This is a genomic window from Burkholderia lata (genome assembly GCF_902499025.1).
Classification (GTDB): domain Bacteria; phylum Pseudomonadota; class Gammaproteobacteria; order Burkholderiales; family Burkholderiaceae; genus Burkholderia; species Burkholderia lata_C.
On the sequence record NZ_CABVPW010000057.1, the window covers coordinates 1 to 44,748 of the forward strand.

At 67.6% G+C, this 44,748-nt stretch carries 40 protein-coding genes and 1 pseudogene; 21 read left to right on the plus strand and 20 right to left on the minus strand.

Features of this window, described 5'->3' with window-relative positions; all coding sequences use genetic code 11:
- Positions 1–2,239: patatin-like phospholipase family protein (locus BDI24065_RS37095; RefSeq protein WP_175035354.1), on the plus strand; the 2,239-nt coding region annotated here is incomplete at its 5' end.
- Between the two features lie 65 nt (positions 2,240–2,304).
- On the opposite strand, the gene BDI24065_RS37100 is transcribed toward BDI24065_RS37095, so the two are convergent.
- The 3 genes from BDI24065_RS37100 to BDI24065_RS37110 form a co-directional block, all read right to left on the minus strand.
- The gene (locus BDI24065_RS37100) at positions 2,305–2,928 is read right to left on the minus strand and encodes an FMN-dependent NADH-azoreductase (RefSeq protein WP_175035355.1); all 624 of its coding nucleotides are present in this window, start codon (positions 2,926–2,928) and stop codon (positions 2,305–2,307) included.
- Positions 2,929–3,222: 294 nt separating this feature from the next.
- The gene (locus tag BDI24065_RS37105) at positions 3,223–4,353 is read right to left on the minus strand and encodes an ATP-binding protein (protein ID WP_175035356.1); all 1,131 of its coding nucleotides are present in this window, start codon (positions 4,351–4,353) and stop codon (positions 3,223–3,225) included.
- Positions 4,354–4,417: 64 nt separating this feature from the next.
- Complete coding sequence (locus tag BDI24065_RS37110; RefSeq protein ID WP_175035357.1) at positions 4,418–5,128, minus strand: response regulator; 711 nt, start codon at positions 5,126–5,128, stop codon at positions 4,418–4,420.
- A 218-nt stretch (positions 5,129–5,346) separates the two neighbouring features.
- Here BDI24065_RS37110 and BDI24065_RS37115 point away from each other — a divergent pair, with 218 nt between their 5' ends.
- From BDI24065_RS37115 to BDI24065_RS37130, 4 genes are all read left to right on the plus strand, one after another.
- Positions 5,347–6,261 carry a glutaminase gene (locus tag BDI24065_RS37115; RefSeq protein WP_175035387.1) on the plus strand — a complete coding sequence of 305 codons (915 nt, stop codon included), beginning with the start codon at positions 5,347–5,349 and terminating at the stop codon, positions 6,259–6,261.
- Between the two features lie 136 nt (positions 6,262–6,397).
- On the plus strand, positions 6,398–6,772 hold the full coding sequence (locus tag BDI24065_RS37120; RefSeq protein ID WP_175035358.1) for a cytochrome c: 375 nt from the start codon (positions 6,398–6,400) through the stop codon (positions 6,770–6,772).
- Positions 6,773–7,095: 323 nt separating this feature from the next.
- The gene (locus BDI24065_RS37125; protein ID WP_175035359.1) at positions 7,096–7,935 is read left to right on the plus strand and encodes a hypothetical protein; all 840 of its coding nucleotides are present in this window, start codon (positions 7,096–7,098) and stop codon (positions 7,933–7,935) included.
- 238 nt (positions 7,936–8,173) lie between these two features.
- The gene (locus BDI24065_RS37130; protein WP_226213780.1) at positions 8,174–8,689 is read left to right on the plus strand and encodes a hypothetical protein; all 516 of its coding nucleotides are present in this window, start codon (positions 8,174–8,176) and stop codon (positions 8,687–8,689) included.
- A gap of 72 nt (positions 8,690–8,761) precedes the next feature.
- Here BDI24065_RS37130 and BDI24065_RS37135 read toward each other — a convergent pair whose 3' ends face one another.
- On the minus strand, positions 8,762–9,148 hold the full coding sequence (locus tag BDI24065_RS37135) for a VOC family protein (RefSeq protein ID WP_175035389.1): 387 nt from the start codon (positions 9,146–9,148) through the stop codon (positions 8,762–8,764).
- A gap of 299 nt (positions 9,149–9,447) precedes the next feature.
- Here BDI24065_RS37135 and BDI24065_RS37140 point away from each other — a divergent pair, with 299 nt between their 5' ends.
- Positions 9,448–10,086 carry an isochorismatase family cysteine hydrolase gene (locus BDI24065_RS37140; protein WP_175035360.1) on the plus strand — a complete coding sequence of 213 codons (639 nt, stop codon included), beginning with the start codon at positions 9,448–9,450 and terminating at the stop codon, positions 10,084–10,086.
- A gap of 75 nt (positions 10,087–10,161) precedes the next feature.
- The gene (locus BDI24065_RS37145) at positions 10,162–11,115 is read left to right on the plus strand and encodes a fatty acid desaturase family protein (RefSeq protein WP_175035361.1); all 954 of its coding nucleotides are present in this window, start codon (positions 10,162–10,164) and stop codon (positions 11,113–11,115) included.
- Positions 11,116–11,136: 21 nt separating this feature from the next.
- On the opposite strand, the gene BDI24065_RS37150 is transcribed toward BDI24065_RS37145, so the two are convergent.
- Genes BDI24065_RS37150 through BDI24065_RS37160 form a run of 3 tightly spaced genes read right to left on the minus strand, consistent with a single transcriptional unit; the run spans position 11,137 to position 14,814 of the window.
- Positions 11,137–12,264: an aromatic ring-hydroxylating oxygenase subunit alpha gene (locus BDI24065_RS37150; protein WP_254609937.1), complete on the minus strand. Its 1,128-nt coding sequence runs from the start codon at positions 12,262–12,264 to the stop codon at positions 11,137–11,139.
- Positions 12,265–12,277: 13 nt separating this feature from the next.
- Positions 12,278–13,876 carry a GH3 family domain-containing protein gene (locus tag BDI24065_RS37155; RefSeq protein WP_175035362.1) on the minus strand — a complete coding sequence of 533 codons (1,599 nt, stop codon included), beginning with the start codon at positions 13,874–13,876 and terminating at the stop codon, positions 12,278–12,280.
- The gene (locus BDI24065_RS37160; RefSeq protein WP_175035363.1) at positions 13,876–14,814 is read right to left on the minus strand and encodes a fatty acid desaturase; all 939 of its coding nucleotides are present in this window, start codon (positions 14,812–14,814) and stop codon (positions 13,876–13,878) included. The genes BDI24065_RS37155 and BDI24065_RS37160 overlap by 1 nt, the downstream gene beginning before the upstream one ends.
- Before the next feature lie 95 nt (positions 14,815–14,909).
- Here BDI24065_RS37160 and BDI24065_RS37165 point away from each other — a divergent pair, with 95 nt between their 5' ends.
- Entirely contained in the window at positions 14,910–15,797 is an 888-nt protein-coding gene (locus BDI24065_RS37165) for a metal-dependent hydrolase (protein WP_175035364.1), read from the plus strand.
- Positions 15,794–16,693 carry a hypothetical protein gene (locus tag BDI24065_RS37170; RefSeq protein WP_175035365.1) on the plus strand — a complete coding sequence of 300 codons (900 nt, stop codon included), beginning with the start codon at positions 15,794–15,796 and terminating at the stop codon, positions 16,691–16,693. The genes BDI24065_RS37165 and BDI24065_RS37170 overlap by 4 nt, the downstream gene beginning before the upstream one ends.
- Here BDI24065_RS37170 and BDI24065_RS37175 read toward each other — a convergent pair.
- Positions 16,681–17,796 (minus strand): hypothetical protein, encoded by a 1,116-nt coding sequence (locus BDI24065_RS37175; RefSeq protein WP_175035366.1) that lies wholly within the window; start codon positions 17,794–17,796, stop codon positions 16,681–16,683. The genes BDI24065_RS37170 and BDI24065_RS37175 overlap by 13 nt on opposite strands.
- 9 nt (positions 17,797–17,805) lie before the next feature.
- Positions 17,806–18,516 (minus strand): hypothetical protein, encoded by a 711-nt coding sequence (locus BDI24065_RS37180; protein ID WP_175035367.1) that lies wholly within the window; start codon positions 18,514–18,516, stop codon positions 17,806–17,808.
- Between the two features lie 61 nt (positions 18,517–18,577).
- Here BDI24065_RS37180 and BDI24065_RS37185 point away from each other — a divergent pair, with 61 nt between their 5' ends.
- Positions 18,578–20,038 carry a fatty acid desaturase family protein gene (locus BDI24065_RS37185; protein WP_175035368.1) on the plus strand — a complete coding sequence of 487 codons (1,461 nt, stop codon included), beginning with the start codon at positions 18,578–18,580 and terminating at the stop codon, positions 20,036–20,038.
- A gap of 48 nt (positions 20,039–20,086) precedes the next feature.
- On the opposite strand, the gene BDI24065_RS37190 is transcribed toward BDI24065_RS37185, so the two are convergent.
- Positions 20,087–20,818, minus strand: coding sequence for a ribonuclease T2 (locus tag BDI24065_RS37190; protein WP_175035369.1), 732 nt, complete (start codon positions 20,816–20,818; stop codon positions 20,087–20,089).
- A gap of 281 nt (positions 20,819–21,099) precedes the next feature.
- Here BDI24065_RS37190 and BDI24065_RS37195 point away from each other — a divergent pair, with 281 nt between their 5' ends.
- Positions 21,100–21,489 carry an OsmC family protein gene (locus BDI24065_RS37195; protein ID WP_175035370.1) on the plus strand — a complete coding sequence of 130 codons (390 nt, stop codon included), beginning with the start codon at positions 21,100–21,102 and terminating at the stop codon, positions 21,487–21,489.
- 68 nt (positions 21,490–21,557) lie between these two features.
- On the opposite strand, the gene BDI24065_RS37200 is transcribed toward BDI24065_RS37195, so the two are convergent.
- Both BDI24065_RS37200 and BDI24065_RS37205 read right to left on the minus strand, forming a co-directional pair.
- Entirely contained in the window at positions 21,558–22,136 is a 579-nt protein-coding gene (locus BDI24065_RS37200) for a hypothetical protein (RefSeq protein WP_175035371.1), read from the minus strand.
- A 96-nt stretch (positions 22,137–22,232) separates the two neighbouring features.
- Positions 22,233–23,636 (minus strand): HdeD family acid-resistance protein, encoded by a 1,404-nt coding sequence (locus tag BDI24065_RS37205; RefSeq protein ID WP_175035372.1) that lies wholly within the window; start codon positions 23,634–23,636, stop codon positions 22,233–22,235.
- 339 nt (positions 23,637–23,975) lie between these two features.
- Here BDI24065_RS37205 and BDI24065_RS37210 point away from each other — a divergent pair, with 339 nt between their 5' ends.
- From BDI24065_RS37210 to BDI24065_RS37245, 8 genes and pseudogenes are all read left to right on the plus strand, one after another.
- Positions 23,976–24,617, plus strand: coding sequence for a hypothetical protein (locus tag BDI24065_RS37210; protein ID WP_175035373.1), 642 nt, complete (start codon positions 23,976–23,978; stop codon positions 24,615–24,617).
- A 53-nt stretch (positions 24,618–24,670) separates the two neighbouring features.
- Positions 24,671–25,237: a helix-turn-helix domain-containing protein gene (locus tag BDI24065_RS37215; protein ID WP_175035374.1), complete on the plus strand. Its 567-nt coding sequence runs from the start codon at positions 24,671–24,673 to the stop codon at positions 25,235–25,237.
- Between the two features lie 117 nt (positions 25,238–25,354).
- Complete coding sequence (locus tag BDI24065_RS37220; protein ID WP_175035375.1) at positions 25,355–25,564, plus strand: hypothetical protein; 210 nt, start codon at positions 25,355–25,357, stop codon at positions 25,562–25,564.
- 108 nt (positions 25,565–25,672) lie between these two features.
- Positions 25,673–26,254, plus strand: coding sequence for an HD domain-containing protein (locus BDI24065_RS37225; RefSeq protein ID WP_175035376.1), 582 nt, complete (start codon positions 25,673–25,675; stop codon positions 26,252–26,254).
- 56 nt (positions 26,255–26,310) lie between these two features.
- Positions 26,311–26,517: pseudogene (locus BDI24065_RS37230) on the plus strand (SAM-dependent methyltransferase); the annotation flags it as partial.
- A gap of 297 nt (positions 26,518–26,814) precedes the next feature.
- Positions 26,815–28,008, plus strand: a complete 1,194-nt coding sequence (locus BDI24065_RS37235; protein WP_175035377.1) for an efflux RND transporter periplasmic adaptor subunit — start codon at positions 26,815–26,817, stop codon at positions 28,006–28,008.
- A 2-nt stretch (positions 28,009–28,010) separates the two neighbouring features.
- On the plus strand, positions 28,011–30,071 hold the full coding sequence (locus BDI24065_RS37240; protein WP_175035378.1) for a MacB family efflux pump subunit: 2,061 nt from the start codon (positions 28,011–28,013) through the stop codon (positions 30,069–30,071).
- Between the two features lie 13 nt (positions 30,072–30,084).
- Positions 30,085–31,458, plus strand: coding sequence for an efflux transporter outer membrane subunit (locus BDI24065_RS37245; RefSeq protein WP_175035379.1), 1,374 nt, complete (start codon positions 30,085–30,087; stop codon positions 31,456–31,458).
- Between the two features lie 42 nt (positions 31,459–31,500).
- On the opposite strand, the gene BDI24065_RS37250 is transcribed toward BDI24065_RS37245, so the two are convergent.
- Complete coding sequence (locus BDI24065_RS37250) at positions 31,501–33,039, minus strand: MFS transporter (RefSeq protein ID WP_175035380.1); 1,539 nt, start codon at positions 33,037–33,039, stop codon at positions 31,501–31,503.
- A 171-nt stretch (positions 33,040–33,210) separates the two neighbouring features.
- Between BDI24065_RS37250 and BDI24065_RS37255 the strand changes: the two genes are divergently transcribed.
- Positions 33,211–34,116, plus strand: coding sequence for a LysR family transcriptional regulator (locus BDI24065_RS37255; RefSeq protein WP_175035381.1), 906 nt, complete (start codon positions 33,211–33,213; stop codon positions 34,114–34,116).
- A 67-nt stretch (positions 34,117–34,183) separates the two neighbouring features.
- Here BDI24065_RS37255 and BDI24065_RS37260 read toward each other — a convergent pair whose 3' ends face one another.
- The 7 genes from BDI24065_RS37260 to BDI24065_RS37290 all read right to left on the minus strand — a co-directional run bounded on the left by BDI24065_RS37260 (position 34,184) and on the right by BDI24065_RS37290 (position 43,336).
- Positions 34,184–35,227, minus strand: coding sequence for an AbrB family transcriptional regulator (locus tag BDI24065_RS37260; protein ID WP_175035382.1), 1,044 nt, complete (start codon positions 35,225–35,227; stop codon positions 34,184–34,186).
- 638 nt (positions 35,228–35,865) lie between these two features.
- A complete protein-coding gene (locus BDI24065_RS37265) occupies positions 35,866–37,005 on the minus strand; it encodes an enoyl-CoA hydratase/isomerase family protein (protein WP_175035383.1) in 1,140 nt (379 codons plus the stop codon).
- A complete protein-coding gene (locus tag BDI24065_RS37270) occupies positions 37,002–37,793 on the minus strand; it encodes an enoyl-CoA hydratase (protein ID WP_175035391.1) in 792 nt (263 codons plus the stop codon). The genes BDI24065_RS37265 and BDI24065_RS37270 overlap by 4 nt, the downstream gene beginning before the upstream one ends.
- Entirely contained in the window at positions 37,793–38,692 is a 900-nt protein-coding gene (mmsB, locus tag BDI24065_RS37275) for a 3-hydroxyisobutyrate dehydrogenase (protein WP_011354325.1), read from the minus strand. The genes BDI24065_RS37270 and mmsB overlap by 1 nt, the downstream gene beginning before the upstream one ends.
- An 18-nt stretch (positions 38,693–38,710) precedes the next feature.
- Positions 38,711–40,225 (minus strand): CoA-acylating methylmalonate-semialdehyde dehydrogenase, encoded by a 1,515-nt coding sequence (locus BDI24065_RS37280; protein WP_175035384.1) that lies wholly within the window; start codon positions 40,223–40,225, stop codon positions 38,711–38,713.
- Positions 40,226–40,333: 108 nt separating this feature from the next.
- Positions 40,334–42,040 (minus strand): AMP-binding protein, encoded by a 1,707-nt coding sequence (locus tag BDI24065_RS37285; RefSeq protein WP_175035385.1) that lies wholly within the window; start codon positions 42,038–42,040, stop codon positions 40,334–40,336.
- A gap of 162 nt (positions 42,041–42,202) precedes the next feature.
- The gene (locus BDI24065_RS37290) at positions 42,203–43,336 is read right to left on the minus strand and encodes an acyl-CoA dehydrogenase family protein (protein ID WP_174917558.1); all 1,134 of its coding nucleotides are present in this window, start codon (positions 43,334–43,336) and stop codon (positions 42,203–42,205) included.
- 137 nt (positions 43,337–43,473) lie between these two features.
- On the opposite strand from BDI24065_RS37290, the gene BDI24065_RS37295 reads away from it, so the two are divergent.
- Positions 43,474–44,508: an AraC family transcriptional regulator gene (locus BDI24065_RS37295; protein WP_175035386.1), complete on the plus strand. Its 1,035-nt coding sequence runs from the start codon at positions 43,474–43,476 to the stop codon at positions 44,506–44,508.
- Positions 44,509–44,748: the final 240 nt, after the last annotated feature.

A 44,748-nucleotide genomic window follows, 5' to 3' on the forward strand; every position in this document is an offset into this window, starting at 1 on the left:
CGCCGCAGCCGGGCACACCTGCGAGGCCGACGGCGGCCCGGCCGGCCGCCCGTCGATCGGCCTCGTGCTGTCCGGCGGCGGCGCGCGCGGCTACGCACACCTCGGGGTCCTGAAGGTGCTGGAGGACAACCGCATCCCGATCGACTGCGTCGCCGGCACCAGCATGGGCGCCGTGGTCGGCGGCCTGTACGCGAGCGGCATGGCCGCCGGCGAGATGCAGAAGCGGCTGTCGGAGGTCAACCTCGCGGACATCGCGTTCGACGTGACGGAGCGCGCGGACCTGCCGCAAACCAGCCGGGAAGATGAACGCCTGTACATCAACGGGCTGACGCTCGGCTTCGGCAAGAACGGCGTGAAGGCGCCGGTCGGCCTCGTGCAGGGCAACCGGCTGCAGGCGCTGCTCGCGAACTGGACGGCCGCCGTGCCGACCAACCAGCCGTTCGACCGCCTGCCGATCCCGTACCGCGCGGTCGCGACCGACCTGCAGACGGGCCAGATGGTGGTGCTCGACCACGGTTCGCTGCCGCTCGCGATCCGCGCGAGCATGGCGATGCCGGGCCTGTTCGCGCCGGCCGAGATCAACGGGCGCGCGCTCGTGGACGGCGGGCTCGTCAGCAACCTGCCCGTCGACACCGCGCGGCAGATGGGCGCGAACGTCGTGATCGCGGTCGACATCGGCTCGCAACTGCGCCCGCTCGACGCGCTCGCGTCGCCCGCCGACGTGATGCAGCAGATGGTCGGCATCCTGATCCGCCAGAACGTGACCGCGCAGCGCAAGCAGCTCGACGCGCAGGACGTGCTGCTCACGCCGGACCTCGGCGCGCTCGCGTTCACCGATTTCCAGAACGCGAAGCAGGCGATCGCCGCAGGCGCTGCCGCCGCGACCGCGGCGCTGCCGAAGCTGAAGCGCTTCGCGCTCACGCCGGAACAGTACGCGGCCTACCGGTCCGCGCACGCGCAGCCGCTGCCGCCGCCGATCCGGATCACGCGCATCGACATCAAGACCACCGGCGGCGTGCCGAAGCGGGTCGTCAGCAACGCGCTGCACGTGAAACCCGGCGACATCTACGATCCGGACACCGTCAGCCAGGACCTGCTCGGGCTCACGACGGGCGGCAACTTCGAGAGCGTCACGCAGCAGATCGTGAGCCACGGCGACGAAAACGTGCTGGAAATCAACGCGCGCGAGAAATATTGGGGGCCGAATTTCCTGCTGTTCGGGCTCGGCATGTCGAGCAGCTCGACCGACGAGGGCGGCTTCCGCCTGCACGTCGGCTATCGGCGGCCATGGCTCACCGAATCGGGGCTCGAGTTCCGCGCGGACACGACGATCGGCAGCGACCTGCAATCCGCGCGCATCGAGTTCCGCCAGCCGCTGTCGATGGCCTACGGCGTCTATCTGTCGCCCTACGCGGAATACCAGCGCCGCTACGCGAACCTGTACGACGACAGCGGCAACGTGAAGATCACGCAGTACCTGATGCAGACCGCGCGCGCCGGGCTCGATCTCGGCCTGCCGATCGGGCGGCTCGGCGATTTCCGGATCGGTATCGGTTATGTGACCGGGCACGGCTCGCCGACCTACAACCTGCCGCTCGACGACGGCAGCGGCCAGCAGCTGCTGTGGCCCAGCTTCACGTCGCAGGCGCTGACCGCACGCGCGCGGCTCGTCATCGACCAGCTCGACGATCCGCTGTTCCCGCGCAAGGGCTATTTCACCGAGCTGCGTGTCGAACGCTCGCTGGTGTCGCGCAACGGGGGCTCGGCGTCGGACTTCGACGACAGCATCAACACCGCGCCCTACACCGAGATCTACGGCAAGGCGATGGTCGCGCAGCAGTTCGGCCGGCACAGCGTCAGCGCGACGATCGAGGGCGGCAAGAGCATCGGCGGCACCAACCTGATCAACGCGTTCAACTTCACGCTCGGCGGCTTCCAGCATCTGTCCGCGTATGCAGCCGACCAGTTGAACGGCAACGAGCTCGCGTATGCGCAGGTGACCTACATGAACCAGCTGATGACGTTCAACGCGTCGCCGATCAAGGCGCTGTCGGTGGGCGCCAGCGCGGAAGTCGGCAACGTCTGGTCGAGCGGCCAGCAGATCGGCGGCGGCGCGCTCAAGCAGAGCTATACGTTCTTCACGAGCCTGTCGACCGCGTTCGGGCCCGTCTACATCGGCGTGGCGCTCGCGCCCGGCGGCCGTCGCAACTTCTACCTGCAGCTCGGCCGCACGTACTGAGCGTGCGCGGATGCCGCTTCGGCGGCGTCCGCGACTCCGCCACTCCGCCACTCCGCCCGCCCGGATCAGAACTCCGCGGCCATCGCGACCGCCCGGGCTTGTGCCCGTTCGATGCTGTCGCTGGCCCGCGCACTCCACGTGTGTTCGACGGTCAGGCTCCTGACGTCGCTCACACCGATGAACCGCAACCAGAATTCGAGGTAGTCGGCCTGATGCCGGAACCCGGGATTGTCGGCGCCCGCGCCGGTTTCCCGGCTTTGTCCGCGCACATGGATGACCAGCGCGCGCGGGATCTCCAGCAGCGGCGCGTAGGCATTGCCGTCGAACGTAAACAGCATGTTCCGCTGGCTGACGAGATCGATCAGTTGCTTGAGCTTGTACGGATAGCCGAAATTCCACATCGGCACGCCCACGACGATCCGGTCCGCTTCCTGAAAGCGCTTCACGAGCGACTGGATGCGCCGCCAGATCGACTGCTCCGCCTCATCCATCGGCGCGTTGGCGACGCCCTTGTACTTGGCGCCGATCGCGTCGCGGTCAAAGTCCGGCAAGTCTTCTTCCCAGACATTCAGCGTATCGACGTCGATCGCAGCGCCCGTCTGCCGGTACGCATCGACAAAGGCATTGGCAACCGCGATCGAAGCCGACCTGGCGCCGCGGGGAGAAGACACGATATTCAAAAGCCGCATGATGTGTGACCCGGACAGGAATGCATGAACAAGGGGGCGGCCATCGTGGCGGCCCCGGCTTCACTGCTGCGTCGCAGGCCGCCCGCCTCCGCTGTCACGGATCGGCCCGCCCATATAGTTGCAATTGCAATCGTAATGCAAAGCGCGCACGCGCGGCAAACGAATCGTCACGCGATTGCGGTGCGGGGCGGTGTCGAGACGGGAAAGGTGCGGCGGGAAAGGCCGGCGACGCGCTCGAATCCGGCGCGCGCGGCTGTCGTGTGTTGTTGCTGTCGAGGTGCGTGCGGCGTATCGCTAGACCGGCCAGCTGATCTCGAAGCGCGCGCCGCCGAGTTCGACCGGATCGACGACCGCGATCCGGCCGTTGTGCGCATGGAGCACCTGCCGCGTGATCGACAGGCCGAGGCCGTAGCCGCCGGTGCGGCGGTCGAGGCGCACGAAGGCGTCGAAGATCCGCTCGCGCTCGCTCTCCGGCACGCCGGGGCCGTCGTCCTCGACGAAGATCCCGATGTTGCCGTGCACGAGCGAGATCCCGACGACGATCTGCGATTTCGCGTACTTGCTCGCGTTGCGCAACAGGTTGCGCATCGCATACGACATCAGCCGCCGGTCCATCTTCACGCGCAGGTCCGACGCGATCGCGATGCGCGACTCGATCGCGCGCTCCGGATACAGCAGTTGCGCATCGTTGACCTGATGCTCGAACCACGCGACGGGCGCCGTCATCTCGAGGTTCGACTGCAGCGAACTGTATTCGAGCCGCGCATACGTGAGGCTCATGTCGATCAGTTCCTCGAGCTCGGTCACGTCCTGCGCGATGCTCTCGAGCGCGCCCTGGTATTCGGCCGCGGAACTCGGTTCGCGCAGCATTTCGAGCGCGAAACGCACGCGTGCGAGCGGCGTGCGCAGCTCGTGCGAGATGCCGTTCGTCAGATCGCGCTGTGCGGCGATCAGCCGTTCCATGCGCATCGCGAGCGCATTCAGCGTCCGCGCGAGCGGGCCGATGATCACGCTGTGCGATTCGCGCGCGCGCGTGTTGAAGCGCCCGCCCGTGAAATCGATCGCGCGCTCGCGCACCATCACGAGATCCGACCACACCGGCCGCATCCACCGGTACGCGGCGAGCGCGGGTGCGGCAAACACGAATACGAGCACGATCCAGACGTCGCCGGGAAGCGAGTCGAACGCATGCCACACGACCTGCGGCGACAATTCGACGCACAGCGCGAGCGCCGGCACGAGCGCGGTCAGCAGCACGAGGCCCAGCAGATGCAGGTAGGTACGCACGTAAAGGCGCGACCAGCTCGGAATGCGGTCGGCGCGCGTATCGGTCCACGCGCGGCGGAAATGCAGCCAGCGCCACTTGACGTAGCGCAGGGTCGGCAGCGGCGGTGCATCGGGGTGCGAACGGGTTCGTCGGATCATCTCGGCTCCCGGCCGGCGGGTGGAAGGCCCGCGCGGAACGTGACGGCGTCGCACGAACGCCGCGTCATTCCCACGCGTGCTTGCTGAATTGATAACCCTTGCAGCGGATCGTCTTGATCCGCTGCGGGTTGCTCGCGTCGTCGCGCAGCTTGCGGCGCAGCTTCGAGATGCGCCCGTCGATCGTGCGGTCGAGGCCGTCGAATTCGACGCCGCGCAACTGCAGCATCAGGTCGTCGCGGCTGACGACTTCGCCCGCATGGCACACGAGCGCCCACAACAGGTCGAATTCGGCCGACGTCAGGTCGGGCGTGCTGCCGTCGGGCAGCACGACGGAGCGGTCGGTGCGATCGATCGAGAACTTGCCGAACGCGTAGCGCTCGGGCTGCGGCGCGGTGCTCTCGGCCACGCGCGCGGGCGCGCGGCGCAGTTGGGCCTTGATCCGCGCGAGCAGGATGCGCGGCTCGACCGGCTTGTGCACGTAGTCGTCCGCGCCGAACTCGAGGCCGAGCAGTTCGTCGAACGGCTCGTCGCGGGCCGTCACCATGATGATCACGCCGTCGTACTGCTTGCGCGCCTCGCGGCAGATTTCGAAGCCGTCCTTGCCCGGCAGGTTCACGTCGAGAATGACGAGGTCGGGGCGAATGGACAGGATCGCCGGCACCGCGGCGTCACCATGCAGCACAGTGTCGACTTCATAGTCGTTCTTGCGCAGGTAGCCGGCGATCAGCGTGGACAGGCGGGTGTCGTCTTCGACGAGCAGGATGCGAAAAGACATGGGCAACGGTCGGGTCATCGGGGAAGCCGCGGCGGCGCCGGCCGGTGCCGGACGCCGGCCATTGGCCGAAACGTACCGCATGATACTGCGCCCGCCGATTGCCTGTTTAGAGGTCTTGAAAATAAGGGCGCGATATCGTCCGCGCTTGACGAATCGGCGCCGGGACGGTTCCATACGGGCTCGCCTGAATCCGGGCCATGCGCTGCCCCCCTGACTTGATGAATTACCAGACGATCCTCGAACGCATCCACACCGAACTCGCCCCCTGGATCGGCCAGGGGCGGGTTGCCGATTACATCCCCGAGCTCGCGAAAGTGCCCGCCGACAAGTTCGGGATGGCCGTCGTGACGCTCGACGGAAACGTTTGCACGGTCGGCGATGCATACGAGCGCTTCTCGATCCAGAGCATCTCGAAGCTGTTCGCGTGCACGCTCGCGTTCCAGTTGCTGGGCGACGAACTGTGGGAACGGGTCGGCCGCGAGCCGTCCGGCAACGCGTTCAACTCGCTGGTCCAGCTCGAGAGCGAGCGCGGCAAGCCGCGCAACCCGTTCATCAACGCCGGTGCGCTGGTCGTCACCGACGTACTGTGCCGCCGTTTCGTGAAAGCCGAGACGGCGCTCGTCGAATTCGTGCGCCGGCTGATCGGCGCGAACGACATCGACTACGATTCGCGCGTCGCGCAGTCGGAGCTGCAGCACGCGGAGCGCAACCGCGCGATGGCGCACTTCATGGCGAGCTTCGGGAACATGCAGATGCCGCCCGACACGGTGATCGATGCGTATTGCCGCCAGTGCGCGATCACGATGAACTGCGTCGAGCTCGCGCGCGCCGCGCTGTTCCTCGCGAACGGCGGCGTCGCGCCGGTGACCGGCGAGCGGATCGTCGATTCGAGTTCCGCGAAGCGGCTGTCGGCGCTGATGCTGACCTGCGGTACTTACGATGCGGCGGGCGATTTCGTGTACCGCGTCGGGCTGCCCGCGAAAAGCGGTGTCGGCGGCGGGATCGTCGCGGTGCTGCCGGGCGAGATGGCCGTGTGCGTGTGGGCGCCGGGGCTCGATGCGAACGGGAACTCGCTGGCAGGCCAGCTGGCGCTGGAGTGGTTGACGACTTATTCGGGAAGGTCGATTTTTTGATGCGGCGGGGTTAAGCGCGCCTTATCTGGCGGAACGGCGGTAGGTGAATATTGGCGCGCTCAATGGGGAACTCGCCGTTCGGCAGCAATCGACCCCACCGGGACATGCGCCGGCTCACTCAACGAGATCACGAAAAATGAAAATACTCCTCGTCGCTTCATTGGGAATGTCATTGCTGGCTCAAACGTCACCAGCCTTCGCGGATAGTGATAACGGAAAAAGGATCTTCCTGGCGAGATGTGCGATGTGCCACGGAGCGGATGCCAGAGGAACCGGACCATTGGCCAACAAAAGCAACCCGCCCACGCCCGATCTTACGACGCCCGCCTTCAAAAAACGACTCAACGATTATCCAGGCGTTATCGTCTCGTCAGTCATACTTCGCCCGAACGGAGACCTGATTCCGAAAACGTTGCGAGAGAATGGTGTAAAACTGCCGCCTCACCCCTGGACGGTCAAAGATTTTCGCGACTTGAATCAATATATGAGCGGATTGATTTTAAGAAATTGAATATTTCGACGTGCGTTTATATTTCCGGAGTACCGGGACGCTGGCGGTGGAGGGGTTGACGACTTACTCGGGAAGGTCGATTTTTTGAGGCGATGGTATCGGGTACGACTGATTCGGCCTCAAAAGTGGCGCCATTGGCATACCAAGAAGGCCGTGGATAAGCAGACCACGCCTGGCGAACGGCCCGGATTACAGTGCTTCCAATAGCAGCCCCGACGCACAAGCCATGCTCGCTGCGCGTCTGCCCGACACCAGGATCCGGGCAGTACCGACAGCACTTCAACATGGATCGCGGCAGAAACTGATCAACCGGAGACTCGATCATGGCGTTGTACGGAATATCGGAGCTGGCGATCCTGCTTTTTTTGACGCTTGCCGTCACCATACCGCTCACGCTGATCGTCGCGGCCTTCGGATTGATCGGTCGCGTTCGCGCGCACAAAGCCTGGAAGCGCGGCGTCGTCTTTCTCTGCGCCCTGGTGTTCGTGCAGGTTGTCGCGCTGTTCAACAATCGTGCAATTGCCGACAGCTATGACCATGCAAAAACCGCCTGGTACACCCATCACCTCACACGGGCAAAGGTATTCGACGGGATGACGTTCCCGCCGGGCTCGACGGTTGTCCTGGCCGAGTATGCGCCACACTCGGTCAATCGCGGCACCGTCCCGCCGAACACACCGCTTCTCGGGCTGACCGTGAGCGGAGACTTCATGGTGTCTCGTATCGACAACAAGACGAGCTACCTTGCCTGGGGAACGCTTGCGAAGCCGGCATCGTTCGACGGAATCGAGTGCGCGCCCGGCCCATTTACGCACGGCCGGGAGCACTCAGCCTTCGACTTTGAAAAGATTGTGGACAACGTGGACTGCACGCTTGCCTCCGGGTTTCGAAACCGCGAGATCGATCTCCCCGCCGGAACCCGCGTCAAGGCATTCGCAATCGACGGCATCGTCGGCCAGTCGATTTCGGGGAAGCTGCCTCATTCGTGGAAAATCTTCGGCATTGAATGTGACGCAGGGCCATTTGAATTCGACACATTCGAACGATTCACCTGCATCCTGGCCGTCGACCAACGTGTGGGTCACCACGAACTACGCCGCGGGACAGAGATCATGGTATCGAGGGAGCAGGACGGCAGTCTCAAGCTCTTTGGAAATTATTGACGAGGCGGCGAGCAGTACCCGCACGCGGTTCATCTTGCCCGCGTACCGGCACGCGGGTGCTGGAATGGTTGACGCCCGATTCGAGGCGGCCGTTCTGTTGATCGTGCCGGTGCCGCACACGATTGACCCGTGGCAACGGCGGCGGCCGGTTGATATCGGCACGAGCTGCGACGCTGAATGAACGAATTGCCCTGCAATGTCCGTCGCTTATGGCCCATTGCGCCCACGGTTACTCACGATGCATTCGAATCTGCTCAAGCTGCCGCCCGGTGTCCACGCCGGCGTGCAGATCCGGCCGCGCTGGCCCTCCCGACACGTCCACGTGGACGCGGATGTCCTGGGCAAGCTGCAGGCGATTCAGGCCGCATTGCCCGCGGGCATCTGCCTGATCCTGACACGAGGCTACGAGCCGCGGGCGTCCGGGCTCGGCTTTGCCCGCCGTCAGTTTCGCGCACTGGGAATCGGCGCGTTCCGCCTGCTCTATCCCGCCCGCCGCGACGAGCTGGCCGATATCTTCGGCAGCAACGGGCACGATGTCGACGGAACGCACATCGACGTTTCATTCAGCGTGAACGGTCGGCGCGTACGGATGTTGCCGCTGGGTGTATTCACGCCGCCCTTCTGGCAGCAGCGCCGTGTACGTCGATGCGCGTCGGCCCTCGCGCAGATCCAGGGCGAGCTGATGCGGCACGGGTTTCAGATTCACCGCAACGCAACAGAAAGCCTGCAGATTCATTGCGATCTGGCGCGTTAGGGGATCCGCGCCATCAGGCCCGGCACGCGCTCAACAAAACATGCGCCGCTCGACAGCAAACGCCCCTCGCGCTCACTCGGCTTGCGCGAAATTCAGCTCGACGCCGTTGCCGGCCGGATCGCGGAAGAAAAACTGCACCTGGCCGGTGAGCGGAACGTGCGCACGCGTGAATGCCACGTTGGCGTCGGTCAGATGACGCGCCATTTCGTCGGGGTCTGCGCAGGAAAACGCGACGTGATCGAACGTATTCGCAACGTTAGACGGGCGCGACTCGCCCGGCCGCGCCTCCGAAAGATGCAGCACGGCCTGCGTGCCCGCATACAACCAGTACCCGAAGCTCTTGAACGGTGGACGAAACCCTTCGTGCAAGCCGACGATGTCGACGTAGAAATCGCGCAGCGAATCGAGTGTCGGCCGATCCGCGCGCAGATTGTAGTGACTGAATCCGGTAACTGGCATGACGTGTAGCTCGTGTTGGCGCAACGTGACTTGAAATGGCATCGCGCCGGGTATTGCCGCTTCAAGCACGATCCGCGCGAGAGCGGCAAGCCGGCAGCGACGGGCAGCTGCGGCCGACTATCGACATCGGCATCGCACTCCCCCGAACGACCGTGGGTCGATCAAGCGCACGCCAGTATATTGCGCGCCGCGCGACGCGGCAAAACGCCCCTACGAAAATCGCATCGGCGGCCGACCCGATTTTCCGGTACAAATCGGGAACGCTGAAATTCCCCGCGGGCTATCGGAGACCCTCGTTCATGACTCGGCAACACGCACCGAATATCGCAACGGCAACCCGCACGACTCCCGGCGACAGCCCACACGCGCCGATTCCCGCCATCGTGCCGTCGAGCACCGCGCTGCTCGTCATGCATTACCAGACCGACATCCTCGGCCTCTTTCCGTCCGTCGCGCCCGAGCTGCTCGCCAATACGCGCCGGCTCTGCGATGCAGCGCGGGCCGGCGGCATCGGCGTCTGGTTCGCGAACCTCCGGTTCAGCCCCGGCTATCCGGAAGTCAGCCCGCGCAACAAGAATGGCCAGGGCATCAAGCAGCTCGGCCTTTTCATCAACGACGGCCCGTGCCCGGAACTCGGCAAGCGGCCCGACGAGCCGCTGATCGTCGCGCATCGCGCCAGCGTGTTCTTCGGCACCGATCTGCAGGCGCGGCTGGTTGAGCAAGGTGTCGATTCGCTGATCATGGTCGGCATCGCGTCGACGGGCGTGATGCTGTCGTCGATCGCCCACGCGAGCGATGCGGACTTCCGCCTGTATACGGTCAAGGACTGCTGCTACGACCCGGACCCGGTAGTCCATGAGCACCTGTTCTCCACCGCCTTCGAATCGCGCACGACGGTGCTGTCGCTCGCGGACGCGTTACGGCTGCTCGTCGTCTGAAGAATCCGGTGTATATTGCCGACCGATACGCCTGCATGCGCGCCATCCCGCCGACGGCGCGCCCGACCTCATCGAATGTCCACGCCATCCGCCCTGCCGACGCCTGCCGAACTGAACCGCACGCTGCCGTTCGCAGCCGGTGCGCGGCCGTGGCGGCTCGTCCGCTATGCGTGCGTCGACTGGCTCGGCATTCTGCTGTGCTGGGCCGCGATCCACTTCATCCCGAATCCGTTGGTCTATGCGGCGGCCGTGCTGCTGATCGCGGGCCGGTTGCAGGCATTCGGCGTGATCCTGCACGATGCCTGCCATCTCCCGATGCGGCGCATGACGCTGCCGCTCGCGCTCGTCGAAGCGCTCGCCGGCTGGACGATCGGTTCGTCGATCGCCGCGATGCGCTATCACCACCTGCGCCATCACCGCGCGGTCGGCACCGCCGAGGATCCGTACCTGCACCGGCTGGCCGCGCGTGGCGGCTGGGTGCAGCGCGTGATGATGCTGCGCGGCGCGCTGCTGCCGGTCTGGTGGCCGCTGCGCGCGCTGATGGCGCCGCTCGCACTCGCGTGGCCCGCGTTCCGGCCGTGGTATGCGCGCGGCTTCATGCAGGACCGCTCGCGCCAGGACCTGCGCCGTCACCCTGAAGTCATCGCATGCGCGCGTGCCGACCTGCCGCATTGCGCGGGCTATCTGCTCGCGATCGCGGCCGTCGTGCACTGGGATCTGCCGTTCTTCACGTACTACGGACTGCCGTGGATCGTCGGCGGCATCATGAACGCGAACCGCGTGCTGCTCGAACACCAGCACGTCGAGATCGACGAACGCGCGCCGGAATCCATCTGGCACATGACACGCACGATGACGTTCGGCTGGATCGGCAAGCTCGTGCTGTATCCGCGCAATATCGGCTATCACCAGGTGCATCACGCGTATCCGGCGCTCGCGCTCGAGCATTTGCCGGCCGTGCACCGCTACCTCACGGACGGCACCGCATTCGCGCCGCCCGCCCCCGGCCAGGCCGGCTCCACGCGCTAGACGTCCTGCGCCGCGCGGCGCCTACAGCTCGAACCGCATCACCTTCTCGCCGCATTGCGCGGCCGGCAGCGGCTCGCCGCGCTTCACCGCATCGAGCAGCCGGTCGATCGCGACGTGCACGATGTCGGCACGCACGTTGTGCGGGCGGAAGCCCGGCGCGTTGTCGAGGCCCTGCCGGTGCGCGCGCATGATCCGCACGTCCTGCTGGATCACGAGGTGCGTGTACAGGTTCAACAGCGGCCGCAGCGCGCGCAGCATCCAGCGCGGCAGCCGGAAGCGATACGCGATGTACGTATAAACGCGCGAGCGGCGCGCATCGATCGGCGTGATCTGGCTGACGATCAGGAAACCCGAACGTTCGCCCCACAGGTAGTCGCAGCGCGTCACGTTCGGCGCGATGAAGCGGTCGACGTGCGCGAGCGGCACCCGATCGGGGTTCGTGAGCCAGTCGAGACAGAAGCCGATCTTGTCGTCGCCGTCGTGATACGTGACGGCGACGCTGTCCGGCGTTGTCGCGACCGTCGCTTCCATCGCCTGGCCGCGGCTGCTGCGGAAGATCCCGTCGTGCACGAATACCGTATGCGGCACGTCCATGAAGTTCTGCGCGAGCATCGCGATGTCGCCGTCGAACGTGTTGACCATGTAGTACGACTGCCACGGCGTGACGTCGCAAAACGGCATCCGGAAGATCGCGCGCGCCGACGGATCGCCAGCGCCGAGATACACCCACACGAGCCCGTCGAGCAGCTGCACGGGCAGCGTGCGCTGCCGGAACGGATAGCGGCCGGGCGTGCCGGTCGGCTGCGTGCCGTCGATGCTCGGCACATGGACGACCTGCCCTTCGCCGTCGTAGCGCCAGCCGTGATACGGGCACACGAGCGTGTCGCGGTCGACCTTGCCGGCCGACAGGCGCGTGCCGCGATGCACGCACTGGTCGATCAGCGCGGCGATCCGGCCGTCGCGCTGCCTGAACAGCACGATGCCGGTATCGAGGATCCTCACGCCGAGCGGCTTGTCACGCGGGAGTTCGCGTTCGGTGCACGCGACGAACCATTGCTCGTGCAGACCGTCGGCCGGCTGCGCATGCTGGTGCCCGCCCGCCGCGTCGCGCGACGGGCAGTCGTGCCCGCATCCACGTGGTTCGATCATGTCGTTCATCGCGTCATTCATTCGTCATCGCCAGCAGCGCATCGGCCATCGGCAACCGCGTCACGAGTACGCACGGCTTCACGTCGCCCGCGCGGATGCCGGCCCGTTCGGCCGCCTGCTGCTGCAGGTCGCCGAGCCGCGCCGGCGATCGGCCCAGCCGGCGCACCCGCAGTGGGCCGAGCTGGCCGAGGCGGCGTGCATGCGCGTAGTGGAACGTCTGCATCAGTTCGGCTTCGACGGCTGCACACATTGCATCGGCTGCATCGGTGCCGATGTCGCCGGCAACGCACAGCACGTAATGCGGCCGCCCTTCTTTCGCAACGCACGGCACGATGCACGCGCCGACTTCGCCGTACTGCCCGCGCGCACGATTCAGCGCTTCGGCCGCAATCTGTTCGTCGAGCTTCTCGCCGACGAGATCGACGCTCGCCGCCGCGCGCCCGACGAACGCAATACGCGGCGTGCGTGCGGTCATGCCGACCACGCGCACGCGATCGCCAAGCGCATAGCGATACAGCCCGCCGCCCGTGGTCAGCAGCACCTGCGCGTCGTCGCCGGGCCGCAGCCCATCGACATCGCACACGCTGCCGTCGTCACGCACGAATTCGAGGTAGTGGCTGCCGATCGCGAGCGGGCAGCCGTCGCCCGTGCCGAACGGAATGCTCGCGACGCCTTCCGTCGCGAACAACCCCTTCGGCAGCCATTGCACATGCGGAAACCGCGCGCGCAACGCGTCGGCGTAATGCTTGCTCGGGCCGTCCAGCCAGCAGCTCACGGCGGCCAGGCGCGGCCACAGCACACGGCAATCGCCATCCGCGATCGCGCGGCGCAGCGCCGTGCGGCGGTCGGCCGGCAGCGACGCGTCGACCCATGCGAGATCGCGCGCGGCGTCGGCATGGTCGCCATCGAACAGCGGGCGCAGCACGCTCGTCAGGAACGTCGGGCTCCATACGCTGATGAACGCGAGCGCTTCGTCCGCGACGAGCGCGCGCAGCGTCTCGCGCCGCCACGTCGACGCGTCGCCGGTCAGCGGCGGCACGAGCAGCGTCGACGCGAGCGCGGCCGCGTGGCTGTCGCCGAGGTAGTCGAGATCGCTCGCCGAGCCGACCGGAATCCCGTTGGGCGCGACACCGGGCGCTTGCAACGGCGGCGACATCGACCAGTACGCGCGCCCTTCGCCGAGCGCCGGACAAGCGCGATACATGTCGGCCAGCCATACGATCATCGCAGCCTGCAGTTCGCGCAGGAACGTGGGCGTATAAGGAATCAGCTTCTGGCGCGCGGTACTGCCGCTCGTGCGTTCGAGGAACACCGGGCGCTCGGCGGTCAGCACCGGGTCCGGCTCCTGCGACACGCGCTCGAGCCACGGCAGGAAATCGGCGGCCGCATGCACGGGCACGCGTTCACGGAACTGCGCGGGGCTGTCGATCCGGTCGAAGCCGAAGCGGCGCCCGAATGCGGTATCGCGATTCGCGGCGAGCAGCGCCATCAGCCGCCGCGCCTGCATGTCGCCCGGTGCTTCGAGGCCGGCCTGCCAGCGATCGACGTCCGGCTGCGCGGCGCGCGCGAACGTGCGCCAAGCGTCGGCCGGGCTGAGGGCGGAAACGTCCATCAGAAATAGGTCTTGTCGAGTTGCGCGAGATCGTCGGGCAGCCGGCGCGGCGGCGCGAAGATCGTGAGCCAGCCGTACCACAGCGGCCGCGTCTCGCGCAGGTCCGACACCGCGTGCATATCCTGCCAGCGCAATGCGGGGCGGCGATGATGCGTGAGGTTGTAGTTGAAGTTCAGCAGCAGCCAGCGCACCGGCGTCGGCGCGCGCATGTTGTACGTGCCTTCGACGACGTCGAGCGGCGTGCGCATGTGGTACACCCATTGCAGCGACGACCACGAGAATGCGAACGCGACATACGCGACCAGCACCGCCGGCACCGACCAGTCGAGCAGCCAGCCGGCCAGCAGCCAGGCGCCGACCGCGGCGAGCGTTTCGTACCGGATGCGGCGGAAATCGGCCGTCGTGAATTCCTTGAAAGCAGCCGCGTAGGTGTTGTCGTCGCCGCGCGCGGCGAGCCGCTGCATCGTGCGGCCGGGCACTATTGCGAGCACGAAGCTGCCGACGAAACTGCCGAGCCAGATGCCGCCGAGGATCGCCGCGTAGTATTCGATGCGCTTGCGCAGCAGCGATTCGTCCGCGGTCGCGAAATCCGCGCGCTCGGCGCGCGTGCGGTTGCGCACGTGATGGCCGAGGTGGTTCACGTGGATGAGCGTCGCGGCCGCGCCGAACATCGTGGACGCCCACCACATCATCATATAATTCGCGATCGGCCGGCGATGCCCGAACCCGTGGAAGGTTTCGTGCATCATCGAAAACACGCCCTGCATCACGAGGCAGAACGGCACGAGCACGAGCCACTTGATCGCACCGGCATCGGTATGCGAGAGCCACGTGAGCGTGCCGGCCCACACCACGCTCTGCAGCGCGAGCACGAGCAGGTTCGCCCGATCGTAACGTCGGGTCTGCGCGGCAGCGGCTTGCGCGCTCGGTCGGTTCATGGCTCGGAATGGCGGTTGTTTGCACGGGAGGATACAACAGATGCGTCAGCCGCCGGAAACGGCCCGCGCCCCGTCCCTGGCGGGGCGGAACTAGCATGCGGCCGTTTCGCCGCCCGAGCGCCGACAGCACCGCGTCGCGCATGCCGGCCCGCGACGTGCGCTTCGCGATCGACGGCCGCATTCCGCGCTTCTGGTATCGCGGCACGTGCCATGTCACGCGCTTCTTCGACGCGTTTTCCGTGATGTTCCCGCTCGGCGAGCGCTTCTTCATCGAAAGCGTGCGGCCGTTTCGCGACCAGGTGGGCGGCGATGCGGCGCTCGCGGCCGACGTCGATGCGTTCGTGCGGCAGGAAGCGTCGCATATCCGCGTGCACCGGCGCTACAACGCGCGCCTCGCATCGCAGCGCGTGCCGGTCGACGCGCTCGAAGCGCTGCTCGAAAAACGCCAGCGCAATGCCGCGCGGCAGGTATCGCCCGTCACGCGGCTCGCGCTGACCGCCTGCCTCGAGCACTACACGACGATCCTCGCGCACCGGCTGCTGAGCGACCCGGCGATCCTCGACGGCGCCGACCCGACGATGGCGGCCGTGTGGCGCTGGCATGCGATCGAGGAGACCGAGCACAAGACCGTCGCGTTCGACGTGTTTGCAGCGGCCATGCCGAACGCAGTACGACGCTACGTCGTGCGCTGTGCGGCCATGCTCGGGATCTCCGTCTACTTCGTGATCGACCTGATCTATTTCGTGCACCGCCTCGTCGCCGTCGACGGGCAGACCTGGAACCTGCGCGGCTGGCTGCAACTGCTGCGCTGGCTGTTCGTCGCGCCGGGCATCTTCACGCGCGTGATGCCGATGTGGCTGTTCTGGTTCTCGCCGCGCTTCCATCCGGCTCGCCTCGACAGCGACGCGGCGCTGCGCGCGGCACGCGCCGCGCTCGAACCGTACCTGGCTACCGCCGAACGCGAACCGGAATCGCACGCATGACGCGCGCGCCCTGGACGCCCGACGGGTTCGACGACTGGCGCCGCTACTATCCGGCGACGCCGTTCGCGCGGGCCTCAGCCGATCTCGACCGGACCGACGCGTTCATCGACGGCTGGACGCGGCGCACCGCCCGCCTGCCGCTGACCACGACGGTCGTGCTCGTCGCCGGACTGTATTCGGAATGGCTGCCCGGCTGCAATCGCGGTGCGCGGCAAACGCTCGGCGCGGCCGGCTATCGCGTGCTGACGGTGCCCGTGCGTTCCGCGCGCGGCGTGTTCGATCAGGGCGCGCATATCGGGGCCTACCTGCGCACGCATCTGCCGGCCGACGGGGAATTCGTCGCGCTCGCGCACAGCAAGGGCGGCATCGACACGCTCGCCGCGCTGGTCGGCGATCCGGCGCTCGCAGCGCGTTGCTCGGGCCTCGCGCTCATGCAGCCGCCGTGCGGCCCGTCCGCGATCGTCGATACGATCTTCCGCCACGGCATGCCGCCGCATGTGGCCGCGCCGTGGCCCGACCGCATCGCACGCCGCATGCTGCGCACGCGCTGGGCCGACGCCGGCACGCGCGACATCAGCAGCCGGCGCGATCCGCGCGTCAGCGACATGCTTGCCGCGCTGCCGCGCGACCTGCATCTCGTGCATGGCGTGAGCTGGTCCGTCGAGGCATCCACGCGCTTCGACTCGCATCACGGGCGGCTGAACGGACATCGTCCCGGCTGCGCGCACGACGGGCAGTTCTATCTCGAACACCAGGTGATGGCCGGCATCCCGCAGGTCTGCCTGCCGCGGCTCGACCACGGCCAGCCCGTGCTCGGCGGGCTCGGCTTCGACGCCGGCCGCTTCTGGCTCGCGCTCGCCGACCTGCTGCACGTCACGCGCGCTCAGACCAGGTAGATCTCGAAACCCGGCACGCGGCCGGCCAGCAGGCCGTCGATCGGTGCAGCCGGTTCGCCGGTCGACAGCGTATAGAGATCCATCGGCGTCCGCGCCGCGTAGTAGCGCGCGAGTGCCGGCCCGAGCAGATCGCCGTCGTACAGGCACAGCTGCATCAGTGCATGGCGATTACGCACGCGCAGCCACGCGGCATCGAGCAGCGCCGCGAACACGGACGGATCGCGGTCGCGTACCTGCAGGTGCGTCAGGTAGACATCGCGCAACGGCTCGCCGGGCGCCGCGATACGCGGGCGGCGCAATACGGGCGCGAGCGCATTGAATCCGACACGGATCGCCTCGAGCGGCAACGGCAGCCGTTCGAGCACGATCCGTTTGATCTCGCCGGCATCCCACGGCGCGACGCAGCCGAGCAGGTTGTCGTGCGCATCGAGCGCCAGCAGGAACGCGCCGATGCCGAACGACGGCCACGTGTCGAGCCGGCGCGCAAATTCTTCCTCGGAAAACACCCCGCCGAACGGCTGGCGGCGCGATTCGGCATCGAGAAACGCGCGCAGCGCGTCCGCGTGATGCGGCTGCGCGTCGACGATCCGCACGCCGGGCACGCTGCGCGGTGCCGACGACAGCCCGCGCTGCGCGTAGATCGACACGTTCTCGTAGCCGTGCCAATGCGAGAAGCGCAGCCGGTGCTCGCGCCGCGAACGCGCCAGCGACTGCACCGCGAGCCGGTTGTCGCGGATCATGCAGCAATACGCATGCTGCACGCCGGCTTCGGCACGCAGCGTCGCGAAGCGTGCGCGCACCGAGTCGGTCCACTCGCGCGACAGACGCCGGTCAGGCATCAACCGGAGATCGCCGAGATAGGCGACCGGCTGCGCGCGTTCGCCGAGATAGCCGTCGCGCACGACGAGGCTCGCGAGCCCTTTCAGCGACGCGCGCTCATCCTCCGCGAGCCAGACCTCATGATGCGGCGCGTGACAGCGATGCAGCGCGAAGTAGTCGGGCGCACGGTCGAAGCGCAGCGGCAGGTTGCCCTGCATCGCATGACGGGACTGGAAATCGAGGATGCGCGCGTTGTCGGCCGGTTGCGCGAGACGGATCCGCATGGGCGCCGCTCACGCGCCGTCGAACAGCCGGCGCGCGAGCGGCCGCAGGTTCGACGTCGACAGTTCGCACAGGCACACGAGTTCGTCGCCCTGTGCGTAGCCGGGGTTGCGCGCGAGGAAGTAGTCGACATCGGCCAGCCGCCGGTGCGCGGCCGGCACCTCCGCGAGCGCGGGCGTGAGCCGGCCCTGCGGCGTGTCGAACGACAGCAGGCCGGTGGCGGAATCGTACGCGTGCCCGTAGCGGCTCGCGGCCAGGTAATCCATCAGGTCCTGCGTGGCCGGTGCGGTCAGGTTGTCGGCGCGCGGCGCGTAGTCGCGCGCGAACGCGCGCAGATAGCGATAGGTGCGATGCCCCTTGCAGATCAGGAACCAGTACAGCGGCACGGCGGGCGCCTGCCGCCACACGTCGCCCGCGTGGCGGATCCACGCGAACGCGAGATGCTGCGTGCCCCAATGCGCGGGATCGATGATCGTATCGCCGGAAAAGATCACGCGGATCGACGCGTCGCGCCAGCGCGTCTCGTACTGCTTGAGCGTCGAGAAGCCCTGGATCGCGCCACCGCTGTCGCGCAGCACGATGCAGTGCGTCTTGTCGCCGAGGTCGCGGTCGAACTGCGCACGAACCGTATCGCAATAGGACGCCGCATACAACGAGAACATCCGGTCGATGTCGTCCGGGCCCAGGGCCGCACGTTCGACGGCGGTGGCACGCAACTCCATCGGCTACTCCTGCAAGGCTGAACAGCTTGCTATGATAGCCCGTTACCCGCCCGCTCCCGCCATGTCCAACGCCGTTTCCCGCCAGGATGCGAACGACACGCCGATCGCCCGGCCATGGCTGCTGCTCGTCGCCTATCTCGTCGTGACGGGCGCGCTCTACGCCTTCGTCACGCACGTGCCGCTCGGGCCGGTCACGGTCATTCCGGCGGGCGCGCTCGATCGCGCGATTCCGCTGCTGCCCGGCACCGTGCCGCTCTACCTCAGCTACCTGTTCGCGATGCCCGCGCTCGTCTGGCTCGGGTGCGGCCGCGCATGGCTGCTGCCGGCATTCTTCGCCGGCGCGCTCGCGGCCGGCATTTGCCTCGTGTGCCATCTGCTGCATCCGACCGCCGTCGCCTGGCCGCCCGCTCGTGACAGCTGGATCGCGTGGCTGCAGCGGATCGATTCACCGCTTGCCGCATCGCCGAGCGGCCACGTCGCGCTGCCGGTTGCGATCGCCATCGTGCTGCTGGCATTGCGACGGCGATCGGCCGTGCTGTTCGCCGCGTGGAGCGCGCTGCTGATGGTGACGGTCCTGACCACCGGCCAGCATCGCGCCGCCGATGTCGCATGGGGCAACGCGATCGGCGTCGCGGCCGGCACGCTGACGCTCGCATTGCTGCGCGCCAGGGTCGACCTGCGCACGGTCGCGGCCGCACTGCTCGAATGGGCGTGCATCATCGTTGCGATCCGGGTGGCCGTCGCGCTCGGCGCGTGGTACCTGTATGCGCTTGCCGTGCTCGTCGTCGCAACGCGGCAGCATGCGCTGTTCATCCTGTATCACGACGCGGCCCACTATCACCTCACGCGCCGCCGCGGTTTCAACGACTTCCTGATCAACGTCGCGATCGGCGTGCCGGGGCTGGTACCCGTCGAGTTCTACCGGCCGCTGCATCTCGCGCATCACCGGCATCTCGGTACCGCGCAGGACCCGGAGCGCCAGTTTCTCTATCACGACCAGCCGTGGCGGTTCCGGCCGCTCGACGCGTGGCCGCTCGCACGGCAGTTCCTCGGCGATCTGTTCGTGCTGAACATGGTGCGCAACATGGCGGCGTTCCGGCGCGCGGGCGGGCAGAATACGCGGCTCGGCCCGCCGTTCCAGGCGGCCGCGGCAGTGTGGGCGGTCATCGTCGCGCTGCTCGTATGGGCCTGTTCCGCGCGGACGATCCTGCTGGTCGCGGCGCTGTGGTTCATGCCGCTGCTCACGCTGTCCGTGCTGCTGCAGAAGATCCGCAGCATGGCCGAGCATAGCGGCGGCCCGCACGCGACACCGGGCTGGGCCGACTGGACGTATTCATGGCGCACGGGCTGGATCGGCCGCGTGTTCGTGTGGCCGTATCACATCAACCTTCATCTGCAGCATCACCGGAATCCGGCGGTGCCGTGGCATGCGCTGCCCGATGCGGTCGACGAACGCGAGCCGCAGCTCGACGCACCGGAACTGGCCCGGCTGCTGTGGTCGGGCATCCCGCCGAAGCCGTAACGGGCGACGGCGTGCGCGATGCCGCGCGCGCCGCCTCTTCCTGCCTCGTTACTTCGCGATATACACGCCCGACGTCGGGCACGTGCCCTGCGTATTGCCGTCCGTCACGAGCGATGCCGCGCTCGGGAACTGCGTGGTCGCGTTGGTCTTCACCGCAATCCATGCCTCGGTGAAGTAGCTGACGCCGTTCGTCTTCGTGCACTTCAGCGACACCGCGCTGCGCGTATTGCTGCCGAATGCGCCTTCGAACGCCGACAGCAGCTGGTTACGCGTGACCGTCTTGCCCGCGTTCGCCTGCAGGAACGCGTTGAACGACGTATTGCCGAGCCGGCTGATCATGCCGGACGCCTGGTTCCAGTACGCATCGGGCGATGCCGAGTTCGAACAGGTGCCGTGCTTGAACCACTCGTGCTTGTCGAGGCAGGACGCGACGCCCGGCATGTACGTCGACAGCGTGTTGCGGGTCGCGCTGCTGAGCGGGTACGCATCCATGCTGCACCACTGGTGCGCGTTGTCGAGGTCGATGTCGTTCTGCGGCACGCCGCAGTAGAACGGCTGGTTGCCGTCGTAGTTGTTCGGCCACAGGCCATGCAGCGACAGGCTCGTCGCCGCATAGGTGCCGGCGAGGTTCGTGCATTCGGGCGTGTCGTGGGATGCGCAGAAGCCGGGCTCCCACGACGCGGCGAGCAACAGGTAGTCGTAGCTGGTCTGCGCGGTGGCGTGCAGTGAAGCGGAAGCGACGGCGAGTGCGGCAACGGCGCGGGCGAGCGTCTTGAGCATGGCGTTTCCTCGGAAAAGGCTTGCGGTCGCGGGATGCGCCGCAAGATTGTCGAATGTCTGCCTGCGATTGTTGCCGACGCAACGTGGCACGAATGTGAAGGTGGACGAAAGAATTCGCGATGCGGCGCCGATGTATGGCATGCACCGGGACGATCGACACCGGCCGGATCGCCGCGTGCCGCCGAGCCTGTTACGACCGGTACCGGTACCGGCGGTTGCCTTCCACGGCACGCGGCGCCCGCGTACGCTGTCGCCACCTTCATCCTGCACGGAACCTCTCCATGGTGACGGCGACCCGGCTGGGCAAGCCATACTGCGTCGAGATCGGGAACGGGCGGGGCGTCGTGCGCTCGGACACGCACAAGGCGGGCAAAGGCGGCGACGCGGGCATGCGGCCGCACGAGCTGCTCGAAAGCGCCCTCGCGGCGTGTGTCTGCATGTCGATCGATATGGCCGCGGAACGCGCGGGCATGACGCTGCCCTCCTGCACGGTGGACGTGGCTATCGACCGCCTAGATCGCGAAACGGGCTTCGACATCGCGCTACGCTTCGCGGCACCGCTGTCGCACGCGCAGCAAGCACTGGTGCACGACGCGACGCAGGCCTCGCCGGTCGCACGCACGCTGGGCAAACCGGTACGGATCAGGCCGGCCACGATCGTGAGCGACTGACCGTCCCGCATCGCCGCAGGCGCCGCGCTATCGACACCGGCACGCATACGTGCACGGCGCGCGTTCCGTCACGACCCGGTGCCCAGCTGCGTGCACGCGCGTGTGATCGATTCGGGGCCTTCGAGCGCGAGGATCTGCCACACGCCGATGCTGACGCGCTGGCGCGCCGCCGTCGACGCATCGGCCAGCAACGCCTCGACGCGCGGTGCGGCGTCGGGCGCCTGCTGCTTCAGCGCCGCGTGATGCCGCGCGCGCGACGCCGGTTCGGATTCGTACACGTCGCACAGGCGCACCATGCCGGCGAGACCGGCGAGGTCGTCGTCCTTGTCGATCGCGCCCGGCTCGACGGGCGCAAGCCCCTTGCGCTCCGCCGCCGGCAGCTTGTTGCGCGCGCCTTCGTCGATCGACGTAGCGGATGCCGGCGGCAGGCCGCCGATCGCCGCGACGATCCGGCTGCCCGCGGCGATCATGTCGCCCTGGCACTCGATCTTCTCGGCGGCCGCGACGTTCGAGCAGAACGACACCGACGTGCGGTACACGTCGTTGCTCATGCGCGGCACTTCGTCCGCGCTCGCCTGCGCGAAGCCGGCGCTCGTCAGCGCCAGGGCAGCGGGAATCAGGATGCGGAATGCTCTCGTCTTGTTCATTGTTGTATGCGTATGGGGGTTCTCGTGGCGGGCAACCTCGCGCGGCCGCACGGTGGCGGCCGCTGTGACGCCGGGCCCGCGTCCGGCGGCACGCGCTCACTTCATCGACGCCGCCTCCGAACCGCCGGGCGACAGCGCCGCGTTGTCCTGCTCGCGCCACGTGCGGCGCGACGCCATGATCGCCTTCACGGCCGAACGCGCGACCTTCCACCACGCGAACGGCCGCGGGTCGGCGAGCATGCTGAGCGCGCGCGCATAGTCGAGCGTCAGCCCGGGCGTCCACGCCATCGTCACCGCGCGCTTGCGGATCTGCGCGGCAACCCACAGCTCGGGCGTGAGCAGCAGCCGCACGAACGCGCCCCACCCGGCCCGCGTGCCCTTCAGCCGCCACACCGCACCGTCGAGCGCGGCTTCGAGCGCGTTCGACACCGTGCTCGAGCAGTTGCGGTATGTGAGGTTGTACGTCACGTTCTGCCGGTACGCCGTCCAGAAGGCATCCAGTTTCGACGGGTCGTAGTTGCGGATCCGCACGCGCACGGTCGACGGACACCACGCCTTCGACTCGGTCGCGTAGTCGGGCTGAAACAGGCCCGGCACGTCGTTCTCGCGCGTCGCGCGCAGGATGCGCGTGAATTCGTCCGGAGAACGATCGATTTCGACGCCCGGATACAGGCTGATATAGACACCCTCGGGCGACTCCAGCGCCGCGTGCCCGGTCGAGATCACGCCGTTGACGTCCACCGCCGCGATATAGCGGTCGATCACCGGATAGCGCTGCGCTTCGGCCTTCGACGTGCCGGTCGGCGTCCACACGTGCACGGTGAGCGCATGCTCGCCGTCGGCCGGCGGGCCGTCCCATTCGGATTGCGCGAAATGCGGCGCGGCGCGCGCATCGTCGAGATCGGGCGCGAGCGCCGGCGCCGGCGACGTCGCGAACGCCGGATTGCGCGTCAGCCGCCGCACGCGCGCGGCAAGGCTCAGCATGTGCATCCCGCCGAACATCAGCAGCAGGCCGAGGCAGTACGGCACGGTGCCCACATAGTGCGTCGGGTAGGGCTGGTAGAAGAAGATCGCCAGCAGGATCTCGACGACACCCCATGCGAATGCGACGTTCCAGCGGCGATAGCGCACCATCCACGCGGCGGTGCACTGCAACAGCCCGTCGACGAGGAACAGCGTGCCGAAGATCATCGACAGCAGGAAATGGCCGTGGTGATGCCCCGCGAACACGAGCCCGGCGGCGACCACGACCACGATCCCCTTCACGTAGCGCAGGATGCGCTGCCCGCCGACGCCGCTGCCGGCCACGGCAAGCGTCGCGAGCCCCTCGATCAGGAACAGCCACGCAAAGATCTGGATCGGAAAATGCAACGCGCCGTCGAGCGCATCGACGAAGATCACGACGCCTGCGACGACCCACACCCAGCCGAGCACGGTCAGCCCGCGCCAGCGGGTACGCAAGTATTCGATGCCCAGCAGCAGCAAGACCAGTCGTACCATCGCGCCCTCTCGTCATTTTTTCGGGAAACGCGCTGGTCACGCGTTTCCTGTCGTTTCGACCGCGCATCGTGCGATGCGCCAGCCGAAAGGCGGTAATTCATACCGGCGCGTCATGCCTCGACATGACCGTTGGCGGCCGGTATCCCCCCGCACTGGCCGAATAATAAGATATGGCGGAGAGGGTTGAAAGCGCGACGAAAACGTTGTCGGTACGGCACCGACAGGGGTCATCGACCGCTGCCGTGGCAGATATCCCGTTCGACAACGCGCGGCGGATACGCGAGAATCCGGCTTCCGAGGGCGAAAGCCACTGAACCGAACCGCACAGACGGGACAACAATGAACGTATCGATCACGCGCCGGCGCCTGCTGGCCGCCGGCGTGGCCGCGAGCGGCCTCGCACTGTCCGGCTGTTTCACGCCGGCGCTCTACGAAAACCACGACGAAACCTACGTCGAGCACGTTTCCGCTTTCATGATCACGAAAGACGGCAAGAAGCTGGTGGTACTGGGCGAACGCTATCACTACATCTTCGATCTGCCGGACAAGCTGCGCCCGGTGCTGACCGCCAGCTACCGCAAATCGCTGCACACGTCGTTCGGCAGCTTCCGCGTCGACGGCAGCGACGTGACCGGCCAGTACCGCACCGTTCTGTCGAAGGATGCGCCGGACGACGAGCGTCAGGCGGCAACCGCCGACGGCTTCAGAACCTCGCGCACCCAGATCGCACTCGACGGCAACGTCGTCGGCAAGCGCTATTCCACCGAGGGCTTCTCGCTGAAACCGGACAGCACCGCGCAATCGTTCAACGAGCGCTATACGGTCGCCATCGACGAAGCACCGTCCGCCTTCGCGAAGGGGCTCCGGATCCTGGCCACGCCAGTCACCGTGGCGGCCGACGGCGTGCTCGTGCTGGGCGGGATCCTGCTGCTGCCGGTCGCCCTTTTTTCCCTCAAGGACCGGCCAATCGCCGGGTTCTAGGCCCATCCTGTCCGTCATGGCACCCGGCCGACGCGTGACAGAGGAGCATCGACATGCGTGACCCGTCGCTTCATCCATCCTCGCTCGGCCCGCAACTCAAGCGCTGGCGCGCGCTGCACCGCGTCAAGCAAAGCCATGCGGCCGAGCTGTTCGGCGTCGCACAATCGACGATCTCCCGCTGGGAAGCCGGCGTCCTGCAGATGTCGCCCGACGAGCGCGCGACCGCCGAGCGGCTGCTCGCCGCGCGCCTCGATTCGGCGGGCGATCGCGCGCTCGCGCGGCTCGTCTCGGGCAGCGCAGGCCGCATGCATCTCGTGTGCGACCTCACGCACCGCCTGCTCGCTTCTTCACCCGCACGCGCGGCCGAATTCTCTCAGCCGCTGTCGATGCTGCTCGGCACGTCGCTGTGGCGCTACGCGAGCCCGGAGATCGTCCGCATGGAAGCCGCGCTCGACACGCTCGGCTGGCATGACCATGCGGGGCCGCCGAGCGTCGAATTCGACACCGGCGCGAATGCGTCGCGCGTCGTGCCGATCCGCGGCAGCGCGTGCCGATGGACGCGGATGACGTTGTCGGACGGATCGGCCGCGCGGCTCGTGGAGACGCTCGAGGATGCGTAATCGCTGGATCGCAACGAAGAACCCCATGCCGGCAACGGCGCGGCAGGCTTCGACGTGTCCCGCACGCAACGCGGAAGATGCCGACGTGAATGGCGGCACGGCCAGGGGACACGCCCCATGCTGAGGCTTGTCGTGCGAGAACTCGTGATCGTCTCGCTCATGCTCTATCTGGGCGCCGCCGTGCTGATCGCGCTTCGCTCGGGCGTGGCCAACGCCGGCGGCAGGCGCGTGGCACGCCGCAGCCGCCCCTACCTGTTCAGCCTGATCGTCCTGGTTCAGATCGGCTTCTTCGCCCTTTTCTGCTGGGCCGGACTTTTCGCGAAGTAGGCGCGCGACCCAGCGCACCCGATCCCGCGCACGCCACGCATATTTCATGCGTGGACGAACCGCGCACCGCCGCATTACGCTTGATGGCTCATCGCAAGGACGCCGACCATGACCCCAGATACCATCCACGCACGGCTCGCTTTCCTGCGCGAGGCCGAACGCCTGAAGGACGTGCTGCGCAGCGGCTACACGTCGGCCGGGCGCGCGGAAAGCACGGCCGAGCACAGCTGGCGGCTGTGCCTGATGGCGCTCGTATTCGCCGACGCGCTGCCCGGCATCGACACGCTGAAACTGCTGAAGCTGTGCATCGTCCACGATCTCGGCGAGGCGCTGCACGGCGACATTCCCGCGATCGAACAAGCCGCGCACCCCGACAAAAGCGCGCACGAACGCGACGACCTGCTGACGTTGACCGCACCGCTCGATCCCGCGCAGCGCGACGAGATCGTCGCGCTTTGGGATGAATACGAGGCGGCCGCTACGCCGGAAGCACGCGCGGCGAAGGCGCTCGACAAGCTGGAGACGATCCTGCAGCACAACCAGGGCAGCAATCCGCCCGATTTCGACTACGCGTTCAATCTCGGCTACGGCCGCCGCTATACCGATGCCGCGCCGCTGTTCAGCGCGATCCGCGACATCGTCGACGCCGACACGCAGCGCCGGATCGACGCGGGCGGGCGGCGCGCGTAAGCTCGTGGGGATCGGGCACGCGGCGCCGCGCAACCCGCTCGCACGAGGCTCGACGCCAGCGTAAAGGCGAACGCATGCCCGACTGGCTCGCGCCCGGCATCGTCAAGCAGCACCGCACGCTCGTGAACCTGCTGATCGGCAGCGGCTTCACGCTCACGCACCTGGACGAATGGGGGCCGACGCAGGCGCAGGTCGATGCGCTGCCCGCGCTCGACGAGGAACGCGATCGGCCGATGATGGCGCTCGTCGCCGCGCAGCGCTAACGCACGTTAACGCAGGCCGCAACACGCGCACGGGCCCTCGCCCGCCGCGCTCACAGATTGCAACAATGACGCCGCCCGGCCCCCGCTCCGATGCGGCGTTCGCACAATTCAGCACAATTTCCACACGACTTGGCGTGATTTCCTCGCTTACCATGAGCGGCTGATTCGACCCGGTACGGCCGCACGATGCGTACGCGGATGCCGTCGCGGGCACCCTTGCCCGACATCCGACGCCGACCGGATCGTCCCGCCCGGCCGCACGCATCGCCGGCACTGCCCGATCCTCGCCGCACGCTCATGACTCAGAAGACCCATCGCCGCCGGCGCATCGTGCTGGCTACCCTTGCCATCGTCGCAATCGCCGCCGGCATCACCCTGAAGGCGTGCGCGCCCGACAAGCATCCGCAATACCTGTCCGCCCCCGTCTCGCGCGGCGATCTCGAGAACGCGGTGCTGGCGACCGGCGCGCTGCAGGCCTTCCGGCAGGTCGACGTCGGCGCGCAGGTGTCGGGGCAGTTGAAGTCGCTGAAGGTCAAGCTCGGCGACAAGGTCTCGAAGGGCCAGTGGCTTGCCGAGATCGATCCCGTGATCTCGGAAAACGCGCTGCGCCAGGCCCGCGCCAGCGAAGAAAGCCTGCGCGCGCAGCAGCAATCGACCGCCGCGCAACTCACGCAGGCGGAACTCGCGTTCAAGCGCCAGCAGGCGATGCTGCCCGACGATGCGACATCGCGCGAATCGTTCGAGGCCGCGCGCGCGACGCTCGACGTACAGCGCGCGACACTCGCGTCGCTTGCCGCGCAGATTCGCTCGGCCCGCATCCAGATCGAGACCGCGCAGGCGAACCTCGGCTACACGCGCATCGTCGCGCCGATCAATGGCGAGGTCGTCGCGGTCGTCACGCAGGAAGGCCAGACCGTGATCGCGCAGCAGCAGGCGCCGGTGATCCTGAAGCTCGCCGATCTCGACACGATGACCGTGAAGGCACAGGTGTCGGAAGCCGACGTGATCCGCGTGAGTGCCGGCCAGACCGCGTATTTCACGATCCTCGGCGAACCGGACAAGCGTCACTACGGCAAGCTGCGCGCGATCGAACCGGCACCGCAGAACTACGCCGAAGCGCAAAGCACGCTCGGCGGCGGTTCGGGCGGCGGCACGAAGCCGAATTCCGCCGTGTTCTACAACGCGCTGTTCGAAGTGCCGAATCCCGAGCATCGGCTGCGTATCTCGATGACCGCGCAAGTCAACATCGTGCTCGGCAACGCACGCAACGCGCTCAGCATTCCGGCCGCCGCGCTCGGCGAAAAACGCAAGGACGGCACCTACGCGGTGCGCGTGCTGCGCGCCGACGGCAGCACGGAAACGCGCAACGTCCGCATCGGCATCAACAACAACGTGCGCGTCGAAGTGCTGGCCGGCCTGAAGGACGGCGAACGCGTCGTGATCGGCGAAGCGGCCGGCGACGACCACGCGCCGCTGGCGGACGTGGTGTGACGATGAACCAGCCCCTGCTGAAACTCGCTGCCGTCACACGGCGCTTTCCGGCCGGCGACAAGGATGTCGTTGTCCTGAACAACGTCAACCTGTCGATCCACGCGGGCGAGATCGTCGCGATCGTCGGTGCGTCGGGCTCCGGGAAGTCGACGCTGATGAACATCCTCGGCTGCCTCGATCATCCGAGCGAAGGCACCTACACGGTCGGCGGCCGCGACACGCACATGCTCGACAGCGACGAGCTCGCGCAACTGCGCCGCGAACACTTCGGCTTCGTGTTCCAGCGCTATCACCTGCTGCCGCATGTCGACGCGGTCGCGAACCTCGAAATGCCGGCGATCTACGCCGGCACGCCGCGTGCGGAACGGCACGCCCGCGCACGCGAACTGCTCGCGCGCCTCGGGCTCGCGGATCGCGCGCACCATCGCCCCGGGCAACTGTCCGGCGGCCAGCAGCAGCGCGTGAGCATCGCGCGCGCGCTGATGAACGGCGGCCAGGTGATCCTCGCCGACGAACCGACCGGCGCGCTCGACACGAAAAGCGGCCAGGACGTGATCCGCATCCTGCACGAGCTGAACGCGCTCGGCCATACGATCGTCATCGTCACGCACGACAAGGCCGTTGCGCGCCATGCGAAGCGCATCATCGAGATCAGCGACGGCGAGATCGTCGCCGACCGGCCGAACCGGCACTATGCGGAAGCCCTCGCGGAAGCGGGCGTCGACGCAGCGGAAGCCGCGGACACAACCGAAGCGGCCGCCGGCGCACTACCCGCCCGCGATCGCCACGACGTGCCGCCGCCCGCGGCCGTCGACACCGATGCGCATGCCGATACCGGCACCCGCACGCGACGCTTCGCGGCCGGCTCCGGCCGCTTCGCCGAAGCCTGCCGGATGGCGTGGATCGCACTCGTGTCGCACCGGCTGCGCACGCTGCTGACGATGCTCGGCATCATCATCGGCATCACGTCGGTCGTATCGATCGTCGCGATCGGCGAAGGCGCGAAGCGCTACATGCTCGACGAGATCGGCAGCATCGGCACGAACACGATCAACATCTATCCGGGCACCGACTGGGGCGACAGCCGCGCCGACGCGATCCAGACGCTCGTGCCTGCCGACGTCGCCGCGCTCGCCGAGCAGCCGTACGTCGACAGCGCGACGCCCGAAACGTCGCGCACGCTGCTGCTGCGCTACCGCAACATCGACGTGAACGCGCTCGTGAGCGGCGTCGGCGACCGCTTCTTCCAGGCACGCGGGATGCGCTTCGCGCTGGGTGTCGCGTTCGACGCGGACGCGGTGCGCCGTCAGGTGCAGGTGGCCGTGATCGACCAGAACACGCGCCGCAAGCTGTTCGGCGCGACGCGCAACCCGATCGGCGAAGTGATCCTGGTCGACAACGTGCCGTGCGTCGTGATCGGCGTGACGGCCGACAAGAAGAGCGCGTTCGGCAGCGTGAAGAGCCTGAACGTGTGGGTGCCGTACACGACCGCGAGCGGGCGCCTCTTCGGGCAGCGCTATCTCGACAGCATCACCGTGCGCGTGCGCGACGGGCAGCCGAGCGCCGCCGCCGAGAAAAGCCTCGAAAAGCTGATGACGCAGCGCCACGGCCGCAAGGACTTCTTCACGTACAACATGGACAGCGTGGTGAAGACCGTCGAGAAGACCGGCCAGTCGCTCACGTTGCTGCTGTCGCTGATCGCCGTGATCTCGCTCGTCGTCGGCGGGATCGGCGTGATGAACATCATGCTGGTGTCGGTCACCGAGCGCACGCGCGAAATCGGCATCCGGATGGCGGTCGGCGCGCGCCAGTCCGACATCCTGCAGCAGTTTCTCGTCGAGGCCGTGCTCGTCTGCCTGCTCGGCGGCACGATCGGCATCGCGCTGTCGTTCGGGCTCGGCGCGCTGTTCTCGATGTTCGTCGCGCAGTGGAAGATGGTGTTCTCGGCCGGCGCGATCGTGACCGCGTTCGTCTGCTCGACGCTCACCGGTGTGATATTCGGCTTCATGCCCGCGCGCAATGCATCGCGGCTCGATCCGATCGATGCGCTCGCGCGCGACTGACGCAAGGCCCGCCATGACGCATTCCTCACCGCTTTACCGCCTGGGCGCATTCGCCTGCGCGGCCGCGCTGCTCGCCGGCTGCGCAGGCGCACGCCACGAACCGCTGCCAGCCGTCGCGATGCCGGCGAACTGGGAGGCACCGGTTGCCGCCAATGCACCGGCCACGACGCGCGACTGGTGGCGCAGCTTCGGCGATCCGCAACTCGACGCGCTGATCGACGACGCGCTGCGCGCCAACAACGACCTCGCGATCGCGGCGATCCGCGTGTACCGCGCGCAACTGCAGGCCGGGCTCGCGGATACGAACCTGACGCCCAACGTATCGCTCGGCGCGAACGGCGCCGTGTCGCTCACGCTCGATACGCACCAGATGAGCCGGACGAGCGGTGTAACCGGTTCGCTCAGCTATGAAATCGACCTGTGGGGCCGGCTGGCCGCGCTGCGCGACGCCGCGCGCTGGGAAGCCGATGCGACGGCCGCCGATCTCGAAGCCGCTCGGCTGTCGCTGATCGGCACGACCGCGTCGCTGTACTGGCAGATCGGCTATCTGAACCGGCAGATCGCGCTCGGCGACGCGAACATCGCGTATGCGGTCCGCACGCTCGCGGTCGTCCGGTCACGGCATACGGCCGGTGCCGTGTCGGGGCTCGATCTCGCACAGGCCGAACAAAGCCTCGCCGCACAACGCGCCGCGCAGACGCAACTGATCCAGCAACGCACCGAGAACCGCCACGCGCTCGCGATCCTGTTCGACCGGCCGCCGCAGCAGCGCGCGGCCGAACCGTCCGCGCTGCCCGTCGCGGCCCCGCCGGAAGTGGTGGCCGGCCTGCCCGCGAGCCTGCTCGGCCGGCGCCCCGACCTGCGTGCAGCGGAATTCCGGCTGCGCGAGTCGCTCGCGCAGGTCGACGCGACGCGCACGAGCTTCTACCCGACCTTCACGCTGACCGGCCAGGCCGGCACGTCGAGCACGAGCCTCGAGCGCGTGCTGATGAATCCGGTCGGCACGCTCGGGCTTGGCCTGGCACTGCCGTTCATCCAGTGGAACACGATGCAGTTGCAGATCAAGGTGTCGAAGTCGCAGTACGAGGAAGCCGTCGTCGGGTTCCGCCAGAAGCTCTACACGGCGCTCGCCGAAGTCGAGAATGCGCTGTCGGCGCGCGTGCAACTCGAGCGCGAAGCCGAACAGCGCGCACTGTCGCTGGCCCAGGCGCAGCGCGCCGAACAGCTGGCCGCTGCGCGCTTCGCGGCCGGCGCGACCGCCGTGCAGCCGTGGCTCGACCAGCAGCAGCGGCTGCGCGACGCGCAAAGCGCCGACGAACTGACGCGCCTGAACCGGCTCAACAACCAGATGACGCTGTACCGCGCGCTCGGCGGCGGGATGTCCTGACCGGCGCGCGCACCGGGCCGGCCGCGCCGGCCGCGTGCGGCGTCATTCGCACACGGGTGCCCCGCGTCGTGCCGGCGCGAACGCCACCGCGCTCGCGGTCGCGAGCACGGCCACACCTGCCGCGCCGTACACCATCACCCAGCCGAACCCGTGCACGAGCGCCGCATGCAGCGCCGCGCCGGTCGGGTCGGCCTGCGCGAGCGCCGGCGCGATCTCGTGCAGCCCGTCCGTGCGGCCGGATGCAATCTCCTGCGCGAGCCGGCGCAGTGCCGCATCGCCGATCGAGCCTGCAACGCCGCCCTTCAGGCTCGCGACGATCCCCGCGACCAGCACGAAACCCATCGCCGCGATGTTCAGCGCGAGCGAGATCATCCGCGCGCTCATGTCGATGCCCGACGCCATCCCGGCCCGCGAACTCGGCACCGCGCCCGTCGTCGTGTTGGTCACGGGCGTGTTCGTGAGCCCGAGCCCGATGCCGGCGATCACGCAGCCGGGCAGCATCGTGATCCAGCTTGCATGGTCGGCCGCGCTGCCGATCCGCATCAGCGCGAACCCGGCCGCGATCGTGAACAGGCCGCCCGGGATCACGACGCCCGGCCCGTAGCGCAACGCGAGCCGTTCGCCGAACGGCGGCGCGACCAGCGTCGGCAACGTGTACGCGAGCAACGCAAGGCCGGCCGTCACGCTGTCGTAGCCGAGCGCGACCTGGAACCAGATCGGCAGGTAGATCATGAACGGCCAGAAGCTGAAGTTCATCCCCATCGAGCCGAAGATCGCGCCGGTGAACGGGCGGATCCGGAACACCGAGAAATCGAACATCGGCCGCGCGCTCGCGCGTTCCGCGACGAAGAAGCCGGCCAGTGCCAGCACGGTCGCGCCGAGCACGCCGAGGCCGGCGGCGCTGGTCAGCCCGAGCTCCGCGCTTTGCGTGATATAGAACGCCAGGCCGAGCACCGCGAGCGACAGCGTGACGATGCCCGCCACGTCGAGCTTGCCCGCGTGCGGATCGCGCGACTCCTGCACCGCGCCGCCGATCAGCACGAGCGCGATGGCCGCGAGCGGCGCATGGACGAGGAACACCCACGGCCAGCTCGCCATGGCGACGATCGCGCCGCCGACGATCGGCCCGAACCCGAGCCCGATGCCGAACACGATCCCCCAGATCCCGAACGCGCGGCCGCGCTCGCGACCCTCTCGGAACTGGTGCGACAGCACCGCAATCTGGCAGATCAGCATCGCGCCGCCGCTCGCGCCCTGCAGCAGCCGGCCCGCGACGAGCACCGGCACGTTCGGCGCGAGCCCGCACAGCAGCGATGTCGCGCCGAACAGCACGGTGCCGATCACGTACACGCGCTTGCGGCCGAACCGGTCGGCAAGCGTGCCGGCCGCCATCAGCACGGTCGTGCACGCGATCGTGTACGCATTCATGATCCACTGCATGCCGTTGAAATCGCCGTGCAGCACGTGTTCGAGCGTCGGCAGGATCACCGGCACGCTCGAGATTTCGAGGCCGAACATCAGCGACGTAAGACAGACGGCCGCGAGCGCGACCGCATTCCTGCGAGAGTCGGATTGCGTCATGCGTATTGCGCCGCGACCCGGCAACGGGCCGCGCGCCTCCAGGTAAGAAGAATTCTCCGCGCGCGGCCGGCGACGCACGCTGGACGGGAATCGGTACTATAGTGAGAATTCCCATCCCCATTGACGCACGCATTTCTCCAGACTGGGGAACCACAGGACTCAATCCTTCCCATGACCGACAGACTCGACGGCGTAACGACCTTCGTCCAGGTAGTGGAATCGGGCAGCTTCGCGCTCGCCGCGGAGCGCCTCGACATGACGCGTTCGGCCGTCGGCAAGGCGATCGCGCGGCTCGAGAAGCGGCTCGGCGCGCGGCTGCTGCAGCGCACGACGCGCAGCCAGAGCCTGACCGACGACGGCCAGGCGTACTACGACCGCTGCGTGCGCGCGCTCGCGGAGCTGGAAGCGGCGGAGGCCGACCTCGACTGCGGCCGTAACGAGCCGCGCGGCAAGCTGCGCCTGAGCGTGCCGCTCGCGTTCGGGCACCACTGCGTGACGCCCATCGTGCTCGACCTCGCACGCATCTATCCGCATTTGCGGATCGACGTGTCGATCACCGACCGTTTCGTCGATCTCGTCGAGGAAGGCATCGACCTCGCGGTGCGGATCGGCACGCTCGCGGACAGCACGAGCCTCGCGGTGCGGCGGCTCGGCACGCAATACGGCAGCCTCGGCGCAGCGCCGTCGTACCTCGCCCGCTACGGGATGCCGAAGACGCTCGACGACCTGAAGGACCACCGGACGATCGCGTATTCACGCTCGGGCGTGGTTCAACCGTGGGATTTGCGCGCGCCGGACGGCTCGACGGTCCGGATCGACATGCCGCACCAGCTCAGCTTCGACGACGTGCAGGCGATCGCGGCGGCCGGCGCATCGGGGTTCGGGATCGCGTGGCTGCCGAGCTGGTTGCTCGACCACCACGTGAAGCGCGGCGAGATGACGGTCGTGCTCGACCGCTGCTTCGTCTGCGAAGGCGACATCCACGCGATCTGGCCGAAGACGCGCTATCTGCCGCGCAAGACGCGCTGCGTAATCGATGCGTTCGCGCAGGCGATTCCGCCGATGATCGAACGATAGGCAGGACTGCGCACGGTGCCGCGGCTCGTGCCGCACGCGAACGTGCGACACGGCCGCCCTGCCCGCGCTATTTCGCGTCGCCGCCGTCGATTGCCAGCATGCGCCGGCGGCGCGCGCGGGCGAGTGCCGCCGGCGCGAAGTGCAGCACGACCAGCCGCGTCAGGTGATGAGACAGGACGAACACGACGTTCAATCCGCCGCCATAGGCGACGATCGTGATCGTCTCGATGGCCCCGGGCGCATACGAGAGCCACAGCGGCAGCACCCCGTAGCCGGACAGCCGCGCCATCCCCCACGCGAACGCACCGGCCACCATCAGCATCAGCGCGATGCATGCAAGGCCGGTTCGACCGTATCGCAACCCGTCCGCCAGCGTGATCTGCCGGAACTGTGCGCCGATCAGCGCGCCCAGGACGACCGACGCCGCATCGACGCACCACGCCGGCACGTCGAAATCGTGCAGCCATCCCGCTCGCACGAACACGCCGGTCAGCACGATGGCCGTGATCATGAACGGCGCCGGCACACCGAGCCCGAGCAACGTCCGCCCGGTCAGCACGCACAGCGCCACCAACCCGGTCAGCGCGAGCCACGTCTCGACCGGCAATGCAGCGACAGCCGCGTGCTGCGGCGCGCCCACCTGCGCCGGAATGAAGCAACTGACCAGGACCGTGATTGACAGGAGCCGCACGAGATGCACGACGATCACCTTGGCCGACGCGCGCTCGGATTCCAGCAGGTCGAATACCGCGGCGAGTGCGCCGGGATAGACGGCCAGCAGTGCATCGGCCCGGTTCCAGCGCGAGACGCGGGACAGCCAAAGACTGCCGACCACGATCTGCGCGGCCAGGCACAGGAGCAGGACGCCCAGGCTCGGCATGATCGAGACGACCATCTGCGTGTCCCACGACCGGAACAGCAAGCCGGTGGCCGTGCCGAGCACGATCTGCACGAACTCGAGGCCGAAGCGCAGCCTGGGCGCGAAACCGAACCGGCTGGTCGCGATCGACGCGGCGAGGATCGCGCCGAGCAGCAGGCCATGCGGGACGCCCGCATACCGCAGCACCAGCCCGACCGCGGTCAGGCAGGCAAGATACGCGAGTGTCTTCATCGGGCAGCGCCCTGGCTGTCGACCTGGCTCAGGCAAATTCGCATGGAAATGCAATTGGAATTAGTTGAAATGAAATGCCAGACTCAAAAAAAGATCGTCCGATTATTCCGGATTCAATCATCCATAACTCATGAATCCAGTCGAGGCGCGATGACACACGGATCAACTCGCGTTGAAACGCCGAGTGCGCTACGAATCCATCAGGAAAGGCAGTAGATGCACGAACGTCGCCAATCAAGCAGCAGTCACAAACCCAGGCAGCCCAGCGCCTCAGCCCGCACCCCCACCGGAACAGCCCCTTTCTCTCACGCCTGCTTCGGACTTTTATCGAATAGCGGCATTTTCATGCGTGCTTTCGATTTAGATGCTTTAAATCATCGAACTACCAATCAAATTTTGTCTTAAGATATTAATGGCTTTACCGATTCCGTGACAAGCAGAAACCCTCCCCCACCCCCTCAAAATCCGGAAATTATTATTGAGATTTTCATCTATTTCAGGCAGTTGTGATTTCACGCGGTGGATGGTAGCGCGCGTTACCGCATGCACGGCACTGGAGGCGCGCCGACTGCACAATAAAAAAGCGGCGCATGCCGAAGCATGCGCCGCCCTGCGGATTGCCGGCCGCGAGCCGGCGTTCAATCCGCGCCCAGCGCCGCCAGCGGATGCGCAAACAGCTTCCACGGCGACGTGAGGAAATGCCGCACGCGTTCGGCGCGCAGCTCGACGAGCGACGCGGGCGCCCAGCGCGGCTTGCGATCCTTGTCGACGAGATGCGCACGCACGCCTTCGCAGAAATCGCCTTCCTCGATCGCGCGCGCGACGATGCCGAGTTCCATCCGGAACGATTCGGCCAGCGTCATCTGGCGGCCGCGCAGCAGTGCCTCACGCGTCACGCACAGCATCGTCGGCGAATGGCCGGTGAGCGCATCGAGCGTCGCCTGCAGCCATTGACGGTGCTCGCGCGACAACTCCTCGCGCGCGAGATCCTGCATCAGCGTCGCGACGATCCGCTCGACGGCCGAGCGCTTGTCGAAGTGACGCACGATCCACGCCATCTGGCTGTCGAGCGCCGCATGCGGCACGACGTTGCACGGCGGCTCGAACACCTTGCGCAGCAGCGGCAATGCATCGCCTTCCCACTTGACGCTTTCGATACGTGTCTCGAACGTGTCGAGCCACGCGGACGGCACACACAGATCCGCGAGCTTCGCGGTCAGCGCGTCGGCACCCGACAGCATCGCGCCGGTCAGCCCGACGTACAGTTCGAGTTCGACCGGCATGCGCGACAGGAAATGCGTCGCGCCGACGTCTGGCACGAGGCCGATGCGCGTCTCCGGCATCGCGATCTTGCTGCGTTCGGTCGCGACGCGCAGCGCCGCGCCTTGCGCGAGACCCATGCCGCCGCCCATCGTCACGCCATCCATCAGCGCGACCACCGGTTTCGGGAACGTATGGATCGCGTAGTCGAGCCGGTATTCGTCGACGAAGAACGGCAGCCAGGTTTCGCGCTGCGCGACCATCCTGTACAGCGCGCGCACGTCGCCGCCCGCGCAGAAGCCCTTCTCGCCGGCGCCGCGCAGCACGACCGCGACGATCTGGTCGTCGTCGCGGCAGCGCTCGAGGAGCGCGGCCAGCTCGACGATCATCGGGTACGACAGCGCATTGAGCGCGGCCGGCCGGTTCAGCGTGATCAGCGCCACGCGGTTCACCACGCGGAACAGCACCTCGGATGCGTGCTCCGCGAACGCGTCGTGATTCGTGACCGGCGTGCTCATCGTTGCGACTCTCCATCGGTATGCCACTGCGGCGCGCGCTTGCCGAGGAACGCAGCCACGCCTTCGCGCGGATCGTTCGTGTCGAACAGGTCGACGAAGCGCTCGCGCTCGACCGCGAGTGCCGCACTGCGCGGCACGCCGCGACGCGCGAGGCCGATCAGCTCCTTGCTGTACGCGACCGCGTGCGGGCTCTGCCGCGCGACGTTGCGTGCCAGAGCCAGCGCCGCATCGCGCGCCGCGCCCGACTCCACGACATCCTCGACGAGGCCGATCCGCAGCGCCGTGGCCGCATCGACACGCGCGCCGGTCAGGATGATCTTCTTCGCCCAGCCTTCACCGACCAGCCAGGGCAGCGTCTGCGTGCCGAGCCCGCAGGGCAGCAGGCCGACCGACGGCTCGGGCAGCGCCATCTGCGCGTGCGTCTCCGCGATGCGAAGGTCACACGCGAGCGCGCATTCGAGCCCGCCGCCCATCGCATAGCCGTTGATCGCCGCGATCGTCACGACGCGCGCGTCGTGCAGCGCTTCGAACGCCGCGCCGAAGCGCGACGCCATCGCGCGTGCAACCGCGCGGTCGCCTTCGGCGAACGTGTTGAGATCGGCACCCGCGCTGAAGAACTTCGGGCCGTCGCCGGTGATCACCAGCGCACGCACGCGCGGGTTCGCATTCAGTTCGGCGACGGTTTCCTGCAATTGCTTCAGCCCGTCGGCGGTAAAGGCGTTCGCGGGCGGACGCTTGAGCGTCGCGCACGCGATCGCGCCGTCGTCGACGTAGTCCAGTTCGATCATCATGCGTCCTTCTTCGTTGCCGGTTGGTACAGGCGGATCACCGCCGAGAAATCGAGCTGGCCGTCGCCGCGGCTGCTCATCGTCTGGTACAGCTGCTGCGCGAGCGCGCCGAGATAGACGGGCTGGCGGGCCTGCTTCGCGGCGTCGTTCGCGAGGCCGAGATCCTTCAGCATCAGGTCGGTGCCGAAGCCGCCCGAGTAGCCGCGCGACGACGGCGCGGTGTCGATCACGCCCGGATACGGGTTGTAGGTGTCCGAACTCCAGCAGCGGCCGGTCGACGTGTTGACGATGCCGGCCAGCACCTTCGGGTCGATGCCGAGCGCGACGCCGAGCGACATCGCCTCCGACACGGCTGCCATCGAGATGCCGAGCACGAGGTTGTTGCAGACCTTCGCGACCTGCCCCATGCCCGTCGCGCCGCAGTGGACGATGTTCTTGCCCATGCCCGCGAGCACGGGCTTCACGCGCTCGAAATCCGCATCGCTGCCGCCGACCATGAAGGTCAGCGTGCCGGCCGCCGCGCCGCCGGTGCCGCCCGACACGGGCGCATCGACGAACGCGCCGCCGTGCTCGCGCACGAGCGCGCCGAACGCCTGCGCGCTCGCCGGGTCGATCGTGCTCGAATCGATCACGGTCGCGCCCGCGCCGAGGCCGGCGAGCACGCCGTTCTCGCCGGACAGCACCGAGCGCACGTGCGGTGCGGCCGGCAGCATCGTGATGACGAACGTCGCGCCCGATGCCGCATCGCGCGGCGATGCGGCCACCTGTGCGCCGGCATCCTGCAGCGCGCGCAATGCATCGGCGCTCAGGTCGAACGCATGTACTTCATGGCCTGCTTTCAGCAGGTTCAGCGCCATCGGCGCACCCATGTGGCCGAGGCCGATAAAACCGATTTTCATGTTCGTGTCCTCCGCCGCTCAATGCAGCCGGATCGTCGTATTCACCGGGCCGGCCGTCGCATCGTCGTCGAACCAGCGCGCGGTGACCGTCTTGGTCTGCGTGTAGAACTGCACGACCTGCTTGCCGTACGGGCCGAGATCGCCGAGCTTCGAGCCGCGCGAACCCGTGAAGCTGAAGAACGGCACCGGCACCGGGATCGGGATGTTGATGCCGACCTGGCCGATGTCGATCTCGCTCTGGAACTTGCGTGCGGCCGCGCCGCTCTGCGTGAACAGGCCCACGCCGTTGCCGAACGGGTTCGCGTTGACGAGCGCGATCGCGTCGTCGAGCGTGTCGGCTTCCATCACGACCAGCACGGGACCGAAGATTTCATGGGTGTAGACCGACATGCCGGCCTTCACGCCGGAGAAGATCGTCGGGCCGACGAAGTTGCCCTGCTCGTAGCCGGCCACCTTCACGTCGCGGCCGTCGAGCTCGAGCTTCGCGCCTTCCTTCACGCCCGCGTCGATCAGCGACAGGATGCGTTCCTTCGCGGCCTTCGACACGACCGGCCCGACGTCCGTGCCGGCTTCCGCGCCCGCATTCACCTTCAGCGCCTTCGCCTTCGCGACGATGTCCGGCAGCCAGTCGCGCGCGTTGCCGACGAGCACCGCGACCGACGTCGCCATGCAGCGCTGGCCGGCCGCGCCGAAGCCCGCGCCGACGAGCGCGTTGATCGACTGCTCGCGGTTCGCGTCGGGCAGCACGACCGCGTGGTTCTTCGCGCCCATCATCGACTGCACGCGCTTGCCGTTCGCGCTGCCGAGGTTGTACACGTGCGTGCCGACCGCCGTCGAGCCGACGAACGAGATCGCCTTCACGAGCGGATGCGTGCAGATCGCATCGACGACTTCCTTGCCGCCGTGCACGACGTTCAGTACCCCTTTCGGTACGCCGGCCTCGACCGCGAGCTCGACGAGTTCCATCGTCGACAGCGGATCCTGCTCGGACGGCTTCAGCACGAACGTGTTGCCGCAGACGATCGCCATCGGGAACATCCACAGCGGAATCATCGCGGGGAAGTTGAACGGCGTGATGCCCGCGCACACGCCGAGCGGCTGGCGCAGCGTGTAGGTATCAACACCGCCCGCGACGTTCTCCGCGAATTCGCCGAGCTGCAGCGACCCGATCGAGCACGCGTGCTCGACCACTTCGAGGCCGCGGAAGATGTCGCCTTCGGCATCGGGAATCGTCTTGCCCTGCTCGGCCGTCAGCGTCTTCGCGATGCGCTGCTGGTTCGAGCGCACGAGATCCTGGAACTTCAGCATGATGCGCATGCGCGCGGCGATCGGCGTGTTCTTCCACGTCGCGTAGGCGGTATGCGCGGCCTGCACGGCGGCGTCGACTTCGGCGACAGTCGCGAACGGCACGCGTGCGAGCACCTGCTGCGTCGCCGGGTTGACGATGTCACGCCACTCGTTCGTGGCGGACTCGACGAAGGCGCCGTCGATCAGCAGTTTGACCGTCGGCACGTCTTTCGAATTCGCGTTCATCGATCCACTCTCCTGGCAGAGGGCCGCGAAGCGCGATAGCGCCGCGCGGCCGGTTCAGTTCGGCTGCGGGCGGCGGCCGCGGAATGCGGCACACGGCCCGCGGTCACGTCACTTCAATTCAGCGGCGAAATCTTCTTCCCAGTATTCGCCGGGCATCCGTTCACTTGCGTCATCACCGCGCTCGATCTCGCGGCGGCGCAACTCGACGCGGCGGATCTTCCCCGAGATCGTCTTCGGCAGCTCCGCGAACTGCAGGCGGCGGATCCGCTTGTACGGCGCGAGCTTCTCGCGCGAGAAACGGAAGATGTCCAGCGCGAGTTCGGGGCTTTCCTCGTAGCCCTGCCGCAGCGTGATGAAGGTCTTCGGCACCGACAGCCGCACGGGGTCGGGGCTCGGCACGACGGCCGCCTCGGCGATCGCCGGATGCTCGATCAGCACGCTCTCGAGTTCGAACGGGCTCAGCCGGTAGTCGGACGACTTGAACACGTCGTCCGCGCGACCGATATACACGTAGTAACCGTCGTCGCCGCGCATCGCGATGTCCGACGTGCGGTAGTGGCCGTCGCGCATCGCGTAGGCCGTCGCGTCGGGGTTGTTCGCATAGCCTTTCATCAGCCCCACCGGGCGCGTGACGTCGGCGCCGATCGGCAGCGCGACCTCGCCTTCGGTCACGGGCATGCCGTCCGGGTCGAGCAGCGTGATGCGGTAGCCGGGGAGCGGCCGGCCCATCGAGCCCGCGACGACCGGCTGGCCCGGCGAATTGCCGATCAGGCAGGTCGTCTCGGTCTGGCCGTAGCCGTCGCGGATCGCGATGCCCCACGCCTTCTTCACGCGCTCGATGATCTCGGGATTCAGCGGCTCGCCCGCGCCGACGATCTCGCGCAGCTTCACGTCGAACGACGCGAGCGGCTGCTGCACGAGCATGCGCCACACGGTCGGCGGCGCGCATAGCGTCGTCACCTGGTATTTGACGAGCGCATCGAGCACGACCTTCGGCTCGAAACGCGCGTAGTTGAATGCGAACACGCACGCCTGCGCATTCCACGGCGCGAAGAAGCAGCTCCACGCGTGCTTCGCCCAGCCCGGCGAGCTGATGTTCCAGTGGATGTCGCCCGGTTGCAGGCCGACCCAGTACATCGTCGACAGATGGCCGACCGGATAGGTGCGGTGCGTATGCTCGACGAGCTTCGGCTTCGACGTCGTGCCCGACGTGAAGTACAGCAGCATCGGATCGTTCGCGTGCGTGACGGCGTCCGGCTCGAAATCCGCGCTCGCCGCGTAGCCGTCGTTCATCGCGAGCCAGCCCGCGCGCGGCGCGCCGGCGACGATCTTCTGCGCGAGGCCGAGGTCGGGCTGTTCGAATTTGGCGGTTTCGTTCTCGTCGACGATCGCGTATTTCGCGCCGCCGATCTGCACGCGGTCGCGCACGTCGTCGGGTGACAGTTGCGTGGTGGCAGGCAGCACGATCGCGCCAAGCTTCATCGCGGCGAGCATCGCGTCCCACAGCTCGACGCGGTTCGGCAGCATCAGCAGGATCCGGTCGCCGCGCACGACGCCGATCGAGCGCAGCCAGTTCGCGATCCGCGACGAACGCTCGGACATCTGCGCGAACGAATACGGATCGCCCGTGCCGGTCGCCGCGTCGACGATCCACAGCGCGGGCTGGTCGTTGCCGCGCGCCATCGGGTCGAAGTAGTCGAGCGCCCAGTTGAACGCATCGAGCACCGGCCACTCGAACTCGCGGTACGCGGTGTCGTAGTCGGTGCGGTGGCGCAGCAGAAAGTCGCGTGCGTCCAGGAATGCCTGTACCGTCATCGTGTCTTCTCCAGTCTCCATGCCTCGCGGTCAACCGGCGCATGCGCTGCAGCCCATGCCCGGTTCCCTGTTGCGCGGCGCACGGTCACGTCGTTGCGTGCCGCGTTCACCGCGCTGCCCTCGTGCGCTGCGTAATGCTTCAAACGGGGCGACCGTCGCGGCTCAAAGCTGCCGCGCGATCACCATCCGCTGCACTTCGCTGGTGCCTTCGTAAATCTGCGTGATGCGCGCGTCGCGATAGTGACGCTCGACTTCGTAGTCGACCAGGTAACCGTAGCCGCCGTGGATCTGGATCGCATCCGAGCACACGCGCTCGGCCATCTCGGATGCGAACAGCTTCGCCTGCGACGCTTCCGACAGGCACGGCAACCCGGCAGTGCGCAGCTTCGCCGCGTGATGCACGAGCAGGCGCGCGGCGTTGATCTGCACGGCCATGTCGGCGAGCTTCTGCTGGATCGCCTGGTGCTCGGCGATCGGCTTGCCGAACTGCACGCGCTCGCCTGCATAGCGGCGCGCCTTGTCGAACGCGGCGCGCGCGATGCCGAGCGCCTGCGCGGCGATGCCGATGCGGCCGCCTTCGAGGTTCGACAGCGCGATCTTCAGCCCTTCGCCGCGATTACCCAGCAGGTTCTCTTCCGGAATCGCGCAGTTCTCGAACGTGATCGGGCACGTATCCGACGCGCGGATGCCCATCTTCTTCTCGGGTTTGCCGACGATGAAGCCCGGCGTGTCGGTCGGGACCAGGAACGCGGAAATGCCGCGCTTGCCGGCTTCCGGGTCGGTCATGGCAAAAACGATCGCGACACCGGCACGCTGGCCGTTGGTCACGAACTGCTTCGCGCCGTTCAGCACCCATTTGCCGTCGCGCAGCTCCGCACGCGTGCGCAGGTTGTTCGCCTCGGAGCCGGCATGCGGCTCGGTCAGGCAGAACGCGCCGATCACGCGGCCGGACGCCATGTCGGCCAGCCAGCGATCCTTCTGCGCCGGCGTGCCGAAGCCGAGGATCGGCCCGCAGCCGACCGAGTTGTGCACGCTCATCATCGTCGCGCACGCGGCGTCGCCGGCGGCGACCTCCTCCATCGCCAGCGCGTAGGCCACGTAGTCCGTATACGAGCCGCCCAGTTCCTGCGGCACGATCATCCCGAGCAGGCCGAGTTCGCCGAGCTGCGCGACGATCGCGTCGGGCAGGTGCGCATCGTGGTCCCACTGCGCCGCGTTCGGCGCCAGCATGTCGGTGGCAAACGCGCGCGCGGCGTCGCGGATCATCCGCTGGTCTTCGGTGTAAAGCTCGTCCATGGTGCTGCTGTCTCCCGCGGCCGCCAGGCGCGACCGTCCTTGCGTTTCGATGCAACAAGTGTAGGCAAGCAGGCGCGACTGTTCGATGCTCGCGTCGCTCATTTACACTGAGCGTTTTTGCCACACCGGCGACACCGATGAAGCAGGAAGACAAGGGAACCGTCGCGATCAGCCTCGTCGCTTACAGCGTCGCACTCGCCACCCGGCGCGGCGTCGCCGCCGAGCCGCTGCTGGAGCAGGCCGGCATTGCGCCCACGCTGCTCGGCCAGCCGCGCGCCCGCGTGTCCGCGCAGCAATACGGCGCACTGTGGAACGCGATCGCGCGCACGCTCGACGACGAGTTTTTCGGGCAGGATCGCCACCCGATGCGCAGCGGCAGCTTCATCGCGATGAGCCAGGCGGCGCTGTCCGCGCGCGACGGCCTGCACGCGATGGCGCGCGCGGTGAACTTCATGCACTGCGTGCTCGACGACCTTCATGCGGAGCTCGACGCGAACCCGCAGCGCGTGCGGCTGCGCTTCGTGCACCGCAACAACGGCGCGACGCCCGCGATGTTCACGTACGCGACCTATTTCATCATCGTGTACGGGCTCACCTGCTGGCTGATCGGGCGGCGCATCCCGCTGCTGCATGCGAGCTTCCGCTGCGACACGCCGCCCGCCGACCACGAATACCCGTCGATGTTCTGTGACGACATGCGGTTCAACCAGCCCGATTCGTATGTCGATTTCGATCCCGAATTCGCGACGCTGCCGGTCGTGCAGAACGCGAAGACGCTGAAGACGTTCCTGCGCAACGCGCCGGCGAGCTTCATCGTCAAGTACCGCAACCCGAACGCGCTCGCGCAGCGGGTGCGCGCGGTGCTGCGCGGGATGCCGCCCGCCGCGTGGCCGGGCGCGGGCGGAATGGCCGCGCGGCTGCACGTGGCCGAGGCGACGCTGCGCCGCAAGCTGCACCAGGAAGGCCACGCGTACCAGTCGATCAAGGACACGCTGCGGCGCGATCTCGCGTTCGAGGCGCTGGCGGACCCCGCGCGCACGATCGCCGACGTCGCGGCTGCCACCGGGTTCGCGGAACCGAGCGCGTTCTACCGCGCGTTCCGCAAATGGAGCGGGCGCAGCCCGGCCGACTATCGCGACGAAGTGCTCGCGCGGGGCGGCGGCGCGAGCTGAAGCGGGCCGGCACGGCCGTCGCTTCGCGCTTTGCGCGGAAACCGCCTAATCTTTAAGCATCGGGCTTACGCCCATTCCGCAAGCCGGACGGCACGCGGCCGCGCGCCGCCCGGACGTCGCGATGCACTTTCACCGTCACGGGCCGTCGCCGGCGCCTGCCACGCCAGGCGGCCACCCTCGTCACCCGCTGTCCGCGCGGGTCGCGCGCGCCGCGCTGTTCGCGGCGCTGCTCGTCGTGTG

Bases quoted from the DNA above. Each gene is read 5' to 3' on its own strand.
- BDI24065_RS37100 (WP_175035355.1), bottom strand. From the start codon at position 2,928: ATGCGGCTTTTGAATATCGTGTCTTCTCCCCGCGGCGCCAGGTCGGCT.
- BDI24065_RS37105 (WP_175035356.1), bottom strand. From the start codon at position 4,353: ATGATCCGACGAACCCGTTCGCACCCCGATGCACCGCCGCTGCCGACC.
- BDI24065_RS37110 (WP_175035357.1), bottom strand. From the start codon at position 5,128: ATGTCTTTTCGCATCCTGCTCGTCGAAGACGACACCCGCCTGTCCACG.
- BDI24065_RS37115 (WP_175035387.1), top strand. From the start codon at position 5,347: ATGAATTACCAGACGATCCTCGAACGCATCCACACCGAACTCGCCCCC.
- BDI24065_RS37120 (WP_175035358.1), top strand. From the start codon at position 6,398: ATGAAAATACTCCTCGTCGCTTCATTGGGAATGTCATTGCTGGCTCAA.
- BDI24065_RS37125 (WP_175035359.1), top strand. From the start codon at position 7,096: ATGGCGTTGTACGGAATATCGGAGCTGGCGATCCTGCTTTTTTTGACG.
- BDI24065_RS37130 (WP_226213780.1), top strand. From the start codon at position 8,174: ATGCATTCGAATCTGCTCAAGCTGCCGCCCGGTGTCCACGCCGGCGTG.
- BDI24065_RS37135 (WP_175035389.1), bottom strand. From the start codon at position 9,148: ATGCCAGTTACCGGATTCAGTCACTACAATCTGCGCGCGGATCGGCCG.
- BDI24065_RS37140 (WP_175035360.1), top strand. From the start codon at position 9,448: ATGACTCGGCAACACGCACCGAATATCGCAACGGCAACCCGCACGACT.
- BDI24065_RS37145 (WP_175035361.1), top strand. From the start codon at position 10,162: ATGTCCACGCCATCCGCCCTGCCGACGCCTGCCGAACTGAACCGCACG.
- BDI24065_RS37150 (WP_254609937.1), bottom strand. From the start codon at position 12,264: ATGATCGAACCACGTGGATGCGGGCACGACTGCCCGTCGCGCGACGCG.
- BDI24065_RS37155 (WP_175035362.1), bottom strand. From the start codon at position 13,876: ATGGACGTTTCCGCCCTCAGCCCGGCCGACGCTTGGCGCACGTTCGCG.
- BDI24065_RS37160 (WP_175035363.1), bottom strand. From the start codon at position 14,814: ATGAACCGACCGAGCGCGCAAGCCGCTGCCGCGCAGACCCGACGTTAC.
- BDI24065_RS37165 (WP_175035364.1), top strand. From the start codon at position 14,910: ATGCGGCCGTTTCGCCGCCCGAGCGCCGACAGCACCGCGTCGCGCATG.
- BDI24065_RS37170 (WP_175035365.1), top strand. From the start codon at position 15,794: ATGACGCGCGCGCCCTGGACGCCCGACGGGTTCGACGACTGGCGCCGC.
- BDI24065_RS37175 (WP_175035366.1), bottom strand. From the start codon at position 17,796: ATGCGGATCCGTCTCGCGCAACCGGCCGACAACGCGCGCATCCTCGAT.
- BDI24065_RS37180 (WP_175035367.1), bottom strand. From the start codon at position 18,516: ATGGAGTTGCGTGCCACCGCCGTCGAACGTGCGGCCCTGGGCCCGGAC.
- BDI24065_RS37185 (WP_175035368.1), top strand. From the start codon at position 18,578: ATGTCCAACGCCGTTTCCCGCCAGGATGCGAACGACACGCCGATCGCC.
- BDI24065_RS37190 (WP_175035369.1), bottom strand. From the start codon at position 20,818: ATGCTCAAGACGCTCGCCCGCGCCGTTGCCGCACTCGCCGTCGCTTCC.
- BDI24065_RS37195 (WP_175035370.1), top strand. From the start codon at position 21,100: ATGGTGACGGCGACCCGGCTGGGCAAGCCATACTGCGTCGAGATCGGG.
- BDI24065_RS37200 (WP_175035371.1), bottom strand. From the start codon at position 22,136: ATGAACAAGACGAGAGCATTCCGCATCCTGATTCCCGCTGCCCTGGCG.
- BDI24065_RS37205 (WP_175035372.1), bottom strand. From the start codon at position 23,636: ATGGTACGACTGGTCTTGCTGCTGCTGGGCATCGAATACTTGCGTACC.
- BDI24065_RS37210 (WP_175035373.1), top strand. From the start codon at position 23,976: ATGAACGTATCGATCACGCGCCGGCGCCTGCTGGCCGCCGGCGTGGCC.
- BDI24065_RS37215 (WP_175035374.1), top strand. From the start codon at position 24,671: ATGCGTGACCCGTCGCTTCATCCATCCTCGCTCGGCCCGCAACTCAAG.
- BDI24065_RS37220 (WP_175035375.1), top strand. From the start codon at position 25,355: ATGCTGAGGCTTGTCGTGCGAGAACTCGTGATCGTCTCGCTCATGCTC.
- BDI24065_RS37225 (WP_175035376.1), top strand. From the start codon at position 25,673: ATGACCCCAGATACCATCCACGCACGGCTCGCTTTCCTGCGCGAGGCC.
- BDI24065_RS37235 (WP_175035377.1), top strand. From the start codon at position 26,815: ATGACTCAGAAGACCCATCGCCGCCGGCGCATCGTGCTGGCTACCCTT.
- BDI24065_RS37240 (WP_175035378.1), top strand. From the start codon at position 28,011: ATGAACCAGCCCCTGCTGAAACTCGCTGCCGTCACACGGCGCTTTCCG.
- BDI24065_RS37245 (WP_175035379.1), top strand. From the start codon at position 30,085: ATGACGCATTCCTCACCGCTTTACCGCCTGGGCGCATTCGCCTGCGCG.
- BDI24065_RS37250 (WP_175035380.1), bottom strand. From the start codon at position 33,039: ATGACGCAATCCGACTCTCGCAGGAATGCGGTCGCGCTCGCGGCCGTC.
- BDI24065_RS37255 (WP_175035381.1), top strand. From the start codon at position 33,211: ATGACCGACAGACTCGACGGCGTAACGACCTTCGTCCAGGTAGTGGAA.
- BDI24065_RS37260 (WP_175035382.1), bottom strand. From the start codon at position 35,227: ATGAAGACACTCGCGTATCTTGCCTGCCTGACCGCGGTCGGGCTGGTG.
- BDI24065_RS37265 (WP_175035383.1), bottom strand. From the start codon at position 37,005: ATGAGCACGCCGGTCACGAATCACGACGCGTTCGCGGAGCACGCATCC.
- BDI24065_RS37270 (WP_175035391.1), bottom strand. From the start codon at position 37,793: ATGATCGAACTGGACTACGTCGACGACGGCGCGATCGCGTGCGCGACG.
- mmsB (WP_011354325.1), bottom strand. From the start codon at position 38,692: ATGAAAATCGGTTTTATCGGCCTCGGCCACATGGGTGCGCCGATGGCG.
- BDI24065_RS37280 (WP_175035384.1), bottom strand. From the start codon at position 40,225: ATGAACGCGAATTCGAAAGACGTGCCGACGGTCAAACTGCTGATCGAC.
- BDI24065_RS37285 (WP_175035385.1), bottom strand. From the start codon at position 42,040: ATGACGGTACAGGCATTCCTGGACGCACGCGACTTTCTGCTGCGCCAC.
- BDI24065_RS37290 (WP_174917558.1), bottom strand. From the start codon at position 43,336: ATGGACGAGCTTTACACCGAAGACCAGCGGATGATCCGCGACGCCGCG.
- BDI24065_RS37295 (WP_175035386.1), top strand. From the start codon at position 43,474: ATGAAGCAGGAAGACAAGGGAACCGTCGCGATCAGCCTCGTCGCTTAC.